The organism is Clostridium beijerinckii (assembly GCF_008705175.1).
Lineage (GTDB): Bacteria > Bacillota > Clostridia > Clostridiales > Clostridiaceae > Clostridium > Clostridium beijerinckii.
This window is the reverse complement of sequence record NZ_CP043998.1, coordinates 2,192,672-2,250,342: the sequence shown is the minus strand read 5'-3', so window position 1 is coordinate 2,250,342 and position 57,671 is coordinate 2,192,672. Positions and strand designations below refer to the sequence as shown.

55 protein-coding genes (2 of these 55 running past the window's edge) are annotated in these 57,671 nt (G+C 29.6%); 3 read left to right on the top strand and 52 right to left on the bottom strand.

The features are described from left to right. The 20 genes from F3K33_RS10185 to F3K33_RS10100 form a co-directional block, all read right to left on the bottom strand. On the bottom strand, nucleotides 1-988 hold the 5' portion of the coding sequence (locus tag F3K33_RS10185) for a sensor histidine kinase (RefSeq protein WP_039772516.1). Its footprint begins 14 nt before the window's first position; only the first 988 of its 1,002 coding nucleotides appear in the window; its start codon is at nucleotides 986-988; its stop codon lies off the left edge, out of view. Nucleotide 989: 1 nt separating this feature from the next. Then, nucleotides 990-1,667 carry a response regulator transcription factor gene (locus tag F3K33_RS10180; protein WP_039772517.1) on the bottom strand — a complete coding sequence of 226 codons (678 nt, stop codon included), beginning with the start codon at nucleotides 1,665-1,667 and terminating at the stop codon, nucleotides 990-992. A 175-nt stretch (nucleotides 1,668-1,842) separates the two neighbouring features. Continuing rightward, nucleotides 1,843-2,043, bottom strand: a complete 201-nt coding sequence (locus F3K33_RS10175; RefSeq protein WP_039772518.1) for a hypothetical protein — start codon at nucleotides 2,041-2,043, stop codon at nucleotides 1,843-1,845. Nucleotides 2,044-2,208: 165 nt separating this feature from the next. Beyond that, nucleotides 2,209-3,867, bottom strand: coding sequence for a hypothetical protein (locus F3K33_RS10170; RefSeq protein ID WP_039772520.1), 1,659 nt, complete (start codon nucleotides 3,865-3,867; stop codon nucleotides 2,209-2,211). Between the two features lie 42 nt (nucleotides 3,868-3,909). Beyond that, complete coding sequence (locus tag F3K33_RS10165; RefSeq protein ID WP_039772522.1) at nucleotides 3,910-4,299, bottom strand: hypothetical protein; 390 nt, start codon at nucleotides 4,297-4,299, stop codon at nucleotides 3,910-3,912. A 5-nt stretch (nucleotides 4,300-4,304) separates the two neighbouring features. Continuing rightward, nucleotides 4,305-4,583 carry a hypothetical protein gene (locus F3K33_RS10160; protein WP_039772524.1) on the bottom strand — a complete coding sequence of 93 codons (279 nt, stop codon included), beginning with the start codon at nucleotides 4,581-4,583 and terminating at the stop codon, nucleotides 4,305-4,307. Between the two features lie 15 nt (nucleotides 4,584-4,598). After that, nucleotides 4,599-4,727: a hypothetical protein gene (locus tag F3K33_RS26950; protein WP_274596497.1), complete on the bottom strand. Its 129-nt coding sequence runs from the start codon at nucleotides 4,725-4,727 to the stop codon at nucleotides 4,599-4,601. A 72-nt stretch (nucleotides 4,728-4,799) separates the two neighbouring features. Then, nucleotides 4,800-4,937 (bottom strand): hypothetical protein, encoded by a 138-nt coding sequence (locus F3K33_RS26335; RefSeq protein ID WP_167514411.1) that lies wholly within the window; start codon nucleotides 4,935-4,937, stop codon nucleotides 4,800-4,802. Between the two features lie 288 nt (nucleotides 4,938-5,225). Next, the gene (locus F3K33_RS10155; protein ID WP_012058272.1) at nucleotides 5,226-5,417 is read right to left on the bottom strand and encodes a YwbE family protein; all 192 of its coding nucleotides are present in this window, start codon (nucleotides 5,415-5,417) and stop codon (nucleotides 5,226-5,228) included. A 106-nt stretch (nucleotides 5,418-5,523) separates the two neighbouring features. Then, the gene (locus F3K33_RS10150; protein ID WP_039772527.1) at nucleotides 5,524-6,303 is read right to left on the bottom strand and encodes a class I SAM-dependent methyltransferase; all 780 of its coding nucleotides are present in this window, start codon (nucleotides 6,301-6,303) and stop codon (nucleotides 5,524-5,526) included. 1,144 nt (nucleotides 6,304-7,447) lie between these two features. Then, nucleotides 7,448-8,323: an AraC family transcriptional regulator gene (locus F3K33_RS10145; protein ID WP_017212767.1), complete on the bottom strand. Its 876-nt coding sequence runs from the start codon at nucleotides 8,321-8,323 to the stop codon at nucleotides 7,448-7,450. Between the two features lie 892 nt (nucleotides 8,324-9,215). Beyond that, nucleotides 9,216-10,610, bottom strand: coding sequence for a GntP family permease (locus F3K33_RS10140; protein WP_039772529.1), 1,395 nt, complete (start codon nucleotides 10,608-10,610; stop codon nucleotides 9,216-9,218). A gap of 188 nt (nucleotides 10,611-10,798) precedes the next feature. Then, entirely contained in the window at nucleotides 10,799-12,355 is a 1,557-nt protein-coding gene (locus F3K33_RS10135) for an acyl CoA:acetate/3-ketoacid CoA transferase (RefSeq protein ID WP_039772531.1), read from the bottom strand. A gap of 433 nt (nucleotides 12,356-12,788) precedes the next feature. After that, complete coding sequence (locus tag F3K33_RS10130) at nucleotides 12,789-14,495, bottom strand: sigma-54-dependent Fis family transcriptional regulator (protein WP_023975724.1); 1,707 nt, start codon at nucleotides 14,493-14,495, stop codon at nucleotides 12,789-12,791. 318 nt (nucleotides 14,496-14,813) lie between these two features. Next, nucleotides 14,814-15,239 carry a MaoC family dehydratase gene (locus F3K33_RS10125; RefSeq protein ID WP_017212763.1) on the bottom strand — a complete coding sequence of 142 codons (426 nt, stop codon included), beginning with the start codon at nucleotides 15,237-15,239 and terminating at the stop codon, nucleotides 14,814-14,816. Nucleotides 15,240-15,311: 72 nt separating this feature from the next. After that, the gene (locus F3K33_RS10120) at nucleotides 15,312-16,319 is read right to left on the bottom strand and encodes an electron transfer flavoprotein subunit alpha/FixB family protein (RefSeq protein ID WP_039773941.1); all 1,008 of its coding nucleotides are present in this window, start codon (nucleotides 16,317-16,319) and stop codon (nucleotides 15,312-15,314) included. Between the two features lie 22 nt (nucleotides 16,320-16,341). Next, nucleotides 16,342-17,121, bottom strand: a complete 780-nt coding sequence (locus F3K33_RS10115) for an electron transfer flavoprotein subunit beta/FixA family protein (RefSeq protein ID WP_011967673.1) — start codon at nucleotides 17,119-17,121, stop codon at nucleotides 16,342-16,344. 13 nt (nucleotides 17,122-17,134) lie between these two features. Next, complete coding sequence (locus F3K33_RS10110) at nucleotides 17,135-18,274, bottom strand: acyl-CoA dehydrogenase (protein WP_023976413.1); 1,140 nt, start codon at nucleotides 18,272-18,274, stop codon at nucleotides 17,135-17,137. A gap of 84 nt (nucleotides 18,275-18,358) precedes the next feature. Continuing rightward, nucleotides 18,359-19,144, bottom strand: coding sequence for a short-chain-enoyl-CoA hydratase (locus F3K33_RS10105; RefSeq protein ID WP_011967671.1), 786 nt, complete (start codon nucleotides 19,142-19,144; stop codon nucleotides 18,359-18,361). A gap of 420 nt (nucleotides 19,145-19,564) precedes the next feature. Beyond that, on the bottom strand, nucleotides 19,565-19,924 hold the full coding sequence (locus tag F3K33_RS10100) for a hypothetical protein (protein WP_039773833.1): 360 nt from the start codon (nucleotides 19,922-19,924) through the stop codon (nucleotides 19,565-19,567). 338 nt (nucleotides 19,925-20,262) lie between these two features. On the opposite strand from F3K33_RS10100, the gene F3K33_RS26945 reads away from it, so the two are divergent. Beyond that, nucleotides 20,263-20,394, top strand: coding sequence for a hypothetical protein (locus F3K33_RS26945; RefSeq protein WP_023976942.1), 132 nt, complete (start codon nucleotides 20,263-20,265; stop codon nucleotides 20,392-20,394). A 219-nt stretch (nucleotides 20,395-20,613) separates the two neighbouring features. Here F3K33_RS26945 and F3K33_RS10090 read toward each other — a convergent pair whose 3' ends face one another. The 7 genes from F3K33_RS10090 to F3K33_RS10060 all read right to left on the bottom strand — a co-directional run bounded on the left by F3K33_RS10090 (nucleotide 20,614) and on the right by F3K33_RS10060 (nucleotide 26,744). Next, nucleotides 20,614-22,617, bottom strand: coding sequence for a KUP/HAK/KT family potassium transporter (locus F3K33_RS10090; RefSeq protein ID WP_023976941.1), 2,004 nt, complete (start codon nucleotides 22,615-22,617; stop codon nucleotides 20,614-20,616). Between the two features lie 173 nt (nucleotides 22,618-22,790). After that, nucleotides 22,791-23,180 (bottom strand): DUF4118 domain-containing protein, encoded by a 390-nt coding sequence (locus F3K33_RS10085; protein WP_023976940.1) that lies wholly within the window; start codon nucleotides 23,178-23,180, stop codon nucleotides 22,791-22,793. 228 nt (nucleotides 23,181-23,408) lie between these two features. Beyond that, nucleotides 23,409-23,753 (bottom strand): hypothetical protein, encoded by a 345-nt coding sequence (locus F3K33_RS10080; RefSeq protein ID WP_023976939.1) that lies wholly within the window; start codon nucleotides 23,751-23,753, stop codon nucleotides 23,409-23,411. Between the two features lie 406 nt (nucleotides 23,754-24,159). Then, nucleotides 24,160-24,957, bottom strand: coding sequence for a nucleotidyltransferase domain-containing protein (locus F3K33_RS10075; protein WP_023976938.1), 798 nt, complete (start codon nucleotides 24,955-24,957; stop codon nucleotides 24,160-24,162). A gap of 280 nt (nucleotides 24,958-25,237) precedes the next feature. Further along, nucleotides 25,238-25,390, bottom strand: a complete 153-nt coding sequence (locus F3K33_RS26715; RefSeq protein ID WP_241395426.1) for a hypothetical protein — start codon at nucleotides 25,388-25,390, stop codon at nucleotides 25,238-25,240. Between the two features lie 45 nt (nucleotides 25,391-25,435). Continuing rightward, entirely contained in the window at nucleotides 25,436-25,867 is a 432-nt protein-coding gene (locus tag F3K33_RS10065; RefSeq protein WP_039773834.1) for a helix-turn-helix domain-containing protein, read from the bottom strand. A gap of 106 nt (nucleotides 25,868-25,973) precedes the next feature. Continuing rightward, nucleotides 25,974-26,744: a type II toxin-antitoxin system HicA family toxin gene (locus F3K33_RS10060; RefSeq protein WP_023976936.1), complete on the bottom strand. Its 771-nt coding sequence runs from the start codon at nucleotides 26,742-26,744 to the stop codon at nucleotides 25,974-25,976. 797 nt (nucleotides 26,745-27,541) lie between these two features. Between F3K33_RS10060 and F3K33_RS10055 the strand changes: the two genes are divergently transcribed. Then, nucleotides 27,542-27,892, top strand: coding sequence for a DUF6568 family protein (locus F3K33_RS10055; protein WP_039773835.1), 351 nt, complete (start codon nucleotides 27,542-27,544; stop codon nucleotides 27,890-27,892). 282 nt (nucleotides 27,893-28,174) lie between these two features. On the opposite strand, the gene F3K33_RS10050 is transcribed toward F3K33_RS10055, so the two are convergent. The 25 genes from F3K33_RS10050 to F3K33_RS09935 form a co-directional block, all read right to left on the bottom strand. Continuing rightward, the gene (locus F3K33_RS10050) at nucleotides 28,175-28,894 is read right to left on the bottom strand and encodes an HNH endonuclease (protein ID WP_039773836.1); all 720 of its coding nucleotides are present in this window, start codon (nucleotides 28,892-28,894) and stop codon (nucleotides 28,175-28,177) included. Nucleotides 28,895-29,231: 337 nt separating this feature from the next. Next, nucleotides 29,232-29,396, bottom strand: a complete 165-nt coding sequence (locus tag F3K33_RS26330) for a hypothetical protein (RefSeq protein WP_017212855.1) — start codon at nucleotides 29,394-29,396, stop codon at nucleotides 29,232-29,234. 390 nt (nucleotides 29,397-29,786) lie between these two features. After that, nucleotides 29,787-32,717: a helicase C-terminal domain-containing protein gene (locus F3K33_RS10045; protein WP_039773837.1), complete on the bottom strand. Its 2,931-nt coding sequence runs from the start codon at nucleotides 32,715-32,717 to the stop codon at nucleotides 29,787-29,789. 12 nt (nucleotides 32,718-32,729) lie between these two features. Next, complete coding sequence (locus F3K33_RS10040) at nucleotides 32,730-33,158, bottom strand: HepT-like ribonuclease domain-containing protein (RefSeq protein ID WP_012058245.1); 429 nt, start codon at nucleotides 33,156-33,158, stop codon at nucleotides 32,730-32,732. Further along, entirely contained in the window at nucleotides 33,155-33,574 is a 420-nt protein-coding gene (gene mntA, locus F3K33_RS10035; protein WP_023976161.1) for a type VII toxin-antitoxin system MntA family adenylyltransferase antitoxin, read from the bottom strand. The genes F3K33_RS10040 and mntA overlap by 4 nt, the downstream gene beginning before the upstream one ends. 1,025 nt (nucleotides 33,575-34,599) lie before the next feature. Then, a complete protein-coding gene (locus tag F3K33_RS10030) occupies nucleotides 34,600-35,382 on the bottom strand; it encodes a hydroxymethylglutaryl-CoA lyase-like TIM-barrel protein (protein WP_023976163.1) in 783 nt (260 codons plus the stop codon). A 21-nt stretch (nucleotides 35,383-35,403) separates the two neighbouring features. Further along, entirely contained in the window at nucleotides 35,404-36,318 is a 915-nt protein-coding gene (locus tag F3K33_RS10025) for a homocitrate synthase/isopropylmalate synthase family protein (RefSeq protein ID WP_023976164.1), read from the bottom strand. Nucleotides 36,319-36,535: 217 nt separating this feature from the next. After that, entirely contained in the window at nucleotides 36,536-37,003 is a 468-nt protein-coding gene (ahbB, locus tag F3K33_RS10020) for a siroheme decarboxylase subunit beta (RefSeq protein ID WP_023976165.1), read from the bottom strand. Next, nucleotides 36,996-37,463 (bottom strand): siroheme decarboxylase subunit alpha, encoded by a 468-nt coding sequence (gene ahbA / locus F3K33_RS10015; RefSeq protein ID WP_039773838.1) that lies wholly within the window; start codon nucleotides 37,461-37,463, stop codon nucleotides 36,996-36,998. The genes ahbB and ahbA overlap by 8 nt, the downstream gene beginning before the upstream one ends. A 51-nt stretch (nucleotides 37,464-37,514) precedes the next feature. Beyond that, entirely contained in the window at nucleotides 37,515-38,498 is a 984-nt protein-coding gene (nirJ2, locus tag F3K33_RS10010; RefSeq protein ID WP_039773839.1) for a putative heme d1 biosynthesis radical SAM protein NirJ2, read from the bottom strand. Nucleotides 38,499-38,547: 49 nt separating this feature from the next. After that, nucleotides 38,548-39,717, bottom strand: coding sequence for a putative heme d1 biosynthesis radical SAM protein NirJ1 (gene nirJ1 / locus F3K33_RS10005; RefSeq protein WP_039773840.1), 1,170 nt, complete (start codon nucleotides 39,715-39,717; stop codon nucleotides 38,548-38,550). A gap of 368 nt (nucleotides 39,718-40,085) precedes the next feature. Then, nucleotides 40,086-40,394: a 2Fe-2S ferredoxin gene (locus F3K33_RS10000; RefSeq protein ID WP_012058237.1), complete on the bottom strand. Its 309-nt coding sequence runs from the start codon at nucleotides 40,392-40,394 to the stop codon at nucleotides 40,086-40,088. 345 nt (nucleotides 40,395-40,739) lie between these two features. After that, on the bottom strand, nucleotides 40,740-43,430 hold the full coding sequence (gene nifB / locus F3K33_RS09995; RefSeq protein WP_039773841.1) for a nitrogenase cofactor biosynthesis protein NifB: 2,691 nt from the start codon (nucleotides 43,428-43,430) through the stop codon (nucleotides 40,740-40,742). After that, nucleotides 43,417-44,781, bottom strand: coding sequence for a nitrogenase iron-molybdenum cofactor biosynthesis protein NifE (gene nifE / locus F3K33_RS09990; RefSeq protein WP_039773842.1), 1,365 nt, complete (start codon nucleotides 44,779-44,781; stop codon nucleotides 43,417-43,419). Before nifE ends, nifB begins: the two co-directional genes overlap by 14 nt. 978 nt (nucleotides 44,782-45,759) lie before the next feature. Further along, entirely contained in the window at nucleotides 45,760-47,124 is a 1,365-nt protein-coding gene (nifK, locus tag F3K33_RS09985) for a nitrogenase molybdenum-iron protein subunit beta (RefSeq protein WP_012058234.1), read from the bottom strand. Further along, nucleotides 47,124-48,710 (bottom strand): nitrogenase component I subunit alpha, encoded by a 1,587-nt coding sequence (locus F3K33_RS09980; RefSeq protein ID WP_023976170.1) that lies wholly within the window; start codon nucleotides 48,708-48,710, stop codon nucleotides 47,124-47,126. The genes nifK and F3K33_RS09980 overlap by 1 nt, the downstream gene beginning before the upstream one ends. A gap of 18 nt (nucleotides 48,711-48,728) precedes the next feature. Further along, nucleotides 48,729-49,112, bottom strand: a complete 384-nt coding sequence (locus F3K33_RS09975; RefSeq protein ID WP_012058232.1) for a P-II family nitrogen regulator — start codon at nucleotides 49,110-49,112, stop codon at nucleotides 48,729-48,731. 24 nt (nucleotides 49,113-49,136) lie between these two features. Continuing rightward, nucleotides 49,137-49,463, bottom strand: coding sequence for a P-II family nitrogen regulator (locus tag F3K33_RS09970; protein WP_012058231.1), 327 nt, complete (start codon nucleotides 49,461-49,463; stop codon nucleotides 49,137-49,139). Between the two features lie 251 nt (nucleotides 49,464-49,714). Then, a complete protein-coding gene (nifH, locus tag F3K33_RS09965; RefSeq protein WP_012058230.1) occupies nucleotides 49,715-50,536 on the bottom strand; it encodes a nitrogenase iron protein in 822 nt (273 codons plus the stop codon). A gap of 455 nt (nucleotides 50,537-50,991) precedes the next feature. Then, a complete protein-coding gene (locus tag F3K33_RS09960; RefSeq protein WP_039773843.1) occupies nucleotides 50,992-51,921 on the bottom strand; it encodes a hypothetical protein in 930 nt (309 codons plus the stop codon). 37 nt (nucleotides 51,922-51,958) lie between these two features. Then, on the bottom strand, nucleotides 51,959-52,567 hold the full coding sequence (locus F3K33_RS09955) for a Fe-only nitrogenase accessory AnfO family protein (RefSeq protein ID WP_039773844.1): 609 nt from the start codon (nucleotides 52,565-52,567) through the stop codon (nucleotides 51,959-51,961). A gap of 156 nt (nucleotides 52,568-52,723) precedes the next feature. Beyond that, nucleotides 52,724-53,689, bottom strand: a complete 966-nt coding sequence (locus F3K33_RS09950; protein ID WP_023976174.1) for a substrate-binding domain-containing protein — start codon at nucleotides 53,687-53,689, stop codon at nucleotides 52,724-52,726. A gap of 61 nt (nucleotides 53,690-53,750) precedes the next feature. Then, on the bottom strand, nucleotides 53,751-54,713 hold the full coding sequence (locus tag F3K33_RS09945; RefSeq protein ID WP_039773845.1) for an ABC transporter substrate-binding protein: 963 nt from the start codon (nucleotides 54,711-54,713) through the stop codon (nucleotides 53,751-53,753). Between the two features lie 210 nt (nucleotides 54,714-54,923). Beyond that, nucleotides 54,924-56,441, bottom strand: a complete 1,518-nt coding sequence (locus F3K33_RS09940; RefSeq protein WP_039773846.1) for an ATP-binding cassette domain-containing protein — start codon at nucleotides 56,439-56,441, stop codon at nucleotides 54,924-54,926. A 324-nt stretch (nucleotides 56,442-56,765) separates the two neighbouring features. Further along, nucleotides 56,766-56,972 carry a TOBE domain-containing protein gene (locus F3K33_RS09935; RefSeq protein ID WP_039773847.1) on the bottom strand — a complete coding sequence of 69 codons (207 nt, stop codon included), beginning with the start codon at nucleotides 56,970-56,972 and terminating at the stop codon, nucleotides 56,766-56,768. Between the two features lie 631 nt (nucleotides 56,973-57,603). Between F3K33_RS09935 and modA the strand changes: the two genes are divergently transcribed. Continuing rightward, on the top strand, nucleotides 57,604-57,671 hold the 5' portion of the coding sequence (gene modA, locus F3K33_RS09930) for a molybdate ABC transporter substrate-binding protein (RefSeq protein WP_039773848.1). It continues 736 nt past the right edge of the window; 68 of the gene's 804 nt are visible here — the first part of the coding sequence; it begins with the start codon at nucleotides 57,604-57,606; the stop codon falls past the right edge of the window.

The window sequence follows — 57,671 nt, the reverse complement described above, 5'->3', positions numbered from 1 at the left end:
TATAAAATTTTATAATAAAACATGTCCCCTCATTTTTCCTGCTGCTTACATTTATATCTCCATTTTGACTTGTAACAATACTTTTAGCCATAGCAAGACCTATTCCTACGCTATCTTCACCTGCATTTTTGCCCTTGTAAAATCGCTTGAAAATATATGGTAAATCTTCTTTTTCTATTCCACTTCCGTTATCTGAGATCTTTATTTGTGTAAACAAAGGATTTTCATCAAAGAAGATAGATATTCTTCCATCTTCTCCAGTATGCTCTATGCAATTTTTTATTATGTTGATTAAAGCCTCTGTAGTCCAGTATAAGTCTCCAATAAAGCTTACATTACTACCGCCTTCTATCACTAGTGTTTGATTCTTAATTTCTATAGGAATCAGAAGAGGCTCAGTTGATTTTCTAATTAGTTCTGATGCAGCTACTCTATCCTTTTTAAAGCTCACCGTTCCAGCATCTATTTTAGATAGCTTTAGTAAAGAAGTTAAAAGCCACTGCATACGATCAAGCTGCATTTCAATATTATTAGTAAATTCAATTCTTTTTTGCGCCTCTAGGTCATTATTGCTTAATAAGTCTGACATAACTCTCATAGATGTAAGCGGTGTCTTCAGCTGATGGGATATATCCGATATGGCATCAGCAATCTGCATTTTCTCTTTTTTAAGAAGTTCCCCTTGCTTTGAAAGCATAAGAGTTACCTTATAAATCTCATTTTTAAGAATGCTTAGTTCTCCCTCTTCATTATCTCTAATATCCAGTGAATACTCTCCATTGCAAATACGCCTCAAATAACCAGAGAGTTTCTCAAGCTCTCCATATTCTCTTTTAATAAACCAAAAACTACTAACAAACAAGATAACAAAGGCTATAAAAGAAATTATTCCTGCTAGAGCATTCAAGAAAAAAATACAGGCTGCTGCTATCGTAGATACTATAAAAGCAATAATAAAGTACACTCTAACCTCTCTATTTCTTATCATTTTAATCACCAACCTTATATCCCATACCCCTGACCGTCTTTATAATTGCAGGCTTTTGTGGATCATCTTCCAGCTTTTCTCTTATCCTTTTTATGTAAACTGTTAGCGTATTATCATTTACGAAATCTCCTGCTACATCCCATATTCCCTCTAAGAGTTGATTCCTTGATAAAACCTGCCCTGGATTATTTACAAAGATTAGCAATAGACGATATTCAAGCGCTGTTAAAGTAATTTCTTCATCATTTTTATATACCTTTGCATCAAGAGTATTAATACGAATATTGTTTAATTCTAATATTGCTTTTGAACTGCTGTCCTTACCATATCTGCGTATTACAGACCTTATGCGAGAAATAAGTTCTCTGATACGAAAAGGCTTTGTTATATAATCATCTGCACCCATATCAAGTCCCATCACTACATTAACTTCATCATCGCAAGCAGTTAGAAATATGACAGGTGTATCATCTTTTTCTCTAACTATCTTACATAGTTCATATCCACTTCCATCAGGCAGCGATAAGTCAAATAAGCATAGATTAAATTTATTATCTTTTATAACACCCTTAGCTGAGGAAATATCATAACAAACCATTGTATCAAATCCCTCCTGCTTCAAGGAATATTCTAGTCCAGATGCAATAGTTTTATCGTCTTCAACTAGTAAAATCTTCAAGTTATATCACCTCTCTTATAGATTTAACATTATTATAACAGCCTATACGATTTTTAAGTGACTAAATTGTAATAAAACAAAAATTGCAGTTATTTTAGTCTCCTGCAAAGTAACTAAAACAACTGCAATCTAATAATGGAAATATCCTCATTTCTATTTTCTTTAACAAGTTCAGTCATTCTTCCCTCACAAATACCCCTGGAGGTGCTTCTGAAGTCCGAAGGGCTGAAATTGCTAAAGTACTCCACTCCAATTCCAATAGTAAAGCATTATCAGGATGTTTTAAGAAATATAAACCAAGATTTTCTTTGTATTCTGTATCCGACATCAATCCCACATATAACAAAATAGCATATGATAGTAGCATTTCACCCATAATATCTCCTCTACAAATTATAAGTTATATTTCAATTAGTCCTTACGACATATTTTCTAAATACCATACTGCGCAATTCTCAAAACAAGTTTTATTTACAGTTCACAATCTCAGATTCATATTATTAGCCTAATGGGTATAATCATGTTGAGAAATTTGTTTAACTTAGGCCCTTAAGCTTCCTACTGTAAGACTATACTTTAGCATATTTGCCACAAGTTCATCTTTTGTCTCTGTTAATATGTTTATGGCCATATCGCCTATATTTTTATTACGCCCATTTTTGTTGCATTTTGAAATTGTACTAATTAGATTCTCAATTAATTTTATTGCTTTATTAAAATCAGCATTAGAAAAACATTTCGAATACTTACAAACAAATTTTTTATATTTTTCGATTTGCTTATAAACATAATACTGCTGTGCTTCATTATTTAATAATACATCTTTCCATTCCTGATTTACTCTTTTTAATATTTGTATTGGTGCTGTCTCGTCTTCTTCCAATATAGCTTTTTCTAAAAGAAATCTTCCATATTGAACTTTTATTTGATAAAAATCATGATTCTTTTTGCTTTCATAAAGATGCGCTAACTTGAAATTATTTTCGGCTAATGAGTAGTTTTCCAAATCCATGGCTGCCATAGCATATTGAAGCCAAAAGAATTCATTTTTTGAGTAATATTCAACTTTACAAACACTATCATAATAATCTAAAATTTCTTTTTGTAACTCATTTTCAGTATTTTCAAAAGCAAAATAGGGAATTTTTTTATAAAATAATTCACTTATATTTGAAGTTGATATTAAAAGTCTTTTTACCATCTCTGCATTATTATCCATTAATAAATCCGCATTAAGTACCATTTTTTTCATCACGCCTATTACTTGAGAATGTAACATTCTACTCCTTATTATATACAATGACAATAAAGATGATTTAATTTCAATTTTACCATCTCCCAATGTCAAAATCTCTGCAATATTGTCATCTCGAAAACATGAAACATTTAACTGTGAAATCTTTATAACACATAGCAATTGACTGTAAGAGAGATTCATACCTACAATATTATTAATTATTGCTGCAATTACCACTTCTGTGTTATTGGAGTTACTTAAAATATTATCAAATACTTTTTCTATTCTTTTCCTAACAATCTCAGATTTAAATAAATACATAACAGTATTTGACCAACAGTCTTGTCCACTCTTTTTCAATAAATTTAGAGCCCTATGCTCATCCAAATCCTTAAATTCAGCTTGATTTATATTTCTTAAAGAGCATATAATTTTAGGTTTCTCCTGATCAGTAAATTTATTTATATCAAATTCATAAAATTCTTCCACTTTTTTATCTAATGCATGACTTAACTTATAAATTGAATTATTATTTATGAATGTCCTACAACTTAGTATTATATTCCATGATTTATCGTAATAATAACGAAATTTTTTAATAATATCTATATATAAATTATAGTTTTCTATAAAAATCACTTTTCTACCATCAATTTTTGAAATTTCTCTTAATTCATGTTCAATATCACTATAGCATTCATTGAATTTATATACATAACTCATTTCAGACAAATGACACATAAGAAATTCCAATAAACATGTTTTACCATTTCCTAAATTTGAGTGAATTATATTAACTGTCATATTATCTGATTTAATGTTATATTCAATGTCACTAATAACACTTCTTCTAACGATATATTCATCATCATTAGTATGTGTATAAACCATTTCCCTTTCAATACTGCCATTAGAAAACAAATTCCAAATATCACTTCTATTTCCACCATTATATGTATACATCTTTTGTTCTATTTTTTGAAAACTTCTAAAAACAAAACTTTCTTATTTGGGTACATACGTTCTTTTAGCTTCTTCTATCTCATTAGCAAGCCCTTCTACTCCAATATAAAATACTTTTCCTAAAATATTTTTTCTTCTATCCTCAAAAACATCAATTTTACTACTAGAATCTGTTTTATCGATAGAAACTATTTTCTCATGATTTTCATCAATTGCATATATTATCCTCTGTATATCAAGATCATATTTTAAAGATGTTCCAATAAAAATAATAACTCTTGCTTCTTTTAAATCTCTATTAAAAAGTCCACATATATCACTTTTTGTAAAATCTTCAATCAAATAACTTCTTGTTATCAATTTAAATTCTTTATCTAATTTATCTGCATCAAGATTTCGTATATATCCATTTAAATGAACTACTGAATTCAAATTTCTTATAGCTCTGTGCTATCACGCAAAGTTACTGGAGTACGATTATATTTATCTGTGTCTTTTCCTGCAAATTCAATTACATTATCATAGTTTGTAGTGTAAATTCTAATCCAATCATTTAAGGCGATTATCTTCTGTTCTTTCTTTACTTCATTACATGTAAATTTATTTTGTAACTTTGTAATTAAATTTTGAGCTCTCATTATATATTGGAAATCTTTTTTATCCCCTAAATAATGATCTGATACTATTCCCAAATCATTATTTTTATCTATTCCCATCTCTAAACACAATTCTTAACTTAAATTAGTAGCATCTTTCATTTGCTCATTCTCTAAATTAGTAGCATTTCTTGAAAATCCTGCTCCAACAAACAAAACAGCCTCTCCATTTAAAATATATTTTATTACTTCTTTTAATTCCATTTTCTCCTCATAATCTGGAACAGCGGATTTCTGTTCTCAATAAATTTTATTTAAAAATATAAGTAAAAGCTGTTAGTATGTTAAATATCCAAATGGATAAATTTGTTCTATAAACGGCTTATTACTTATTTGATTTTGATGTCCACTTCCTCTAATATATTTTAGATTGTTTGTTACTAATGCGATAGTAACAAATTGTTTTTCACTCAATTGACTTTTTATTTCCTATAGTTACTATGAAACATATATGACAAGATAAATTTTACTTTCAATAATCAGAGCTATAAATACCAAAAATCTAAACATCCGATTATAGACATAATTAGTATTTAAACTTAATTGTAATTTCGATTAAATAATTTATCATTATTATACTACAAAATTTTATCAATTAACCTATATTTTCCCTATAAAATTTTATATTAAATATCAAAAGGTTAGAAGTAATTTTTACTTCTAACCTTTATACATACTATTAAATAATTTCCCAAATAACTGTTACTTTATCTCTTTCACCCTGCCCACAATACCACTTTCAAGCATTACTTTTATGCCACGATGATGCTCTGATGAATTGGTAAGTATCTTCGCCACTATTCCTTCTGTCAATTTTCCTGTACGTTGATCCTGCTTTTGAACAACTAAAACAGTTGCTCCTATTTTAATATTACTTCTCTTTGTTCCGTTCATTTCAATTTCCTCTCATCTATGATTAATATTTATCCCATTGTACACTAAACTAATTATTATTTAAACCTTTCATATAAAACTTCTTACCTTAGCACATCTAAATTTTTTATATATTTTTTTCAATTACTCCATAAATAATTGAACCTCTTTTTTTGCCGCCATAATATTTTTCTATTCCTAGCTTTTCAAAATCATTAGAGCCTTGTCTTTCTTTAATAACAACTCTTTTTGCACATACTCTAAGTGCTTCCATTAAAATATCTTTTGTTAACCCTTTGTGATCTGCAAAATCCCTAAAGGAATTTATTGATGTTGATTTTCTATTTGGTTCTTTAAACATAGGATCAAAATATACTACATCAAAACTATTATCTCCCTGCTTTAAAATATAATCTTCATATGATTCATTAACAACCTTTATATTATCTATATTTTTACCATTAACACCATTATAGTTTTCTAATCCACATTTACTTAAATAAGCTATATACTTATTAATTTCCGTCCCTACTACATATCCCTTTTCTCCAACAACTGCTGAAAAGACAAGAGAATCACCTGCAAGACCTAATGTACAATCCAATATACTATTTCCTTCTTCTAATTTTGTTGCCTCTATTATAGCTTCCTTATTTCCTTGTCTTATTGATTTAACCTTAAGTTCTGACATATTTGGATGCCAAAACAGTGCACTATCTTCTCCCTTTATAACAATCTTATCTCTTTCAACTACTAATAAATAGTCAAAACCATCTTTCAAAATTGTTTCCTTGATACTAAAATTACCTCTTTTTATATATGATATGTTTAAATCTTTAGATACACCTTTTGCTTTATAATTTAAACTCTCATCTGCATCTCTTGTAGTAGTAACTGCAATCTTCATTTTTCCCTCTCTGTCTTTCTTCATATATATTGCAAAAATAATTGTGAATTTATAATTACAAAATATATAGTTATTCTTTTGTTCTAACAAACATTATACTATATTTCAGTTGAAATATGAGTTTTCTTTATAAATACTGAAATACAATAGGATATTGTGCACAAATAGCTCTTAGTATTCTATAGCGTTATCGCACTAAATGATTAAAAACATTCTCTTTCTTGATTTTGACATAGAAGTTAAAATCAAAGAAAAAGTGCTCACATATTGCTAGAAAATAGTTTTCATTGACTTCCACAAATTACAATTTGATTTTATGTATACTATAACTAAATTTGCACATATTAATATTATAAGGAACATAACAGTTGAGCAAAGATTTATATATGCTCTTGAGTTAGGGTGTATACAGGTCGAACAAAGATTATATAATGGTCATAATATTATGGCTGTTATATTAGTCGGCGATAAGATTTTATATGATGGGGAAAAGTTTTATTATAGTTGATTTATATCTATTATAATGGTACTCCAACTTATTATATAAGGTCGAGTTAACATTATTCAATGTGTTGAATTGATTTTATATAGCCGTGAGGTTATATTGAGTTGAGTAAATATGTTGTTTGGTGGAGCAAAACATGATTATTAGGTTGTGATTTGTTGTATTATTAGTCGAAAGATTTTTATATGATAATAAACTATCTTTTATTGTGCTAGTTAAGATTGTTATGCTCTTTTAAAAAACAATATTCAGTTCGATAACCATACTGAATATTGTTTTTTTTACTTTCTTAATATTGTTATTTATATCAGATATCAAGTCATTCTTAAACTCACTACTATTACCCCAGAGGTCCTAATTTAAAATTCCAATTTTTTATCCTAAATAAAAAAAGCTTAACAAGTTATAAAAAATAATATTTATAGGGGCTGATAGGTGTGTGGGGCTTACAAGTTATAACATATTACCAGACTGTATATTTAATATTTTTATATTCATTTCTCACCTTAAATTCCACAAGATACATTTCCTTGAGTAACGGTAATTTTCTTGACATCTGCTGTATAAAGAAATACCACAAAATTCATTTCTGAATAATGTGATATTTCTACTTCTTCTTTATTTTTTTACTTGTCTATACTAGCACTTTTTTATAACCGGTATCCATATTTCGCTTTTAAAAGTTAGTGAAGTTACATCTTTATTCTCATTCCATAAGATCTCTGGCCCTTGTTTTTGTTCGTAGTTTGAAGATGGAAACCATTCAGAATAGATGCGTCCCCAAATATTTTGCAATGTATCTGGAAATGGTCCTACAGCTTCAAATACTGCCCATGTTGAAGCAGGAACTTCAAGTTTTGATAAGTTATCTGGACACTCTTTGGTAGTCGCTGCACCTACATAATGGTCAAGCTCTCCTTTTTCTTCCATTCGTCCTTCTGAAAAATTTAAAGATGCACTTATTAGTCCCCTTGGTTCTGTATTAGATAATTCTTTCAATTCATTGATATTTTCAACAGTTAAGCTTTGCCACATCTTAGCAATTTCAGGATTTACTCCATTAAAAATTATAGGTACTCTTTTCTTAATACCAATTATATTAAATGCTTCTTTCTCTTCAATTTTATAGTTCATTTCATTTCCTCCTTCAATTGATAAACGAAAAGTCATTCTTGGATATGATTTTAATGATTTTCCATTATATCGAGCTTCCGATGGCGTTATCCCGTGCAAATTTTGAAACGCTCTTGTAAATGAATCTGCTGACTGGTATCCATACTTAACGGCCAAGTCAATTATTCTTATATTGCTATTATTAAGTTCAAAAGCTGCTAAGGTAAAACGTCTTCTACGAATGTACTCAGACAGTGAAACTCCTGCAAGAAAAGAAAACATTCTTTGAAAATGATATTCTGAACAAAATGCTAACCTTGCTACTTTTTTAAAATCAATTTCACCATCAAGATTTTCTTCAATATAATTTAATGCTTCATTCATTTTTTTTATCGAATCCATTTAGTAACCTTCCTTTCATCAATAGAATATCAGAAATCATATTTATCCATCCGACTATTCCTGCACAATTATGTAGGGTTAATTTATCACAAAATTTTCTGGACCTCTGAGGTGTTGGTCATGAATTTATAACTGCCCACCTGCAGGTTCTCCATGAGGATTTATGTCTGAAATTGATTAAAAATGAACATTATATCTTTGTATAGATTCTAGATCTTTATAATTTTGACTTAATTCAGTGTTAATATATGTCTCTAGATTATATTTTTCTAGAATCTCATTCTTATTCATATTTTTTCAAACTCTGCTTTTGACATATAGTTCTACATTTAAAGTTTTTGCTATTTCATTATCCTAATTTGCTCTTGTAAATAAAATTTTTCATTTTTATACACCTACGTTGGAGATATATGATTTTTTACCCCATGTACTTAATGTAGATATGACTTTTTCTCACACTATATACTAATAGAATAATAAAACACTCCTATATAAATTTGACAAGAACAAAATCGCAGGCAACTTTGGTTAAGTTCCGTATTGTGCTCCGCACTCTTTTCATAGGTGTAGATTTTTTTACGCATCTGCCTTTTCGAATAAATGTGAGAAAAATTTGGCAGGCGAATATATTTTCCTTTTTATTCTCTTTACAAATCATAACTTTCTTAATCTGTCTTTTCCATAACTTATCCACATATTTAATTTGAATATAAATTCCTATACAATAAAAAAGAGTAGATTTCACACTACTCTATAGAACTATTTATTATTAAGCCTCTACTCTTATGCTTGTTATTGTAACACCATCACTTATAATTGTCTCTTTATATTGATCTTATGAAAACTTAAAAATACGGTTTAAAATATTCGTAATCCTCTCTGCTTTCAATTTTTATACAAAGTGTAAGAAACTTTGAAGGAATATCATTATGAAACATGTTCCTGTTTTTAATACAGTTATAAAGAAAATGTCTCTGTATGCTTGCTTATGAGTTAACCCTGTAATTGCTAAAAGTGTAATAACAGCTCCATTGTGAGGTAATGTATCCATACCGCCTGAAGCCATTGAAGCTACACGGTGAAGTAATTCAGGACTTGTACCTGTAGCTGCTGCCCATGCCATATATCTTTCACCGAACATGTCAAGAACTATACTCATACCGCCTGATGCTGAACCAGTTGTCCCTGAAAGAACATTTACAGCAACTGCTTCAGAAAGAAGCGGGCTACCATTAGAATTAATTCCTATTAAAGCATTAGCTATAGATTTAAATGCTGGAAGTGATTTGATAACATTACCAAAACCAACTTCTGAAGATGTGTTAAGTATAGCTAAGAATGAACCAATCGCACCTAAGTTAATAGCTTTAGGTATAGTAACTTTCATAGTTTTTGGATTTGATAAACATGCAAGTATACTACCAACAAGAAGCCCGATAATAAGTGCCCAGTTATTCATTGTTCCTGTAATTCCGCCTTCAGCCATGTTATATGGTGCTTGAGTTGCCCAAGATGCGATATTCCAATTTGGGAAAACTACTTTTTGAAGAACCAAAGTAACTATAAGCACAGATACCAACGGTAATAGTGACATACCAAAGCTTGGCAAAGCTTCATTTTCATCAAATTCAGGCTCGTTTTTATGCCCTGTACCATATCCTTCTCCCTTTGCCTGAGCTGTACGTTTACGCCACTCTATATAAGCCAAACCTCCACATAAAATTATAATTGTTGCTATGATACCTACAACTGGAGCCGCATAAAGGTCTGTGTTATAGAACTTCATTGGTATTGAGTTTTGGATTTGTGGTGTTCCTGGAAAAGCATCCATAGTAAATGTGAACGCTCCTAATGCAATAGTTACTGGGAGAAGTCTCTTTGGTATATCTGCTTCTTTGAAAACAGAAGCTGCAAATGGATATACAGCAAAAGCAACAACGAAAAGACTTATACCACCGTAAGTAAGAATTGCACAAGATAAAACAACTGCTAAAACTGCTCTCTCCTTACCTAATTTGTTTACTATTGCTTTAGCAATAGCTTTTGCTGCGCCAGATTCCTCCATTGCTTTACCGAATATAGCTCCCAATAAGAAGAATGGGAAATAAACTTTTAGATAGTTTGCTAAATTAGGTAAGAATATTTCTGTGTAACTTGGTAAAATAGACATTCCAGATAATAAAACAGCTACTAGTGCGCACACTGGAGCCATAACTACAACTGAGAAGCCCTTATACGCTAAAAAAATTAGTAGTCCTAATGCTAAGAAAATTCCTAAAACCGCCATATTATAATACCTCCATATATATATTTTCTTTATTTCTATATGTTCATATAGGGTTCCTCATGGATGATTAAATTTATATTGTGAATATATTCACTAACAAGAACTCAATGATATTCTTTTGTTTAATTCTCATTGCAGAACCCTATAACTAATTTTATCTATCAGTCCATAACATACTAACTTAATATTTAAATTTTTAATCCCATCGGTTCTGCTTTGAATATACTTTCATCCATAAGTTTTAAATCTGGTGATATTATTGGTTTAAATTCCATGTGAGCCAATACATCATTCTCCAAATCTACTCCTGGTGCTATCTCTATTAAAACTAAGCCATGTTTAGATAATCTAAATACTGCTCTTTCTGTAACATAAAGTACAGGCTGTCCAATATTTGATGCGTATTCACCACTGAAAGTAATTTGTTCAACTTTATTTACGAACTTATCAACCTTACCTTCACTTAGTATTGTTAACTTACCTTCATCTATTTTTAGTTTTAGTCCCCCTGTTGTAAATGTGCCGCAGTATATAACTTTTTTAGAATTTTGAGTTATGTTTATAAATCCACCACAACCTGCAATCTTAGGACCAAATTTACTAACATTTATGTTACCCACCTTATCACATTGTGCTAATCCCAAGAAAGCTACATCAAGGCCACCGCCATCATAAAAATCAAACTGAGTAGCCTGGTCCATTATACATAATGGATTAGTTGTAGCTCCAAAGTTTAAGCCACCTGCAGGTACTCCGCCTATTCCTCCTGGCTCTACAGTTAGAGTCATTTTATCTCCAATACCTTCTTCACTAGCAACTATAGCTATTCCTTCCGGCATACCAATTCCTAGATTTGTTGCGGCATCAGGTACAAGCTCCATAGCACATCTTCTTGCTATTACTTTTCTTTCATTAATCTCTAATGGTTCTATTGAATCTACTGGTACTCTAGCATCTCCGGAATATGCTGGGTTAAATGCTTCACCAAAAGTTTGCATGTTATTTTCAGGAGACCCAACAACTACTGCATCAACATATATTCCTGGAATTTTTACTTTTCTTGGATCAAGTGAGCCTTTAGCAACTATCTTTTCAACCTGAAGAATTACTATTCCACCGGAATTTTTAGCTGCTTGAGCCATTGCAGTTGCATCAAGTGTTAGTGCTTCCTTTTCCATTGTTGCATATCCATCCTCATCTGCGTATGTAGCTTTTAAAATGGTAACATTTATAGGAAAAGTTTTATAAAGCAAATATTCCTTATCATCTATGTTGATTAAACTTACGATGTTTTCTGTTGTAAGTTTATTAAGCCTTGCACCTTCTATTCTAGGATCTACAAAGGTTTTCAATCCAACATGAGTTAATGTCCCTGGTTTTCCAGCAGCAATATCTCTGTACATCTGTGATATTGTTCCCTGCGGTAAATTGTATGCTTCTACCTTATTTTCCATAGCCAGTTTTTGGAGCTTTGGTGTTAAATTCCAGTGTCCACCTATTATTCTTTTAAGCAGCCCTTCATAACCAAGATGATTTAACCCCTTATCCTTCCCGTCACCTTGACCTGCTGCATATATTAATGTCAAATCTCTAGGTAACTGTTTACTCAAGAATGATTTTTCGATTTCTGCTGTAATTTCTTCTGGATGAGCACAGCCAACAAATCCACCTACTGCAATAGTATCTCCATTTTTTATTAAAGCGACAGCTTGCTCTTTTGACATAACTTTAGATTTAGATTTCATTCATAATCCCTCCTTGTACCTTTTTATAGAGCAATTAGGATGCCAAGTTTCTTTCCTAAAGTCGAAAACCTTTTCCAAATCTACTAAACTCTTTAAATATTATTTTTTTAAACTGTTTACTATTAATTCTATTTACCTTTTTAAATAAAATAAATCATAAAAATATGTGTTTTTTTTGTACACTTTTAAAGATTCTCCCCCATAAGATTAATATTATATAATCTTTGTTAATGTTTATTTCCTTTACATGTATTTTTTTTATACATATTTTTTTATGAATTAATAAAAGCTTATAAATAGGCTATTCTCAAAATTTATACCAATGTTTAAACTAATATTATGTACCCTATTTTATTGAATACTAATTGCATAAGTATTCAATAAAATAGGGTAAAAAACAATTAAGTAGGAACTTTTTAAAACTCCTACTTAATTATACTTTTAAATTAAATTCTTCTATTTTCTTATATAACCCCGCCCTACTTATTCCTAATATTTGAGCTGTTTTATTTTTATTCCAATTATTTCTATTTAAACATTCTAGAATAACTTCCTTTTCAACCTCTTCAACTATGGTTTTCAAGTATTCATTTTTATCACTATATCTTTTGTATTTAGCGCTTGTAAATCTTTTAGACAAATGTTCTGTTTTTATCATTATATTAGAATCCAACAAATTAATTGCTCTTTCAATAACATTTTCAAGTTCTCTAATGTTACCTGGCCAATCATAGTTGCCTAAACACTCTATAGCATCTTTAGATATCCCCTCTACATATACATCTAATCTTTTTGCTATTTTAATTCTCAATGCATTTGCCAATGCAGGAATATCTTCCTTCCGCTCTCTTAAAGGAGGTGAAACAATTTTCACAACATTTAGCCTGTAATACAGATCCTCTCTAAACTCCCCCTTTTTAACAAGCTCCTCAAGATTTTTATTTGTCGCAGTAATTATTCTAACATCAACGCTTTTTACTCCGCTGCCTCCGATACTCTCAATCTCCCTTTCCTGAATTACCCTCAAAATTTTAGCCTGCATGTTTATATTCATGTCACCTATCTCATCTAAAAATATTGACCCACCATTTGCTAGTTCAAACTTTCCTTTTTTCCCACCTTTTTTGGCTCCAGTAAAAGCTCCTTCTTCATAACCAAATAATTCTGATTCTAATAATTCTGCTGGAATAGAGGCACAGTTTATCTTTATAAATGGAGCTAAGTATCTTTTACTGCTATTATGAATAGAATGGGCAATCATTTCTTTGCCTGTACCACTTTCACCGTTTATTAAAACATTTGAATTTGTATTTGCAACTTTTCCTATTAAATCTTTTACTTTTCTTATTTTATTAGAATGTCCAATAATATTTTCTACAGAATACTTCGCCGTTTTATTTTCAGCAATTTTGCTTTTGTAAAATTCAACCTCTTTTTCTAAGTCGAGCAACTTTTTACTTAGAGCATGAAAATCGCTAATATCTTTAAATACTACTTTACCTACAGCACTTATAACCTTTCCATCTTTTTTTATAGGCACACGCATAGCAATCATCTTATTACCTTTTATTTCCTGAATACCACCTATATCTGCAATCCCTGTTTTTAAGACCTTCCCCATCTTTGTATTTTCTATTATATCCTCTACTTTTTTTCCTATAGGATTATCGCAACCTAAAAATTCTTTATAATCATCACTGATACTGGTAATTATACCTTTTTCATTTATTACCACAAACCATTCATTAAAAGCATCCATTACAGTAAGTAGCGCATCAATATAATCCTTATCTAGGTTTATCTTATTCTGCATTTTTTTTTGATCTGTAATATCAGTAAATATTTCTATTGAACCTTCTACTCTTTCATCTTTAATTATAGGAATTCTATTTGAAATAATTTCTTTTCCATTGATAAAAACCATCTGAGATAATTCAGCTTTTCCTGCTTTTGTGATTTTTGGTATTTGTATTTCAGGTAACACCTCACCTATATATTTACCAAGACTTCTCTCTGAACTAATTCCAAACATGTCTTCTGCCTTTTTATTTATAACTAATATAATTCCTTTTTTATCAATCACTATTAAAGCTTCATTTACATTTTGAATTATTAGTTCAAAACATTCTTCTAAAAACATAATTACCTCCCTATTTAATTATATTTTGTAATAATTCATTTCATTAACAGCAATTAAACAGTCATAAATCTCTCTTTATTGATTTATAATAATAATTTTTTATACGTTTTCAAAGAAATTTTCAACTAGTGTTTATTTGTGTTTTTAAAAGAAATGAAAATCCAAATATATCGTATATTTGAATATTATTATACTACACTTAAGAAAAATTATAAAGAATCGTCAAATTTTGATATATATACAATAACAAAAGTCTTTTAGCAAACTAATGCAAAAGACTTTTGTTATTATATTCTATTTATTCAGTTCTTTAATCATTTATGCTGTTTTTTTAGGTGGCATAACCATTGCTTCGCCGTCAATAACTACTTTTCCGTCCTGATTAGTACATACTGTCTTGAACTTTACTCTATTTCTATCTTCAATCACTTCTATAGCCTCTATTTCTGCTGTTATTGTATCTCCAAAGTGAACTGGTGCAGTAAATTTAAGGTTTTGTGATAAATAAATTGTACCTGGTCCTGGAAGCTGCATACCAAAACATGTCGAAATAAGACCTGATACTAATATACCATGTGCAATTCTCCCTTTAAATATTGTTTCTTTTGCTGTAACTTGATTTGTATGTGCTGGATTTAAATCTCCAGTAATTCCAGCAAATAAATATACATCTGATTCACCAATAGTCTTTACGACTGAAGTTTTGTCTCCTACTTTTATCTTATCAATACTTAATCCTTGCATTATTTTAACCTCCTATTATTTTAATCTATACATTCTAACTACGGATTAAATCATTTTAATTAATAAATTATATTATTCAGCGCTCTTTATTTCTTTAACTTGAGCTATTAATTCTGGTACTACCTTAGTAAGATCACCAACTATTGCATAGTCAGCAATTTTCATTATTGGAGCTGAATCATCTTTATTTACAGCAATGATTAAATCTGAATCTTGCATACCAGCAACGTGTTGGATAGCTCCAGAAATACCACAAGCTATATATATTTGAGGTCTAACAGTCTTACCAGTTTGACCTACTTGATATGCTCCATCAATCCATCCTTTTTCTACAGCTGCTCTTGATCCAGCGACAGTTCCGCCTAGAGCTTCTGCTAATTCTTTAAGTAATTGGAAGTTTTCTTTGTTTCCAACTCCTCTACCACCTGATACGATGAAATCTGCTTCAGCTATATCAACGATATCCTTCTTAGCTTTTATAGTTTCTAAAACTTTAGTTCTTACATCGCTATCTGCTAATTTAACATCAACTTTTTCAATTTTACATTTAGATGGATCAGTTGTAATCTTTGCAAATACTCCTGGTCTTACTGTTGCCATTTGTGGTCTATGTTCTGGACAAGCAATTGTAGCCATTAGGTTACCACCAAATGCTGGTCTTGTAGCTAAAAGATCGCCATTTGTAACATCAACATCAATTGATGTACAGTCTGCTGTTAATCCTGTTGATAATCTAGCAGCTATTCTTGGACCTAAATCTCTTCCGATGAAAGTAGCTCCTACAAATAATATTCCTGGTTTTCTTTCATTTGCTAAATCACAAATAACTTTTGTATAAGCATCAGTTGTATAGTGTTCTAAGTTTTTATCATCAGCAACTAAAACTTCATCTGCACCGTGCTCTGCTAAAGTTTTTGCTAATCCTTCTATGTTGCTACCTAATAATAAAGCTGTAAGATTTACTCCTAATTCATCAGCAATTCTTCTACCTTCACCAAGTAGTTCTAAAGATACTTTTTGTAATTCGCCTTCTCTTTGTTCAGCAAAGACCCAAACGCCTTTGTAATCTGCTATATTCATAATAAATTACCCTCCTATTATCTTAGATGTAGTGTTTTTCTTTTAATTTTCCTACAACATAGTATGCTGCATTTTTAGGTGCTTCTCTTACGATTTCTCCTGCACCTTTAACTTCCTTAGTCATTGACTTCTTAACCTTTGTAGGTGAGCCTTTAAGCCCTAATTCAGCTACATCTACATCTATATCAGCTGCGCTCATAACTTTGATTTCATCATCTGAAGTTTCGAATATATCTACAACATTCATATATCTAGTTTCATTTAATTCTTCGATTGCAGTTAATAGACATGGAGTTTTAACTTCTACTACTTGATGTCCATCTTCTAGTGCTCTATTTACTATTAATGTATTTCCTTCAACTTTAACGTCTTGAACGTAAGTTACTTGAGGAATGTTTAAATGTTCTGCTATTTCTGGTCCTACTTGTGCAGTATCTCCATCAATTGCTTGTCTTCCAGCAAATACCAAATCATAATCTAATTTAGCTATTACTCCTGCAAGTGCCTTTGAAGTTGCTAATGTATCTGCTCCCCCAAGTGCTCTATCTGTTAATAGGACAGCTTCATCAGCTCCCATACATAATGCTTCTCTTAAAACCGCTTTAGCCATTGGAAGTCCCATACTTATTACAGTAACTTTTCCTCCAACTTTTTCTTTTAATTGTAATGCACCTTCTAAAGCGTGTTTATCCTCTGGATTCATTATTGATGGAACACCATCTCTTATTAATGTACCAGTTTTAGGATCAATTTTTACTGCTGTAGTATCTGGAACTTGTTTTACACAAACTACTATATTCATTCTAAAAGTCCTCCTATCTTAAAATGCTTCCTGCGATAACCATCTTTTGAACTTCTGAAGTTCCTTCGTAGATTTCGCATATTTTAGCATCTCTCATCATTCTTTCTACTGGGTATTCTTTAGTGTAACCATATCCACCAAAGATTTGAACTGCTTTAGTTGTAACTTCCATTGCAACATCTGCAGCAAATAATTTAGCTCTTGCAGCATCCACTGAGTAAGGCTCACCAGCTTGCTTCTTTGTTGCAGCTAGGTATACTAAGTATTTAGCAGCTTGGATTTTAACATCCATTTCAGCTATATACCATTGTAATCCTTGGAATGCTGATAATGGTTTATTAAACTGTTTTCTTTCTTTCATATAGTTAACAGCTTCTTCAAAAGCTCCTTCTGCAATACCTAAAGCTTGAGCAGCTATACCAATTCTTCCTCCATCAAGAGTTTTCATTGCTATACCAAATCCCTTACCTTCTTTGCTAAGTAGGTTTTCTTTTGGTACTATGCAGTTTTCCATAACTAACTCAGTAGTTGAAGATGCTCTGATCCCCATCTTGTTTTCTAATTTTCCTATTGAGAATCCTGGGAATGACTTTTCTACTATGAATGCAGAAATTCCTTTTGTTCCTTGACTCTTATCTGTCATAGCAAATATTATGAAAGTTTCAGCAACTCCACCATTTGTTATGAAGATTTTTGAACCATTTAATACATAATGGTCTCCTTCTAATACAGCAGTTGTTTGTTGTCCTGCAGCATCTGTACCAGCGCCTGGTTCTGTTAATCCGAAAGCACCGATTTTCTTACCACTACAAAGATCTGGCAAATATTTTGCTCTTTGTTCGTTAGTTCCATTTTCATTAATTACTGATGCACATAATGATGTATGCGCTGAAAGAATAACTCCTGTAGTACCACAAACTTTTGATAATTCTTCCACAGATATTATATATGAAAGAACATCTCCGCCTGCTCCACCAAATTCTTTAGAAAATGGGATACCCATCATTTTAAGCTTAGCCATTTTTTCAACGTTTTCCATAGGGAATCTTTCTGATTCGTCGATTTCAGCAGCTATTGGCTTAACTTCATTTACTGCGAATTCTCTAACCATTTGTTGTACTAATTGTTGTTCTCTAGTTAATTGGAAATTCATTAAATTACCCTCCTTGTTAATTAAACCTATTTGATACAAACTATATATAAATCTCTAATAGATTTTTAACTAATTATTAAAAAATTATTTATTTTGAAAATTCTTTTCTGCTCTTCTTTCTAAGAACGCAGTCATTCCTTCTGTTTGATCTTCTGTTGCAAAGCACTTTCCAAAGTCTTCTGCTTCTATTAATATAGCTGCATCTATATCAACTTGCATTCCTCTGTCTATAGCATCTTTACAATATGCAACTGCTTTTGGAGCATTAGCTGCAATCTTGTTAGCCATTGCTTTTGCTTCTTCCATCAATTTTTCTAATTCAACTACTTTATTAACTAAACCTATTCTATAAGCTTCTTCTGCATTTATAAGGTCACAAGTATAAATTAATTCTTTAGCTTTTCCTGGCCCTACAATTCTAGCTAATCTTTGAGTTCCACCAAATCCTGGAGTTATTCCAAGTCCTGCTTCTGGTTGACCAAATTTAGCTTTAACTGAAGCTATTCTTATGTCACAAGACATAGCAAGTTCGCATCCACCACCAAGAGCAAATCCTGATATAGCTGCAATAACTGGCTTATCCAATTTTTCTAATCTTCTGAACACATTGTTTCCTAAAATTCCAAATTCTTTACCTTGTTCTTCATTAAGATCTTTCATTTCTGAAATATCTGCTCCAGCAACAAAAGATTTCTCACCAGCACCTGTAACTATAACTGCATACACATTGTTGTCTGCTTCTAAATCATCTAAAACAACATTTAAATCTTTTAGTGTTTCTGAATTCAATGCATTTAGTGCTTTGGGTCTATTGATTGTAACAATAGCTAGATGTCCTTCTTTTTCAAGAATCACATTTTTTAGTTCCATTTTAATGACCTCCTTCAAATTTGGTTATTTATTTTTTAAATTTAATTTTTAAGTATCTACCACCTTATCTATTAATGAAAACATATTTCACTATGCATATGGGAATACGAAATTGTTTACAAAAGTTTTTAAAAAAGATATCCTATCCTTAAATAGCAAATAGCATTGCACTAAAGATTGTGGAAAAATTAAGTTATATATATTAGTTCACTTACTACTCCCGTTAATTTTATTATTAGCAATAAGCATGCCAATCATATTTTTTTCCATGAAACCTTATATATTGTGGTTTCCGTAATCAATTCCTAAATATATCAATTGGATTTATGTCTATATTTTGTACACCTTTAATTATATTTCCTAGAATGACTTCTTCTAGATTGAGTTTCCTAATTTTTGAAGAGTTAATTTCCTACTTTCTTAACGAGATTTAGTATACAACTCATTTTTCTTTATTTTTAATTCTTGTTCATATATCTTAATATCACGATTTGAATCCGAATATTCATTTAAAAACCTCATAATTCTACTGTTTTCATCTAACTTTAACAGCATACATATTGTATAAAAATATGCTATTGAAATAAATGCGCCAATCAACCTATTATTTCTAAATATAAAGAGAATGAGAATGATTGGTACTACATAAAGCAAGTTGCTTAATCTTAGTGCATACTTAAGTATTTTTGCTAAAAATATTTTATTCTTTAATTTTTTAATTTGCCGCTTATACTGTTTATTTTCTTCAACGTGTCTCAATAAGTGTTCCGTTTTATCCATAAATTCCCTCCTTGATAAATTTATTTATTTTCAAGTGTTACTTTTATTATTAGCAATAAGCATGCCAATCACTTCTTTTTTATGAAACCTTATATATTGCTGTTGTCGCAATTAAGTCCCTTAATATATCAATTGGATTTATGTCTATTTTTTTTACATGTCTTAACAATATACATATGTAAAAATGGAGATATCTTATCAAAAGATAAATTGGCTGAGAAGTTTAAGCCTTTAGTCATTAATATTTCTAATAGAATCTCTAATAAACAATCATATATCTTTTAAGAGTAAACATAAAAATACTTCTAAATAAACTGCCGAAGGAGGATTCATAATTTATGGCTGGAAAAAGAGTCACAAAGGTTCCTAAAAATGATTTTGAATATGATGAAGGTGAAGTGTGTGGTTTTTCTAGTGAAGCTCCTTTAACTGGTGACGATTCTCATAAAATAACTAAAAAAAGGCAATAAACACTTGATGATGTTTATTGCCTTTAATTTTAAAAATATTATTTGTTATTTACTTGAAGTAATCCTAATATTTATACATTAAACTGTAACACTTCCACTTCTTTGAGTGAGAGATAACAGCACGATCCTTGACGAGGTACCTCTTGAGGATATAAGTTCAACTAAGATTCAGCTGGAGATCAAACCACACCTGAATCTTAGTTGTTGAACTTGATAAAGTTATTTTGAAACTCTTTTTAATGTTTCCTTATTACAGCTGCCTAAAAAGAGCGGGACATTTTCAATATCAACATCACTAGTATCAAGTCCAAACCATTTTGTCGGAGAAACAGTAAATCTTTTTATAAACAACTTAGCTCTGTATATGAAGGATTCCCAAAAATTCAATTCTGTTTCATATGAAAGCTGTTCTACAATTAAAGAGAAACGAAAATCGCCAACTTTTCTATCGGGCATAATAGTATAGTTTCTAGATTGAATATTTATTTCTCCACTTTTAACTAATTCAGTAGAAATCTGACGTAAATACATATTTAATCTCTGTTCCATTCTAAAACCAAGCCTTAATTGAACTTTTACTATATAAAATGTTCCAAAGGTTTCCACTTCATATTCCGCATCATAAGGATTATCAGTAACAACAATATTAACAAACCAATACACATCTGCTTTCTTAGGTCTTTTATCTAAGATAGAGTACATTATATTTCTTTCAATTTTCTCTGCATACTCTGAATTAGTTAAATATACAAGATTTGTTGCATATTTAGGTCTATCAGTATCTTTTCGCAAGAGATTTAGCTGTGCTTTATAATCTTCAATTTTCACATACTGTAATAAGCGAATTTTAGTGTGGTGACCTTGGATCCATATATACATAACGGATAAGAACGTTAAAGCAATTAAAACTGCTACATATCCACCATGCATAAACTTAACAGCATTTGCAATAAAGAAAGAAACTTCAAATGTACCAAAGAAAACTAACATACTAATGGCAATGGCAGATGAAATCTTTTGTTTTAATAAATAGTTAAATAGTAGAATGGTTGTCATCAGCATAGTGACAGTAATTGATAATCCATAGGCACCTTCCATATTTTCAGAACTTCTAAAGTGTAGAATAAGTCCAATACAAACAATCCATAAAAGTTTATTAATTGAAGGAATATACAATTGTCCTTTATATCTAGATGGATACATTATATGTAATCTAGGAAATAAATTTAATTTAATCGCTTCAGAAACAAGAGTAAACGATCCTGAAATTAATGCTTGAGAAGCAATAATTGTAGCCAAAGTTGAAATTATTATACTGCAAATCAAAAAGCTATGTGGGACCATTTGAAAAAATGGATTTAAGCCTTCTACATTTGTATACAGTGGGTTTCTTATAGCAGATAAAACCCAAGCTCCTTGACCAAAATAATTTAATAATAAGCAGATTTTAACAAAAGGCCAAGATGCATAAATATTTTTCCTTCCAGCATGCCCAAGGTCCGAATACAATGCTTCCGCACCTGTGGTTGCTAAAAATACGCTGCCCAGAATAAAGAATCCTAATTTATTTTCATTGCTAAGAAGAATCTTTATTGCATAGTATGGAGACAATGCACGTAATAGTGTCCAATCATGAGAAATTTGCATAATTCCTAAAATTGCCAACATCGAAAACCACACAAGCATTACTGGTCCAAACATTTTTCCGATTAAATCAGTTCCAAAATGTTGAATAAAAAAAAGTATACTTAATATTACTATTACAATGGTAATAATAATATCTTGATTACTACCAAAAAGAGCGTTAAAACTTGGAATAAGCTCTAATCCTTCAACCGCCGAAGTTACAGATACAACAGGGGTCAACATCCCATCAGCAAGTAAGGCCGAACCACCAACCATAGCTGGAATAATAAGCCACTTTGCACGATTACGAACCAGAGTAAAAAGAGAGAAAATTCCTCCCTCACCTTTATTATCCGCCTTTAATGTAACAAAAACATATTTTATTGTTGTTAAAATAGTTATCGTCCAAAAAATTAATGATAAAGATCCAAGAATAAAATTTTCAGATATATTTTCCAACCCACCATTACCTTGAACAATTGATTTCATTACATAAAGAGGTGAAGTTCCAATATCTCCATAAACTACGCCTAACGCAACTAAGATTCCTCCTAGACTTAATTTACTGACATCATTATGTTTTATCGTTGATTTCATATTAATCATCCTTTGCAATAAATATAAATATATTATGTCTTGTTCTAAATATAATTTCAATGCTTTTTCTAACTTTCAGATTTCCACCATTAAATCTCGTCATACTAAGCAAGTTTTCTACTAAGTCTTATAAGCCACTCAGTGTCATATAAATACCTTGAAGGAGCTCTCCTTTAGTTTCTTCTGATATAATTTAAATGAATATAATATCCTTTTGCCCCATAAAAAGTGTTAGTACCTGCACCAGATTCTTTATCATTTACAAATGTCCAATACGCAGCAGCTTCTTCATCCTTATTTAATAAACTTCTATCTTTTCCCCCTTTAATTACTGTATAAATAAATGAAGTTGATAGCTTATTTTCTTGTGCCAAGTAGCAGATAACTGTTCTTTCTAATAACCTAGATAAGTATTTTATACCTCTCCCTATAACATGTAATGAATATCTAGGTTTTGTAAACAGATAATTAAATAAAATCACGCTAATTGTAGAACATACAAATCCTAAAATATACCCTCTGGTTTTAATATTTACAATAATAACTCCTAAAATAAAAATCATAATAACATTAGCTTAGCCATAGCATAACTTTTTCCGACGCCAGCTGCATACCCAAAAAAATATCTTGAGTTTTCCTCTTGAATACTCTTTTTCTTCTTCCTTTATTTGATTTAAAAGATAATCTGGATTTTATTTTTTATCAATATCTACTTAAATCACTCCTAACTTTCACTTAATTTTACCCTATACCTACAAAATTATATAGATATATATAAAATAAAGCTAGTATTATTCTATTTTTGAATATACGCACTCTTTTCCTTCTTGTATATAATCATAAAATACTATATTACTTCCTTTAACTTTCCCTTTTAAACTTTCAACATTTAAATAATTTCGTTTATCTTTATAAAAAATTATTTCTATTTCATTATCGCTTATTGTATATTGACCATAGGTGTAAAATACATCTTTATAAAAATTATTTATAACCTTGCATTTTCCAGTTGAATTAAGTTCTAAAATAGTATTATTTGAAGTTATGTATTTGCCACTATAAGGATTACTACTCCCACCCATCATAACAATACTAATAATTGCAAAAAATAAAAATATAGAAACTATTTTTTTCATTGTATCCTCCTTACTCCTAGAAATAATGATATAACGGAAAAAAATCAAAATTAGTAAGTGTATAAGCATGAAATCTAACATTGTTTTCATCTTGTCAGAATTCAATCTTAAATATAAATAATACTATTTAAGGTATAAAGATTGGATTAAAATTCTTATATTCGTATAAAGATTATATAAAGATTGTAATGTTTTATGAATATTAAAATTTATTAAATAATTTTAATTATTATCATTAATCCAAAGAATTGTGGCACCAATTATAACATAATTGGTAAATACCCATATACTTTATAAGGCCTAATATTTTAGAATGCACATAAAAAAAATACCACATTTTCTTTATGAATAATGTGATATTTCAGCATGCTCTTTAATTATTGCTTCATCATCAACTAATATATATCTAGCTATTTGATACATGATTTATTTTATTTAAATAATTTATAGAATATTTTTCAGCTTCCACACGTTTTATAAAATCTTCTGTTATAAAGTATTCTCTTAATTCCAAATATATTTGTATTATCATCTTTAGCGATTTTATACAACTTTCAATACTATATGATGGTATAGTCTCTTTCAGTAAGCTTATGCTCTCTGGAGCAACAAATTCTATTTTTCTAACGCCCCTTGGCAGCTCTCCATTTTTCATCAATATTAGTGGACCTATTACCATTTGCCTTAATGATGATATGAATTCTATAGTCTCAAAAATTTCACCTCTACCTATTTTTGCAGCTCCATAATGAATCCAAACCCAAAATCTATCCTCTATCCATTGTAAACTTGGAATTGGAAATCTTGCATTATTTTCTTTTAATGCTTCTGATACAAAATTACCTCTTTCCCATAAAATAACAGGGTCTTCAACTCTATGTGCTATATTATCTATTGATACGAATTTTAAATCAACATGTAGTAATTCTGGACCATATAAACATATCAAAAGTCGTGGTTCTCCAACGTGTTCTCCTGTAAACGCTGATAGCAATGTACCTAGATTTGCTGCTATTTTATACCGCTCATCCATTACTTCTTCATAATGGTTAGAATCTACTGCAATTATAAAATCAATATCTGAATATTCGTCCATTTCATTTGTAATATATGATCCTCCTGTTGCAATTCCTACAATTCTAAAATCATCCTTTAAAATTTTTATTGAGTTATCTATAAATTTTTTATGATTTATTGGTATCATATAGACCATCTCCTTTAAAAATAGCCAAACTTTAAAATTAGGCATTAGTATAGAATATCATATTTTTAAAAATATTACTATATCAAGAATACATTACTTCGTTTTATTTTTTTCTGATTTAAATCTTCTATTGAGAATATCTTTTAAAACCAAAACGGTATTCTCGTCATTAAAATTAAATTCGTTTTTGCAGTCATAGTATAACTTCAAGTATTTCTTTATTTGCATTAGGATATTCCTTTATCCTTTTTGTTATATCTATAATCCCCATAGTACTACCTTAAATCAACATCTCTGAAATATGAGATGAAGTCTTATTAACTAATGTATTTAAATTGATCATAACATAAGTTGATGCTTTAGAAAAAACATTAATATCCTTAATTTCTTCATTTAACTCTTTTATTTTTTCGTCTGTTGTATCATAAATCATTTTATACTCTTCGAATTGAGACTAAGATATCTCCTTGTGCATTTTTTATCTATAGAGATTCTTATGTTTTTTGGATATTAAAACCTGAACCAAATCTTTTAAAATTACCACATCCTTATTTGTAATTTTATCATCTTCCAATAGTTTTACTAAACGTTTAATATTGTTAGGTTTTTTAGAACAACGAAATTTTCCGTTTGTATCTAAATTATTATTATTATTATTAGTAGTAGTAGTTCCCAGATCTAATTTTTCATCTTGATTAAAGCCTAAGAGGAAATCTGTAGTAACATTATAATATGAAGCTAATCTTATTAAGTGATCATATATAGGATTTGCTTTACCAGTTTCCCATTTAGAAAGCATACTGCCAGTAATACTAATTTTAAACATTTCATTAATTTCATCTGCTAATTGATCTAATGTAATATTCTTATTTAACCTAAGATTTTTAAGAATTTTGCCAGTAATATTCATATTTCCCCTCCACAATGTAATTGATTGATTTAAAATTAAGTATACAATTATTAACATCATCAATCTACAAATTACAATTTATAATTTATTCATTAATTAATATTAATTAACTTGCTTTATTAGCATGAATTTGCTTTTGTATCTGAATCATTAACCCATATTTTAATTCATGAGCAGGAATTGGTACTATTTTATTAGTTTTATTATGTTGCATAATAATATGATCTCCGCTTTGCCTTACCTGCTTATACTCATTTTTCTCTGCTAAATCAATCATTTCTTTATAATCAAATATCTTAAAATAATCTTTTTTTTGATTTTTTTTAAGCTTTTCTAATAATTCTACTCTCTCATCATACTCTTTATTTCTTGTATCAATTATATCTTTAATTGTCATAAGATCCCAATAAACATCTTGCAATACCTCAATTTCACCCATGGATCCCATATCAAATTCAGAATACATATTAATAAGCTTTTTAGTAAATGCATCCATTCTTCTATTAAACATAAGAAGATCTTTCTTTGCACTTATAAATCTACTTACAATTTGAATCATGGTACATTTTAGCTGTGCTGCTTCACTTCCACAAACGTACATATATTCTTTCATCTTATCTCTGCTATTTTCATAATCATCTTTCATTTGAATATACTCTTTAACCAGTTTTTCTACTTCTTCTTTTAATGGATCACCTACAATAGCATTTATATTTAATTTATCTATTAATTTACCAATTGAGTATTTCAAGTTGTGAGCTTTTATATACACTTCATCCAGTAACTCATACTTGTACTTATCATATTTTCCTAAAATGTCCAATGTTTTATCTGTATTTTCTTTTTCTAATTGATTAAATTTTATTATCCAGTTCATTTTTCATACCAGCTTTCATAAATTCTTATAAAACCCAATTTATTACTTTTAAACCATGTAATTGTATATAATTATACTATATTTCCCAAATTTAATCAATATGTTAATAAAACTGATTTATTACTGAATTCCCTCTTTGTTAAACTAAGTTGAATGTTATTGTATTTACGAAAAAAGTAATTAATTACTTTTTTCAAGTAAAAAAATGCATGTACTAATAATTTTCTACATGCATTTTTTTATAATATATATGTTGTAATTCACAATGCAAAATTGCGACTAAAATTTTTGAAATATTTTTAGAATTATGATCAAGACTTATTTTTGCAATATATATTTTTTTATTATTCTTTATGCTATTAAGCAACAATTATCTTATGTTTATTACTAAATTATAAATAAGCTAAATCCCCTATCTTTTGATACCTATTGGAATTCTAAGAAATCTTGCTTCTTTAAAAAAGCTGAAACTTATTAATTTTATGTGCCTTCATCCCAAATAACTTTTGAAAAACCACATCATTTTGGGGATCTAATACTTTAATCATAGTTACTACCTCGTTTAGTAGTTCTTCTATAATATTGACTTATTTATCTCTACTTATACGAACAAATATTCTTTTTTTAATACATAAAGAGATACTAAGCCATTTTTACCCCCCATTTACATATCTTATTCTATAATTTTCTTTATAATATTTTCTATAATTTCACAAAATAACTACTAGAAAAACTAACTAGATTGATTAAATAATTTAGCTTTGATATACTATTATAAAAAAACTAGGAGGATACATATGTTTGAAAAAGATAGCTATGAAGAGAATGTAAAGTTATTTGAAAAAGTAATTTCTACACAAGCAGAAGAATTATTATCTAATGAAGACTTAGCTGCTATCTATATTGGTCGTGCAACATGCCCATTTTGCCGTAAATTTGCTAAGAAATTAAGTGGCTTAACTAATAAAATTAACACAACAATTTACTATGTAGATAGTTCTAATTTTTCAGATGATTTAATTGCCTCATTTAGAGAAAAATATAATATTGTAACTGTACCAGGATTTATTGTTAGTAAAAATAGAGAAATAGAGGTTTGCTGCGATTCTTCACTTTCAGAGGATGAAATATTAAATCTGTTAAAGTAAATAATCAACGAATATAATTATTATAAACTAAAGATACTCTAATTATAATAATACAAAAAGTGTGATAATGCTTTTCTATGGTAAGCATAAAAATTTTATCACCTTTAATATTTTTAAAGGTAGCAGTAAAATATCCTAGTAAGGCATAAATAAGCTTTACTAGGATATTTTAATATGTCTAATGTCTCAAATTCGTATTATTTAGCCTAATGGTGATATTAATAATATAAAGTAATTTCTCATTTATGATATGGTTCACAGTATCTATTGTAAGTGAGTTTTTTATATATTAAATCTGAATGCACAATTACATTTTTCAATTGTATTTCCTTTAAAAATGGAATAATGTTGAGGATATTTTTCATCAAAATATCTAATATCCTCTTTATCAAATCTAAGCAAATAACCATTCATATAAATATTGCCACTTATTTCGATTGTATCTGTATCTGGAATAATATTAATATTAATATCCTTATCATACTCTACTTTAAATGTATTTTTAGTATAAGCAAAATCAAATATTTCTTCATTCTCAACCCACCACTTATTATCTTCTACCCAGCAGATAAGATTTCTTTTTTTATCATATAGTCTCAAGGATACGTATAAATTATTATTCTCTACATTCATCTTAATTAGGTTTTCACCATTATAGTTAATAATATTGGGTGTATCTATAAATGTATTACCACCAATCATGACCTTACACTTATTAATAATAGATAAATATCCAGAACTTCTATCAATTTCACCTGATAGCTTTTTTCTTCTTTCTAATAGTTCCTCTTTTATTATTTTTCCTTGATGAACTAATGTATGACAATTGGGACATAATAATATTAAATTGTCAGAACAATTTTTTCCCCCATCCGCATATTGTACTATATGGTGTCTCTCCATTAAATTAACTCCACACCATGCACACTTAAAATTTGATGATTTATCTACTTTGTCTCGCTCTTCTTTTTTTATATATCTTGATTTTTCTTTCTCACTCATTATTTTTTCACCCCAATCCTCCTTTTTATTGTAGCATATTAACTTATGGTACGGTATTTCCACCTATAAAAATAGCCATAACAAAGTTATTTCAATGGCTAAGACTATAAACCTCACTTATTTATGATATGGTTAACCATTTATTATGGTAAAACTCTTTAAATTCCATTTAATTATACTACAATGTTTTGTTTTTTCTCCTAATACTATCCAGAATAACTATTCTACTCCAAAAATAAAACTGCCTCAAAATACAGTTTTGAGGCAGTTTTATTATATGTTAATAACTTTTTTTATACTTTAAAGTTATAATTTTCACTTTAATACTTTTAATTTATTAACTAAGTTGTTGTTCTAATTGTTCTAGATCACTTATGACCATATTTATAACTTCGATTTTAGACTTAGCATAATCATTCTTAGGAAGCCATTTCAACCCACATTCTAAGGATTCCTTTGTACTCTTATATTCTTGTAATAATTGTGTTATATTTTCTACCATACCCTTCACATCCCTCTCTTTATTCAATCTCTAAATTATAATTTTCTTATTTTGTAAAATAAATTACTTTATTTATATTATTACCACCTCCGTATAAAAATATAATAAATTTTCAACTTTATATTTATATACGTTTATTATAGCATATATTACATTTAAAGCTTATATTTTTTCTAAAAATTTTACCATTATCAAAATAATCTTTCAAAAACATCCTATAATTGTAATATATATAACCGATTTAAGAATTCTATTTATTAGATTGACATATTTACAAAGTTGCTAAAACTTTATGTGCATATCTTCACTAGAAATCATAAATATATTTACATAGCTTTTCGGAATCAAAATATTTATGATTTCGGTAAGTTTTATCACTTAAATTTAATTTTAAATCTTACCATTTAATTTAAAATTAATGTTTTCAAAATAATACATATCATTCTCAACTTTTAGTAATTCCCAAAATAATTTATGCTTTTTCGACTCATTGTTAAATTCCTCTTTAATGCTTTTATTACTTTTCTTAATGTTGTTTATGATTGTATTAATATTGTTTCTTCTCCAATTATTATAATCAAACTCCATCTCTGAAAGTACTTTAGTAGTGGATGAAAATTCTATACTTGGCCCATTTAGATCTCTTTCAAGATTTCTTATAGTATATGAATTTTGCCCTGGGTCTAAAATTATAAAGTATCCATAATCAAAAGTACTTCTAATAAGTCTACCATATATTTGCTTAGCTTTAATACATACCTGCGGATAATTCACATCCTGATACCCCTTCTTCTGGTATGTAGTAATTGCTCTTAAAATAGGATATTCTGGACTATAGTTAGGAATTTTATCTAACATAACACAGCTTAATGCGTCTCCAGGTACATCTATCCCCTCAAAAAAGCCCTTGCTTCCAAGTATTATAACCTGCCTATTTTTATCATTTAAAGCTCTTACTGATTTTTTGCTCATATGTACTTCTATTTTTGTTCCTCTAGTAAGCAGTTCAAGCTCTTCACTCACAGCAGTTCTCCTTGCATTATTATTGAATAAAACAAGAATATGACCATTTATTTTTAATGCGGTATTATAAATAAATTGGGAAACATTTTTTATATATGATGGCTCATCATACCTCCCAACATCTTTTAAAGCAAAGATTTTAGTCCTTTTCTTTAAATCAAAAGTTGGTGGAATTATAAACTCCTTTGCCTTTTCCTGTCCTAAATGCTTTTTTATTTTATTAAAAGAATTTTCTATTCTCAATGTTGCCGATAAGAACGTTGTACTTTTAACATCTTTTAACATATGTTCATTAACTAGCTCTCCAACATTTAAAGGAACATTTTTAAGTGTGAATGATTTATATTCTGAGTCTACTTCTAATATTTTTGCATAGAACACTGAGCTTTCTAAAAACTTATCTAAAACATCAAATGCACTTTTAAGCTTTGCTATGAAATCAGATAAATTCTTGTGGTCAATATCTCCATCTATTTCGTCATCTAAAGTTATATTATAAATATAATCATTTAACATCTTATATAGTGGATATATACTTTCTTTCAAAACTGATATCTCAGATCCTATGGCATTTGTTATTCCTTTTAAATCTTCTCTTGGAAGGAAAAATTCAGTAGTAAAATTATATTCCCCGCTAACAAGCCTTATACTTCTAAAATCATTTAATAATATATTTATATTTACTATAATGTCATTTGCTAAATACATAATTTTATCTTTTTCTATGGTTTCCCTATAACCATAGCTGGCATTTAAAGTTAAAAGCATAGCTATAATACTCGGGTGACCTTTTTCTATAAGATCTAGCAATTGTATAAATTCAGCTGACGAAAATTCCTCAGCAAAAAAATCATAACACTTTTCCATTAAATTATGACCCTCATCAATAATTATGTGGTTAATTTTTTTCTTTTCAGTATATGGCCAGCATGCTAAAAGAGAATGATTAATAACTGTGATGTTTTCCTCAGGCAGCTCATTATACCTTTTTCTCAAAAAGCAAGCCCTTGTACATTTATCAAGCTTACATTGTTCACTATCACAATTAACTTCCCTTATGTACTTATCCAATTCCAGATGTTTTTGAACTAGATAATTTATATTTTCTATATCTCCATAATTACCATTTTCACAAAGTCTTCTTAGGAAAAGTAATGCTAGATTCCCTTTTTCATCCATCTGAAATTCTTCACATCTATTTATTCGCTCTATGCAAAGATAATTTCCTTTACCTTTCATAGCACCGTAATTTAATTTATCATCTAATCTTAATTTTTTAAGTATAGTCGGAATATCTCTCTCAATAAGTTGATTTTGTAATTCCTTTGTATTAGTAGATATAATAAAGCTAGCATCATCTTTTCTATTTTTCTGCTTATTTAGGTACGTTTCAATAGCAGCTATTATTACATACGCAAAAGTCTTCCCACTTCCAGTTGGTGCCTCTATAAATATCCTCTCACCTTTTTCAAAATTTTCTCTTATCTTTTTTGCAAATTCCTTTTGATCTTTTCTATACTGGTATCCAAAATCCCCACCATTGTTCCATATCTCTTCATTTTCAAGTAAATCTTCATATTTCAAATAATCTATAGGAATTTTCTTTAGCTTAAGTTCCTCTTCTTTGTTCTCTAGGTAATTTACATATGTATAACCTTCATCAATGAAAAAAGGAGGCTTCAATAAATGCTTAGTCCATGGCCATTTTTGTAAATACTGATATTCTTTAATAATTAGATTATGTAGAGATTTATTCTTTTTTCTGCTATTTTCTTCTCTATTCCATTGCCTTAAAAGTAGTGAATTAACTACTTTTAAGGTGTCTATTGAATCTGATAGTCCTCTATGTAACTCATCCTTATTTAAATTAGTAATTTCTTTAATTAAAGAATTTAAATTATATTCTTTTCTCCATGGTTCTAAAATTATTGCAAGTTCCATAGAATCCATTATTGTATTTTTTATTTCAGGAATATAAAAAGATAAAAATTTTCTTTCAAAATTTGCATTATGGCATATTAAAGGTAAATCTTCTAAAAATTCCAGTACTTCTTGTTTTATTGAATTCAAACTTCTAGCACTTAGTAAATCTGCCTCCTTTAAATCACTGCAGAGACTGTAAATACTTATTGGCACGCGTCCTCTTGGTCTTATTAATGTATTATAAGTAGTTATAACTCCATTCTTAACTTTAACAGCTCCAATTTCTATAATTTCTGAGCATGTTTCATCAAGTCCAGTTGTTTCTATATCTAAATATATTACATTATCTAAAACACTGATTAAATCTTCTAGCATCTTTTCCCCTACTTACTCTTTTAAATACTGTTTTGCGATATTTAAAATTTTCTTAAAATCATCTTTATACTTTACAACATGCTCAAATAATTCTGCATGTGCTGGTTCTTTATATCTATGTGAAATTCTATTTCTAAGAAGTCTTGATTTTTCTAAGAAGTTAAACAACTCAGCATCAAGTACTTTTTCCTCTTTTAACACTTCCAAACTATCATTTAAAGTCATACCTATTTTATATTTTTTTAATGACTTAAGAGTTACTGATGTAAAGTCTTCTAGTATTGTATTAAAACTTACAAATAATTGTCTCAAACTAGATTTTGCAAGCTTAATCATTATTTTATTATCACTATTGTTTTCTAATATCTCAATGCACTCATCGATATCACTTATACACTCTTGAAAATCTTCAACTATCTTTATAAGTCTTTCTTGATTCATGACAACACATCCCTTCTTCTAAACCAAAAGAAATTCTCATTTTCTCTATATATTATATCAACTTCATCTTTATACTTTTCTAAAATAACATTATTATCATTAGAATATATAATTTTACCTTCATTTAATACATTTATCTTTAAAAATATAGTTAATTCTCTACTTCTTAAATCTATAACATCAATTTCTTTACCCAAAGTTCTTTCTAAAAATAATTCAAGTTCTAATATTTTATCTAAAGGTATATTTTCTATACCTATTACTGCTATATCTATATCTGACTCTTGAGTGAAATCATCGTTGTTAAAACTTCCAAAAGTGAGCATACTCGAAATGCTATATCTTTCTAGAAGATTATTTACTTCTTCACTTTTTAGTTTGCTCATAATTTGTTTTTTTTCATCTGCCAACTTCATCTTGTTCACCCGCCAATTTACAATAATTTATGTAATAAATTATAACACAATTTTATTTAAACATATTTATTATTTTGGACTTTATAAATAATACTATGCAACTTATATTTTTTCAATATAGATATCTAGCTTTGAACTTAGATTTATGTGATAACTTACCGAAATCATAAATATTTTGTTCCGAAAAGCTATGAAAATATCGCTGAAGGTTCTAAGCAACAGGTTGTATCCACTTTAGCATGCTCCAACTTTCAGTTTGACAAGCTAAAATGGAACAACCTACAGCTAAGAACCTTTAACAGCTCATTTTCAAATGTTTTCTTCACAAATATATTTATGATTTCTAATGAAGACATGAACTTAAAGTTTTATCAACTTTGCAAATATGCTCTTCTAATAATTCGAATGCTTAAATTGTTTATCTATACATACCGAAATTGCATATATTTTTATTCCACAGGACTTAAGAAATTTTCGCTAGAAAGTTCTAAGTAAAAGGTTGCACTCATTTCAGCATGCTCCTTAGGCAAGCTCATGACAAGCAGCAAATCAAACAACCTCCCATTAAGAAACATCAACAGCTTATTTTCAATGCCTATTCCACAAATATGTATCCAATTTCTAGGTTTGATATGCACTTAAATATGGTTAATTCTGAATATAACACCAATCATAAGTAGATTTTATAAATATATTGTAACCTCAAGGTGCAGAATAAGCGATTCTCAATAAATCTTTGATTTATTAAGAATCGCTTATTCAGTGGGATAATCAACTCAACAACTTGTTATTTAATCACTCTAAACCATAAATTGCATGCCATAATACAATACTAGAAAGCAGAAACATTTTTATGCAGCAGGCATTGAAAATGAGCTGTTAAAAGTTCTTAATTGTAGATTGTTCCACTAACGCTTGTCACAATGAAATTGGGAGCAAGCATTAGTGGTGCAACCTGCAATTTAGTACTTTCAGCAAAATTTTCATAGTCCTGCGAAATAACAATGTTTCTACTTTCGGAAATTCTAAATCAATCCCTCAATTTTTTTATTTCTTTTTAAATATGCATTTGATATTTTTAAAAACTCCTGTAGATTACAATTTCCTGTTCTTTCACCTATTCCACCCAACGTGCAATCCACATATTTAGCACCACTTTTAACTGCCTCTAGGGAAATTGGAATCGCCATTCCAAAATCGTTATGAGCATGAATTTCTATTTCTATTCCGGTATTGTTTACTAAAGTTTTAATTGAATCCTTTATAAGTGAAGGCATTGATATTCCTACGGTATCTGCATATCTTGCCCGCTTTACGCCCATACCAATAATTATTTCACACAAATTTATAAGATAGCTAATGTCTGCCCTAGAAGCATCTTCAAAACCTATAGTAACTTCATAACCTTTATCTCTCGCTAAAAATACACATTCCTTAATATTTTCTTCAACCCACTTTTTATCCTTTCCTAAATTCGAATATATTTGTATATCCGATGTAGGAACGCTAATATGAATGATATCTGGCTTACACTCCATTGAATGAAATATATCATTTTTATTCATTCTATTCCAAGCGGAAATTAGTGAATTTTTTCTTATTTCTAATATCCTCTTAATGCATTCTTTTTCTAAATCTCCCATTGCAGGTATGCCTGCCTCTATCTGATAAATCTTCATTTTATCCATATATTTCGCAATTTCAATTTTTTCATCAATTGAAAAAGCTTTTCCTGCACATTGTTCACCATCTCTTAAAGTTGTATCCACAATATATATTTCATTGTCTAATTTTTCATTATAAATCAATATATCACCACCTTATAAAATCTAAACACACAGTTTCTTATATAATCTTTTTATTTCATCATTACTTAATCCACCACGCTTTTGTGTGCTCAATTTCCTTACATCTTCCAACATAATTGTTAAATTATCATGCTCGTATTTTATGTTTAGTTCTTCTAATTTTATTTCTAATGCATTTACACTTGAATGCTTACCTATAATAATATTTCTTTTCCTTCCAATTTCACTAGGGTCATATGGTTCAAAAGTTCTTGAATCTTTAGCTATACCATTTACATGAATTCCTGATTCTACATTGAAAATATCTTTTCCTATAAAAGGTGCATTTCCTCTGATTTTACTTTCAGTAATATCTTCAAATATGCTTAATACCTTGGGAAATAGCTTATAATTACTATGATCTTTTATTTTCTCTAAAAAAGAAGACCCTCCTAATATTTCTTGAAGAGGAGCAAAGCCACCAATTCCTGCAAAAGTCGTTACAACTTTTTTCCCTCCAGCTTTAACCCATTCTAAACTCATAGCTGTAGCTGATTTATAATTATTTTTTATACTTAGCTCTATATTATTTCCAAAGAACTTTATTATCTCTAAAAAAATCTGCTGATAATCATAAAAGATAATGTCATCAAGTCCTACTATTCTTGCATTCATTTTGTTATATATATTTAGCTTATTGTCTAATATCTCATATAATACATTAACACTTCCTATTTCAATTTTATTATTGTTAGATATTATGAATTTTACATCTTGAGGCAATGGTGATAGTTCTTCATAAAGCTCTTGCGTAATTTCTATATAATCGCTTCCTATTATATATAGTAATTTTATCAATTCTCTTACCTGTGCGCTTTTCTCTTTTAACTTATCACCAAATATCTCTCTCAAAACAATTATTGTCCTATCTATAATTTCGATTTTTCTTTCATCCATAATTCCACCCCTTTTTAATTGCAAATTTTTTCTACATGTGAATATAATCTATCTAAAAGGAGCCTACTTAATATATTTATATATATTAAACAGGCTCCCTTGCCAACAAAAAATAGCCTAAAACAAAACTTCTTAGTTTGGTTTTAGACCACATTGTCTTTGTTAATATGCTATTTTATACATATATTATCACATAACCAATGCTTTGTATATATATTTATTTGAAATATTTCATGCTAGTCTTTTTTAATTCTCTTGTGCTATACAAAATTTTGTAATTTTCAATTCCTATATCATCAGCTATCTGCTTAATAATTTTGTTACAGCTTTCCTTATCTTTCTCGTGTATCATTGTGTATAGATTATAATCCCACGAACCAAAAGGTTTCCTTTCATAACAGTGTGTAACTACAGAAATGGATGCCATATATTCTCCAATTTCATCTAATCTTTCATCATCAATCTTCCAAACTACCATTGCATTAGCTTTAAATCCAGCTTTTCTATGATAAAGTATTGCTCCTATTCTTTTTAATATTCCAGTTTCACTATAATTTCTGATTTTATCTATAAGCACATCTTCATCCATACTAAGCTCTTTAGCTATATCCTTATACGGATTAGTTATTATAGGAATATCCTCTTGCAATCTACTTATTATTTTCTTATCAAAATCACTAATCATTTGTATCATCTCCTTGAAGATTTAAAGCCACTTTAATCTTAAATAACTTAACTGAAGGTAAACTCATTATTTCTTCCAAACCAGTATTTCTCTTTATTTCTTCAAGAATATTAATCAAATTCTCTTCTGAACGCGTTATCATAGTAAACCACATATTATACTCATCTTCTCTTATATAATTGTGAGTCACTTCATCATACATATTTATATATTCTGCAACCTTTTCAATTTCATTTTCAGGCACTTTAGCTGCACAAAGAGTACTTGTATATCCAATTTTTCTCGAATTAAAAATTCCACCTATTCTTCTTATTATTCCTTCATTTTTTAACTTATTTATTCTTTTTAATACTTCATTTTCTGTAAGTAATAATTTTTCCCCTAGTATTTTAAAAGGATTCTTATCTATTGGAATTTCATTTTGCATTAAATTAAGCAATTCTTTATCTGTTTTATCCATAGCAGTTCCTCCTCACTTAAAGTTTTGGAATGTCAAATAGAATCCTTGCCTTTAATTATTAAAAATGCAAATTTTATCTGATGCCATATAATCTCCGTCATTATAATATGCAGCTCTTGCTCTGCAGCCTCCACAACTTTTTTTATCTTTACAACTGTTACAAGTTCCTTTATATTCTTGAGTTCTTAGGTTATTGAGTAATTCACTATTTTTCCATATTTCATCAAATGGGATTTCTCTTATATTACCAGCCACTTCTGTTAAATAAGCACAAGCCTGAACATCTCCTTTTGGATTAATAATACAATAGCTTGTTCCTGCAATACATCCACGTTTAAATCTACTATTTACACCTAAATCTTCTGCAATTCTAACAAATTGTGGAGCACAAGTTGGCTTTATTTCTATGTTTACTTCACTTTGCTTTTTCATTATTGACGTTAATAACTCTTCATACTCTTTTGAACTTAATAATTCATCTTCTATATCTTTTCCTCTTCCTGTAGGTACAAGGAAGAATATATGATGAGCTGCTGCTCCCATAGCTACTGAAAAATCAGTCAAACTAATTATCTCATTTTTATTCCAATCCATGACAGTTGTATGAATTTGAAATCTAATTCCTAAATCTCTACAATTTTTCATTGCATAAATGGTATCTCTAAAAGCTTCATTATTTCCTCTAAATTTATTATGTTTTTTTGAATCAAGACTATCAAGACTTATGCCTATTGCAGAAATACCAGCAGCTTTTAATTTTTCTGCCATTTCCCTTGAAATAAGGATGCCATTTGTTCCAAGGACAGGTCTTAAGCCAGCTTTGGATGCATAATTTATTAATTCAAAAATATCCTCTCTCATTAATGGTTCTCCACCAGAGAATATCATTATTTTAAAATTAGCTTTTGCAATTTGATCTATAAGTAACTTTGCTTCTTCTGTATTTAATTCACCTTGACTTTCTTTGCCTGAATCTCTATAACAATGACTGCACTTTAAATTGCATTTATTTGTAGTATTCCATGATATTATCATTTGCATTCACTCACCTTTACATAAAATCTCATATACCCTTTTGTATTTCTTATTTCATAATATTAATTTCATCATCTGTAAGATAGCAAGCAGGATCCTCTGCCCAAAAATCATTATGTACAGCTTCAGCTCTAGTTCTGAAATTGCCATTACAAACATTTAACCATTTACAAGAAGAACATCTACCCTTTAATAATTTTTTTCTATTTCTAAGACCATTTAATATTTCATTTTCAGAATTTCTCCATATAGATCCGAATTTTTCTTCTTTCACATTTCCAAAAGTATGTTGCCAAGTAAATTGATCTGGATGAACATTTCCAAAAAAGTCTACATTAGCAAAAGCCATTCCTGATCTATTTCCACCATTAGTCTTTAAAAGTTTTAATATGTTATCTGATTTATCTTTAAATTTCTCTAATGACTTTAAATATGTATAAACGGCATCTGCATGATTATCAACTGTAAGTATCTCAACACTTGGACCAAATTCTATTGCCTTACTTATGATTAAGTCTAGAGCTTGTCTTGTTTCTTCCTTAGAAATATCTTCATCTACCATTTTACTTCCTCTTCCCGAATATGCTAAATGATAGAAACACACTCTAGGTATCTTTTCTTCTTTTATTAGCTTAAATATATCTTCCAATTCTTTATAATTGTTTTTATTTATAGTAAACCTAAGACCTACTTTTTGATCAACTTCAATGCAATTTCTTATTCCTCTTAAAGCACTGTCAAAAGCACCACTAACACCTCTAAACGCATCATGATTTGATCCTATACCATCAAGGCTTACACCTACATATCCAAGATTTATTTTCTTTAAAGATTTGCAAACATCTTTATCTAAAAGAGTCCCATTAGTAGATATCGTACTTCTTATTTTTCTTTGACTTGCATAATCTAATAATTCCAAAATGTTTTCCTTCATCAGAGGCTCTCCCCCAGAAAACAATAATGCTGGTACGTTAAAATCTTTTAAATCGTCTATGAATTTTTTTGATTCATCTAACGTAAGCTCGTCATCATATCTTTTATTATCTGAACTTGCATAACAGTGTTTACATTTTAAATTACAAGTTTTTGTACAGTTCCAAGCAACTACAGGTCCTCTTCCTGGACTAACTCCATACTTTTCTATGGCTGCGCCTTCTACATACCTTAAGCTATCTCCATAATTATCAGAATTACATAAAAGTTTAGTTATACTTATCATTTTCAAATCTCCTTACATCATTGATTCTCGTTATGATCTAAGCAATTTTTTAAATTCATAAACAAAAACAAATCTAAATTTTTTTACATGGACAGAGCTATCTTAAAATCAAAACCATAGAGATAATTACTCTCTATGGCTTCAATTAATTATGCTTCATTATACCACGAATTGTTAATGCAGTAAAACAATGCTATTCTAAAATACGGCACCTTATACCATCGAGAATATCCGAATCTGTAGCATAAAATACCGCCAATACTTTTGTAATTGGCGGTATCAAATATTTTTATTTTTTCACTGTTGCTTAACACAAAGCAGTTCATAGTGTGACAGCCCACTTTTATGGACTAGTATAAAATTTATTTTTAAATAACTAATTCTTGTACTACTTTTCCACCTTCAATATGTTCTTCCACAATTCTTTCTACATCTTCAACTTTTACATTTCCATACCAAGTTCCTTCAGGATATACAACTACTATAGGACCTTTGTTGCAAACACCCAAACACCCTGTATTAGTCACCATTACTTCATTTATTAAATCCCTATCTTCAACTTCTTCCATAAACTTTTGCACAACCTTTACTGAATCTTTAGAATAGCACATTCCTTTTTGCATTCCATTAACTCTACAACTTGCACAAACAAAAATGTGATGTTTAATATCAATCATTTCACTCATCTCCTATTTTCATTAAATATTTATACTTTGATGTATATTCCATACCAGAAAGAAGAGGTACTCTTTTGTAACCACAAGGGTCATAATATGTAGTGTTGCATTGATAATATGGCTGTAGGATTTCTTAAGCAGAAGTTGTTCCATTTGAGCTTGTGAAGTGAGAGTCCAAAATTTTATTTTGGATTCTCGAACTTCCTCAGCGAATGAAATGAGTCGAGCTTCCTTAGGAAAGCTGGAGCATGCTCAAATGGGTGCAACTTCTGCTTCTAGAAATCCACAGCCATGTTATCTAGCAACCGAAACAACAGAGTACCTGTTCTTTCGTTGGATATCACATTAAGCTCTTAGCATTTCTTCAACTTCAGTTCCTTTTAATATAGCTTCTGCTGCTTTTTCAACAGCTGTTTCAATGGTTTCACATGTCATAAAAACTTCTATATTCATACTTTTAAATTTTCTTTTTGGTTCATCACCAATTCTAAGACAAAGTACTCCATTGCAGTCTGAAACAACTTTTGAAAGCTTAGCAAACTTATCTTCCTCTTCCTCACAAACTTCTTTACCATTACAATATTTTTCAACATTTCTTTTTTCCAAATATCTTGGCTCTCCATTTTTATATTCATAGATATAAAATTCAGATGCATGTCCAAAATGCATGTCCACGCCTATTCCACTTTTTGATGCAATAGCAAACTTTAGTGGTTTTTCTTCTGTAACTTCCTTTACATTTGATGGCTTATTAAATTTTTGAGATTGATCATCTCCAAGTAAACCAATAGCATCTGCTCTGCATTGCTTACAATGATACATCTGTTCAATATGCTCTCCACATTTTTTTCTTAAATCCATTATTTCCTTATTACTTGTAAGAGGCATATTTTCAAAGACACTTCCTTTTACAGGAATCATTTGCATTATATTTGTTATTCCTGCTCCAAGTTCCTTTGCTTTTTTTGTTACTTCCTCTATATGATGATCATTAATTCCCTTAAGCATTACTATATTGACCTTAACCATAATTCCTCTATCAGCTAAATACTTAATACCCGATAATTGGTTATTTAAGAGAATTTGAGCTGCCTCTTCACCAGTATAAGTAACCCCTAAGTAATCTACGAATTTATATACTTTAGCAGTTATTTTAGGATCAATAGCATTCATTGTTACAGTTACATGACTTACTCCTAAATTAATCAGCTCTTGAGCATAAAATGGAAGCATTAATCCGTTTGTTGATAGACAAAATGTAACTTCTGGATCATGTTCTCTTATAAGCTTCAAAGTTTCCCTAACATTATCAAAGTTAGCAAGAGCATCGCCAGGTCCTGCTATTCCAACAACTTTTAAGTTGTCCATTTTTGATTTTACTAGTTTGTATTTAGCAAAAGCTTCTTCTGGAGATAATACTTCAGTTGTTACCCCAGGTCTGCTCTCATTAACACAATCAAATTTTCTTAAACAATAATTGCAGCTAATATTACACTTTGGCGCTATAGGAATGTGCATTCTTGCATACTTGTGAGCTGATGAACAGCTAAAACATGGATGAGTTTTTGTTTTTTCTTCTACTTCTTCTCTGCTGATAATTCTTGCTTCCATCTTTTTCTCCCCCTCAATTGCTATATCTTTATTACTTATTTCAACTTCTTCCTTATAATATTCATTGTATAAATTCTCTCTAAAGGTCATTTCAGTCTTAGCAAGCATAACATTAGTAATTTGATCCCCTAAATTTAAAGATCCTTCATAGCCTATAGATAATATTCTTTGTCCACCGATCCTATCATGAATAGGAAATGACATTCGAATTAATGGAATCTTATGTTTTTCCTCTATTCTTCTTCCATCCGAGCTTCCAATCATTACATTTACCTTTAAATCTAAGGCGAATTTTTCTATTTCCTTAAAGTCTGCCTCATCTATGATTTTGCATTCACCTGCAAATAACTGATTTGAAAGTTCGTCAACTTCTTCCCTTAAGCTTGGTTCAAGTTTTTTACATACATCTCCACTTGCAATAAGTACTGGTACAGCTCCGTTTTCCACAGCTAATCTTGCAGTAGAGTATACAAAATCAGGTTCTCCAAATATAGCAATTCTAGCTTCTGCATTATATTTATGAGAATCAATCATAGCATCTAAATATCTTCCTCTTTGTTTTTTATATTTTTCTGGAATTGGATTTCCTGATATTTTAGCTAGCACTTTTAAAAAATTATCAGTATCTCTAAGACCTCTTGGAACATTAATTCTAAAATTCTCAACTCCAAAATTCTCCTCTAAATAAACTCCTACAGAATATTCTTCTTTAATAAATGTGGTTAGTTCAATGGTAGCCTTTGCACCACCCATAAATTTAATTTCGTCTATACTCGTACCATTGCTTGGAAGCCTATTATATTTTTTACTATGAACTCCATCTAAATTCTCCGATAAGTCAGGCAGCAATATATAATCAATTTTAAAATCCTCCAAGATTTCTTTTATCTCCCTCATATCCGCACTACTCATTGGCCCGGCAATAACATTTACTTTTTCATTTTTATCTGTATACATTTCTACATTTTCTACAACTGCCCTTAAAGCTGTAAAATATCCGCCATATTGAGTTCCACCATATCCAGGCGATTGTATTGGTATTAACTTAACTTTACTATCTGGATGTTTTTCATAAAATATCTTTGAAAGTCTTACTACATCCTCTCCTATGGTTTCTGCAAGGCAAGTTGTTGCAATACCTATAACTTCTGGGTTATATAATTTAATTAAATTTTCTAATCCTTTAATTAAATTATTTTCACCACCATAAACAGTTCCTTCTTCAGTTAGTGAAGATGAAGCAATATCTACAGGCTCATTATAGTGTGTTGCCATATGTCTTCTAATATATGTACTACAACCTTGAGAACCATGTAATATAGTCATGCAATTTTTAATTCCATATAAAGCATTGCTAACTCCCATAGGCATACACATTTTGCATGGATTTACGGTTAGATTTACATAACTTTTAGATTCCTTCATTCTCTTCACTCTCCTTTACATACTTCCATACAGGACTATTAATTGAAAGATTAATTTCCTTTGCGAAATTAACAGCTCCTACAAAACCTCCAAGAGGATGCTTTCTTTCATGATTATGGTCACAAAAGGCAACTCCCAATTTATAAGCAAGTGGTCTTTCCTTAACCCCTCCAACTAAAATATCTACATCCTGCTCAATCATAAATTTTTCTAATTCCGAAGGATTTGCATCGTCCAAAACTACTGTTCCATCCCTAACTAGACTATTTATAACTTCATAATCATCTTTCTTTCCAGTTTGTGTTCCAACCATCACTGTATCTATTCCAAGTTCATTAAACTGTTTGATTAAGGAGATTGCTTTAAATCCTCCGCCTACATATATTGCAGCTTTTTTACCTCTAAGATTTTCCTTATATTTTTCTAATATAGGCAATATCTTTTCTTCTTCTTCCTTAACAAAAGCCTTAGCCTTTGCTAACATTTCTTCATCTCCAAATAAGCTTGCTATTCTGAGTAATGAATTTTTTGTATCTTCAAGTCCCACAAAACTTATTTTAACGAAAGGAATGTCCATTTCTGCTTCCATTCTCTTTGCTAAATATGTCATGGAGCCAGCACATTGAACAACATTAAAACTTGCGCTGCTAGCTTTGATTAATTTGTCATAGCTGGAATCTCCAGTAATAGTTGATATCACATCTACTCCAATTTTCTTTAGATACTCTTTAACTATCCATATTTCACCAGCTAAATTGAAATCTCCTAACATATTAATTCCTTTTCTCTTAGGGAGAATATTCCTAGAAAATAAATTCATTAGTGCATTACATGCTAATTTATATCCTTTAGATTTATTTCCAGAAAAACCTGGCGACATAACTGGAATGACAGGTACATTATATTTTTCCTCAGCCATTTTACATACTGCCTTAACATCGTCACCTATTACTCCAACAATGCAAGTTGCATAAACGAAAATCAACTTAGGATTATGATTTTCCATTATCCCTTCTATGGCAGCAATTAATTTTTTTTCACCACCAAAAATAACATCTTGTTCACTTAAATCTGTTGAAAAACTATTTCTATATAAATTATCACCACTTGAAAGACTTCCTCTTATATCCCAAGTGTAACTAGCACATCCAATAGGTCCATGAACTATGTGGTATGCATCTGTTATTGGATTTAATACAACTCTTGCTCCACAATATACGCACGCTCTTTGACTAACTGATCCTGATACACTATCACCATCGCACTTCATAGATTTTTTATTATGACCTTCTTTAAAACACACAAAATCTTCTCTTTCTTCAAGAAGTGAATTAGATATCCTTTTTTCCATAATGTCACACACCACCTTTTAAATTTGTAATTATAGATTGAGAATTGAGAATAAAGGATGAAAGTTAACTTAACTTTAAACAATGCACACAATACATTTTTTATAAATTCCTTATAACCAAATTTATTACTCATTCTACATTCTCAATTTTCAATATTAATGAGCATTAAAAGCCCTATTAATAAATAGAGCAATTGACATGTTTTACCCATGTTCAATTGCTCAATCATTGAAATTATTAACTTTTTTGAATTTAACATATCTTTTAAAATCTTAATTGCATCATAGCTGCTTTTTTTATATGTGTATCTATGTTGCAAAACTAATTCGTCATCATAATTCTAAAAATATTGCAAGAATTTTAGCCTCAATTGTGAATTGCAACATATACATATGATTTGGTTTATACTATTTCACACACTCTTTCCAAATAAATAAATTAAAAAACAAATTTAAATTTTAGATATACACCGCACCAGAAATGGTGGGTACTTTCTTAAACAAATAAATCAACATTTACACTTAACTTGCAGTGAAAACTTTATCCAAAATACACATCTTTCCACTAAATACTTATTAAACACTCACTTCACACACTATTTTTAGATAAATAATTTTAAAAATAAATTTAAGTTTTGGAATATCCGCTATACCAGAAATGATAGGTACTCTTTTGTAACCACAAGGGTCATAATATGCAGTGTTGCATTTAGAATACTAATGTAGGATTTCTTCATTAGAAATTGCCAAAACTTTAAGTTCATATTTTCACTAGAAATCATAAATATATTTGTGGAGAAAACATTTGAAAATGAGCTGTTAAAGGTTCTTAGCTGTAGGTTGTTCCAATTTAGCTTGTCAAACTGAAAGTTGGAGCATGCTAAATTGGATACAACCTGCTGCTTAGAACCTTCAGCGATATTTTCATAGTTTTTCGGAATCAAAATATTTATGATTTCGGTAATTATGCATATTTATCTACATTACTAATTCAAAATCTTCATCTTTTACGTCTCTATCTTGTCTATCCATTAATGCACCAAGCATTAATTCTAATAATCTCATAGCACCTCTATATCCAACATTAGGCATATATGAATGAACATATCTATCTAATACTGGGAATCCAATTCTAACTAGTGGGATATCTTCAGCTCTTGCTATGTATTTACCATGAGTTCCACCCATTAGTAAATCAACAGATTCATTCTTAATTAATTGATGTAATTCAAAAAGATCAGCATCTTGTTTAGCTATGCAGCCTTCAACACCAAATTCATCAAACAATGCTTGCATTTGTTTTTCAAATACATTTGATGGAGTTCCTGTAATTACATACTTAGGAATCATTCCAAGCTCTAATAAGAATTTAGATAAAGCAATTAGCACATCTGGATCTCCATATAAAGCTACTTTCTTTCCATCATAATATGGATGAGAGTCAATCATTATATCAACTAATTGTCCTCTTTCTTCTTCAAGTTCATAAGGAACTTGTTGCTTGCTGAATTTACTTAATTCCATAATTAATTCATCTGTAGAACCAATACCTATTGGCATCTTTAATGTAGAGTATGGAATCTTGAATGATTTTTCAAGAGTAGATGCTCCTGCTTCTGAAGCAAAACTTCCTAGTGCTAATGTTTTTTCGCAGTCACCTAATTCAATAATATCTTGAATCTTTGTACCACCCTTTGGATACATTTCATATTTTCCAGTCATTGGGGCATCTAAAACTCCAGTTGTATCTGGTAACATTGTAAAATCTACACCCATAAGTTTTAATAATCTCTTTACTTCACGCATATCGCCAGGGTTAACGAATCCAGGAATCACGCACATTTTTCCGTTCTTTACTCCAGTTGTTTTAGATAAACCTTTAATAAAGCCAGTAACCATATTAGAGAATCCAGTAATATGTGATCCAACATAACTTGGGGTATTTGCATGTAACACATATTTTCCTTCTGGAATATCTATAGCATCAATAAAACCTTTTAAATCATCACCAATTGTTTCTGATAAACATGTAGTATGAACTGCAATTATTTCTGGATTATACATATCAAAGATATTTTTAACAGCAGTTTTAATATTGCTACCACCACCAAATACGCAAGCACCTTCACTAAATGATGAACTAGTTGCTATAGCTGGTTCTTTGAAATGTCTAGATAAAACTGTTCTATGATATGAGCAACAACCTTGTGAACCATGACTGTGGGGCATACATCCATGAACTCCAAGAGCTGCATACATAGCACCAACAGGTTGACATGTTTTACTAGGATTAATAGTAATCGCTTTTCTTTCCTTAATTTCTTTAGGAGTTAAATCTAACATTATACCTCACCTCCAAATGTTCCTTCTAATATTGATTCAGTTTTCCATGGAGCTACAGTGTATTTCCATGCTGGAGTATATAAACTCATTGTTACATCTCTACCAAAGTTTGCAGCACCCTTAAATCCTGCATAAGGTCCACTATAATCATAAGAGTGCAATTGTCTTGATAATACTCCACCTTTTTGTATTATATATTTATCCTTAATGCCCGAGAAAAACATGTCAAGTTTTAACTTTTTAATAAATTCTTCTGTTTCAAATTCATTTAAGTCATCAACTACAATCGAACCTTTTTTCATGTCACGCATCATACCTGGATAATATTCTAAATTAATGATTTCTTTCTTTAATTCTTCTAATTCTTCATCTGTTTTAACTGGTTTATATTTACCTTCAATTTTTTCTACTTCTAATACTTCGATATTTTTTAAATCCGCATCTTCAATTATAGTTGGTATTACTTCTCTACCTTCATAGTCATCTCTATGTGCAAATTCAAATCCTGCAACTAATGTTTCTACACCTAAATCATTTAATAGCATTTGATAATGGTGAGATCTTGAACCTCCAACATATAAACCTGCCTTTTTACCAGTTAACTTGCTTTTATAATAATCCATATCATCTTTAATATCTTCAAGCTCTTCAGCTATAACAGCCTCTGTTCTTTCTGTGAACTCTGGATCATTAAAGAATTTCGCAATATCTCTTAAAGTTCTAACAGTACAATCAACCCCGATAAAATCAACTTTTATCCATGCAGTACCATATTGAATTTTCATCATTTCTGCGATATAATTAATGGAACGGTGACATTGGACTAGATTTAAATCTGCAGTATGGGCTTTTCTTATATCGTCAATGCTAGCATCACCTGTCATGACTGATATAACTTCATAGCCTATTTTCTTTAGAATTCTTTCTATTTCCCAAGCGTCACCACCTATGTTATATTCACCAAGGATATTAACTGAATGAGTTTTTGGTGTGTAATCCATAGTTCCTATTACAGATTTTATCAGCTTGTTATTTGCAATATGATGTCCTGCTGATTGAGATACACCTTTATATCCTTCACAAGGGAATGATATAACATCAATTCCATACAATTCTTTAGATTCATTTGCAACTGCTGGTAAGTCATCACCTATAAGTCCAACTGGACATGTCGCACATATAAATATTGCTTTTGGATTAAATATATCTACAATTTCTTTTATAGCAGCCTTTAATTTCTTTTCTCCACCAAATACGATATCACTTTCACCTAAATTTGTAGAAAAACAATATTGTATAAAGTTTCCGTCGCCTTTCTGTGGTATTGCTTTATTTCTTCTAGTACCCCATGAATAATATCCACATCCTATCGGTCCATGAGTTAAAAGTACTATATCTTTTAATGGTCCAAGAACAACACCTTTACATCCAGCATAACAACATCCTCTATGTGTCATAACTCCTGGTATAGTTCTTCTATTTGCATCTATTTCTTGAGTTTCCTGCTCAAGTTCAAGCATATGTTTCTTTCTGTTTTTATATACTTTGGCACTATACTTGTCCAAAACACTATCAACTTTACTCATTAACTTCACCTCCACACTTTAAATTGCCTCTTCACCTATTTGTCCATCTCTGACTCTGTATACTTCTTCAACTGGTAATACAAATATCTTTCCATCTCCTGGAGTCCCAGTTGAATTTACACTTATCACAGTATCTACTACTGTTTTTACTTCGTCATCTTTTACTACTAAAGTTATAAATCTTTTAGGTATTAATCTTCCTCTTTCTGATAAATTCTCACCATACGATGTTGGTGGTACTTCACCAGTTTCCATATAAGCTTCAACTAAAGCTATATCAATTGATTTCTTGCCTCTTCCAAGTACTTTTCTGCAAGTAATGGACGGAAAGCCAGCTTCTGCGAGTGCTTCTTTAGTTTTATTAACTTTATTCAAACGAATAATACACATAACTTCTTTCATAAAGCTATTCCTCCTATTTCAATTTTATAATCCTGATTTTCCACTACTTACAGTGTATACTTCCTCAATCGGTGCAACGAATATTTTTCCATCTCCAAATGCACCTTTTTCTCCAGTTCTAGAATTTCTTATTATTACTTTTATGACATCGTCTTTATCTTCATCTTTAACTGCAATCAGAAGCATCTCTTTTGGAAGCTCATCATAATATACCTCTCCAACTTTGATTCCTTTTTGTTTTCCTCTACCGTAAACTGCCATCTTCGTTACTTCTGGGAATCCAGCATCCAATAATTCTGAAAGCACAGTACTAACCCTTTCTGGTCTTATTATTGCTCGAATCATATACATATCTCTCTATCTCCTTTTATTTAATATTTTGTTTTATATATTTTTCAACTTAAATTTCACATTATAAATAATTGAATTCAAAAAATCCTGAATTGAAAAGTGGTGCTCCAAAAGTGATGCTCCAAATCTTGTATTTGGATAGCAGAACTTTCGCCTTGTGGGAATCTTCTATTTGGTTAGCAAAACTTTCTTTATGAGCTTCAACATTAATCAATAATTGTGAATTGTAAATTAATAATTGTGCTTTTATCTTAGATATCCATTAAACCATATTCCATTAATATTTCTTCTAATCTTTCTTGTTTCATTGGTTTTGGAATAACAAACATTTTATTTTCGTTTATATTCTTAGCCAATGTTCTGTATTCATCTGCTTGATCAGCTTTTGGATCAAATTCTATAACTGTTTGTTTGTGTATCTCAGCTCTTTGAACCATGTTATCTCTTGGTACGAAATGGATAAGTTGACTTCCAAGTTCTTTTGCAAAAGCTTCTAAAAGGTCTAATTCTTTATCAACTTTTCTACTATTACAGATGATTCCACCTAATCTAACTCCACCAGTTTTAGCATATTTTTGAATACCTTTTGAAATATTGTTAGCTGCATATAATGCCATCATTTCTCCAGATGCAACGATGTATATTTCTTGTGCTTTACCTTCTCTGATTGGCATTGCAAAGCCACCACATACAACGTCTCCTAATACATCATAAAATACATAGTCTAAATCAGGTGTATATGCTCCTAATTGTTCAAGCATTCCTATTGAAGTAATAATACCTCTACCTGCACATCCAACTCCTGGTTCTGGTCCGCCTGATTCAACGCATCTTATATTTCCATATCCTGTTTTTAAGATTGCATCTAATTCAATGTCGTCTCCTTCTTCTCTTAAAGTATCTAGAACTGTTTTTTGTGCTAAACCTCCAAGAACTAATCTTGTGGAATCTGCTTTAGGATCACATCCTACGATCATTATATTCTTTCCCATTTCAGCTAAAGCTGAAGTTAAATTTTGTGTGGTTGTAGATTTTCCTATTCCACCCTTTCCATAAATAGCTACTTGTCTCATATTAGTTTCCTCCTCATAATTAAATATATTATATAAGCCCAAATGGGTCATTATAACTTATTTGTATTAATATAACAATAAATTATTTTAAAAAAATAAGCCTAATTTATTTAACTATTAATAGTTATAATAAAATAGACTTCTTTGTCCTTTCATTGTAATAAAAAAATCTAAGTCGTTAACTTCCTCATTGAGTTAAACACTTAGACTCCATTGCCTTAATGACAGGTTAATATTTTTTTAATTTAAGTTATATTATTTCAAAAAAACTTGTATATAATTACTTTTTTATTAATTTCTTTTTTTCATTTGCTTGTTTTATTTATTGAAACTATAATATCACAAAAAACTGATATTGCAAACTATTTTTTTATTTTCTATAACTTTTCTAATGATAACGATATATTTTTATCAATTTATCAAAATCATTCGTGTTTTGTTAAATTTAATGAGAATTATTTATTTCTATCTCCATTAAGGGTAAAGTGTCTTTCTCCAAATGCTTTTATCTCAAATTTATTTTCTTTAATCTCATATTCATATTGTTTATCTATTATGACCTTATCATCAATAAATTCCACCTTTAAAGTTATCGTATCCAGAACTTCACTGTTAGAATACAATCTAATTTTTTTGGGAGAATGAAAAATCGTGTCACCTTCCGATGTTTTAATTGTAATTGTATTAGTAGATGTGATAAGAGCTTTTATGCTTCCATCCTCATAAAATTCTAAAGAATTACTATCCCCATGAATTCCCATTGCATTAACGTCATAAGCTTCGATTTTTCCAATGGGCGTTTTTATATTTGTTGCAATTAATGGCTCACAGGATTTTATTTTTCCACTTTTATATAAAGAGACTCCTATTCTGCCTGCAAAATTATATTCTCCAAGATTTATTTTAATTCTTTCTTTTGGCCACAATGTGATACTTTTAAGTTCTTGTGTTTCATAAAAATGAAGAGACATAATCTTAGCTTCAAATGATGAAAAATCAAAACTAAATTTATAAGCTTTTGCCAATTTATATTCATCATCTTCAGTCCAATACCCTGATAATCTTCCATTCAAAGGAAACAATCTATTTATTTCACCATCTTCATAGAATGTTATTTTTTCAACTTCAAATACACCTATACTAGTATTTATTACTGTCAAATCATTTAATGAAATACTCTTAATATTGCCATTCTTAAATACCTTTACTGGTGGAAATTCTTTTCTTCTTTCATCTACAAATCCATGCAACGGTACTAAATTATAGTCTAAAACTTTTAATTCACTGTATTCTTCCACCTTATACGCTTCTGGTTCCCCAGTGGAATAATACTCAGCAATAATAGCATCATTTAAAATACCATACTTAGTTATTATTTTCTCCATAAATTCGCCTCCTAGTCTATTATTTCTTTCATGTGCCTCAAACATTTTTCTGTACAGTTACCATATAATCATTTCTTTTTATCTCATTAATGGATAATAAGATTTCACCATTGTCCATTTTTGCAACCAGCCAAGGTGGTACATGACAGCAGTGTACTTCTATTTTTTTTACATCCTCTTTTTCTAAATAAGGAATTATTGCCTTTTTAGAAGTTATTTCAGGGTTTATCAGCTCTAATTCCTGTAGATCTATCATGAAATATCCATCGCCAAGTTTCTTAGCAATTTCAACTTCTTTATTTTCATTCTCCTCTTGGACTATTTCATTTTTAATAATTTCATCAAAATAATCAAATGGGTTTCCTTCCAATTCCCAAACACTAAAATCCCCCATATAAAATACACTATACGGAATTCCAAAAGCCTTTGTTACTATTATAATTTTACAATCATCCATTTCATTAATTACATTTTTGTATTCCTGTCTGATTTCATTTATTGATTTTTCACCACCTGCCCTATTAATTAAAATAGTTTTTTTTGTTTTCCACAAATGTTTTTCTTTTGCAAATATTTTTACATATCGTGCTTCTTCAAAAGAACTTATAAGATCTTTTTCGTTTAAAAATACTCCTATTTCATCCATATACCATCGCTCCTTTATTTAGATATATTCAAAAAATAATCAATCATCATTTATTATTTTCTTTCATATACCTTATTTTTTAATAACAAAAAGGCACAGTAAAATTACTGCGCCTTTGCATAAAATTATAATATTAATCTTATACTATATCATTATTTATGTTTTATCAAGTATTTTGCCTATATCTTTTAAATCATATCCGCCTAAACTTTCAATTTCCCTCTTAAACTCTTCACTTTGAATGGTTCTAATTATAAGTTGATATATAGGATATTTTAAATCAGATTCCTTGATAACTAAGTCATATCTTTCTTCCTGAATTTTAATAAAATCAATCCCATCAACCTGATTAGCTGCTTTTTCATTTCCTATCCCAACATTACCTTCCCCTCTTGCAATACTTCTTGCTACTGCAGAGTGGGATTGTTTTTCAATATTATATCCTTTAATTTGTTCTCTATTTATATTATTAACTCTTAATTTCTCATCAAGCAAAATTCTTATTCCAGAACCCTTTTCCCTATTTATCATGGATATATCTTCTTTAATCAAATCTTTCCAATTAGTTATTTTATTGGGATTTCCTTTTGGAACATAAAAACCAACATTTCTGTAAGCCAGGTTTATAATTAAACAAGATATACCTGGAACTAGTTTTCTTACAAAAGCAGTATTATATTCATTAGTATCTCCATCCCATAAATGTACTGACGATATAGAAATTTTATCATTATATAAGTCATATAGACCTGAATAGCTTCCTGTATTAGACCTAAGTACCCTTATATCATTTGCCTTTTCCATAATTTTTTCTGCTAAAACATCTAAAATCACATCTTGCCCTGATATTATAATATCATTTGAATTTTCCACTTTTTTTATATTACTCAGGTTTTCTTCTATTACTGGCTCATCTATTAATATCTTAATCTGATTATTGCTACCTTTCGTTACCTTTTGACTATTGATGTAATTCTCAACATCCTTTTTATCAATTCTAAGCTTTTTCCCTACTTTGTATCCAGGTAATTCACCTCTTTTGACCATTTCATACACTGTATTTTTAGTTATCTTTAATAGTTCAGCGACATCTACTGCCGTTAGGGATTCTTCATTATTCATAGAACTTCCCTCCTCCGTATAATAATTTATTCTAACATTTAGAGGTGAGAATTTCTAGCATTTAGAAACATTTATTTAACTTTGGAAGTAATTTGTTTATATCATTATTGCTTATAAAATCCCATCCCAACCAATTTAACTTATAATTGTTTTCTTTTAAATACTCTAAATAATACATTGGATGAGGCAGTGCTGCATCTTTGCATACATTTTGTACTTGTTCACTAGTAAAATAATTCACCACATTTTCCAACATGTTTGAAATATCATTTTGGACTAATAATGTCACTGGACTAACTATTGCACCTTCTTCAGGCCAAACAATCTTAACATTCTTATTATTTTTAAGGAGCCTTGCATAAAAATAAGGAATAACACTAATTGTAGGTGAATTCTCAATTCCTTTCCCTGCATTCTTTACCATTTCAGCTGGATGTCCGCCAAATCCAACAAGTTCTTTTAATTTCATAATTCCATCCATACCATAATCTTTATATATCGCTAGCAATGTTGTTTCACAATACTTTCCTCTCTTTCCTCTTATGGCAACTTCTTTTTTAAATGAACTATTCAAAAGTTCTCCCCACGAGGTTGGTATATTTCTATTATTCAATTTAGTTAAATCTACTGCCATAACTAAATGATTTAATGCTATTATATAATAATTACCTTTTGGATCACTAAAATCATTTTCAATTAATTTTCCATCTTCTATGCTTTTGACTTCCTTAAAGTATTTTTCTTCTATTGCCTTAGCTCTAAAATCTTTTCTATAAAAACTATTAACTCCGGCACTTATAATAATCTTTGGCAATTCCTCTTTTTTAGGAATATATGAAGACTCATCCATCCACATGACCTCATAATTAGCATTACCTTCAACAAGATATTTAAAATCACATTCACTTTCTAAATTATTTATCATTTCATCAAAACCAATTTCTATTGGCACTTTTATAGGGCACGGTAACAATCCAAGAACATCGTATTGTGATTTATCAATTATATTTTTCATCTTCCCCATATTTTTAAACCTCCATCTTATATTTTTTTCACTTATTTTTAATAAGAAGATGTTCCATTTTTGCTTGTCACGAGCTTGCCTCGGGAGCATGCAGAAATGGTGCAACTTCTGATGTTAGAAATTCACAGCTGTATTCTATAGAAACCGAAACAACAGAGTTCACCTAATTTCGGTTGGCTATTGCGTAAGTCTAAAGTCGCATTTGAATATCTATAGAAAATATTCTTTCATGTCCCAATCTATTACTTTTCCACTTCTTAAGGCATTTCTGAGTTCTAACATTTTATTATCAATTTGTTTCATAATCTTAAGATTATCTCTTTCCTTTGGAACTGTTGTGATTACTTTATTTATCGCACCATTTTTTATCACAATTCTCTTATCCCCAAGCAATGCTAATATAGGGTCATGAGTAGATACAAAAACTATTTTTCCTTCTTTAACTAAAAGTTCTAATGCTCTACTTCTATCTACCCCTGCATTTTCAATTTCATCAATGAGTACTATTGGGGAAACGCTTAATAATGCTGTATCTGCAATCATTAATGCTCTTGATTGCCCCCCGCTCAATGAAGTTATATGTGTATCCCCAGTGAATTCTTCTCCTGCTAGTTCATTTGCATATTTTACTATTTTGTCTGTAATACTTTTTATCTCTATAACATTCCTGCTTTTTGCATGCATTCTTATAAATTCTTCTACAGATACATCCATTACAAAATTCATATTCTGCGAAAGCTCTGCAACCAGCCTGCTACAATTTAAATTTTCTCCATTTATTTTTATAATTCTTCCAGTTGGAGTATCACCACTCGCAATACACTCTATATCTTCGAGTAATCTACTTTTACCAGATCCTGTAGGTCCAACTATGCAAATTACTTCTCCTACTTTAATTGTAAGTTCAATATCTTCTTTATTTCCACCTTTATCATGTCCTCCTACAATTGTTAATGAGTTAACTATTGTGCAGTCTATTTCAGATATTTCACTATTTTTGTCTAAAGAATAACTCGTTTTAAGTTCTCTGTTACTTTTAATTTCTTGGAAATTTATTTTTTTTGTGTTTCCAGTTTGGTAATCCTTACCTATTATTGTTTCTCCAAGGCAATAAGAGCATAATGCTGAAGGCATTGTAAATCTAAGTTTTTCTCCTTCAAGATTCTCAATAGATTTTGCTTTTTTTATGCTTAAACTTAATTCATAAGCCCCCTGACCAGTAAGACCATTAACATACACTATGTGTGCCTTTGGATTAGCCTCTTTTACCATAAAACTAAAGACTTCTCTTTCAGCTTGAGAAACTATGTCACCTTTTGTAATTACTACAATATCCGCATATTTTAACATTGGTCCAATCTTTTTAGGAGTGTTTACTCCAGAAAGACTATCTATTACGCATACTGCTAAAATACCTTTAATATGAGGTGAGCACCTATTGCATAACCCCGCACTCTCGCTTATCAACAAATCAAAACCATTCTCTGTTCCATATTTAATACAATCATCTATACTACTGATATAAAAGTGATCCGGGCAAAGATTTCCTGATAATCCTACCATAACCTCAATTCCTGCCTTTTTATAAAGTAAATCATCATAAGTTGTAAGACAATCAAATTTTACAACTCCACATTTTCTTTGTTCCGATTTTAAGCACTCAATTACCTTTAATATTACTGAAGTCTTGCCCGATGATGGTGGTCCGGAAAATGTAACAAATTTCAAATCAATCACTCCATTCTTGTTCAACCTTTTAAGATACTATTGTTGGGATATCATAATTTAATTTTTTATAAACAAAAAATCTCAAAGAGTTTTCTACATTTCTGCATTCTCCTCTTTGAGATCATTATTAATCATTCCGAACATTTCATATAGATATCATAAATATACGCACTACCCATATTCCGGTATCATGTAAAGAATTATTTTTGATATATATTTTTTATCTAAATATATATAGTAGGCTGCTAGTAAAAAAGAGAATATCTTAGCTTAAGATATCCTCTTTTGATTATGATTTCATATGTAGTATAAGATGAGAGCGAACTAAGCCATAACCATTACTGATGTTGCCTTAATTACTGCTGTAGCTTCTGATCCTACTGTTAATCCTAGTTCCTTTACTGCATCCATTGAGATAGTTGCTGATATTATAGTATTTTCAGCAATTTCGATTTTTACCGATGCATTTACTGCCCCTTCTTTAATTTCAACAACTTTTCCTGCCAATTGGTTTCTTGCACTTAATTTCATTTTTATTTCCTCCCCAAGTTGAATTCAATCAATGTTGTTATGTTACTATTGATTATGTACATTATAGTTATTTTGAGCTAATTTACAATATTTTCTCTATTATGTTAAAATTTATCATTTGACAATACAATTTGAAAATAGTTTTACATCAGCATCACATTTATAAAATCATTTATTATTTCAATAAATACAATGAGCCAAAAATATCTTGAAATAATTATAAAAGATTATGAGTAGAATCAATAATCTTATGTAATCACTGTTTCTACATGACAAATGCAATATAGAGATGTGATATTACAAGCTATATAATTTTACATAATTATATATTTTCTTAAACATAAGCAAAAAAAGATCTCAAAGAAGCTCATACATTTCTGTAATCTCTTCTTTGAGATCTTTATCTAATAAAACATAACGTAACATCACATTACTATTAGCCTAATTATAATCATATCCTAATAATTTTGTCAATATTACTATTCAAGTACTTATTTTTACAATTACATATTGTTTTTCTTATAAATAAATGCTAGTATAATAAACAACAAGTAAAACGCAATGAAACATATCCAAACACAACAAAACATAACTATAATAGAAATATCTTTATGAATGTGAGGTTTTATTTATGAAAAGGAAAATAGGATTATTTAGTTTAGTAACTGTTTTATTAACAACGTCACTTATTGGTTGCGG

What these genes read in the sequence shown, in the direction of transcription:
- mntA (WP_023976161.1), bottom strand. Translation starts at nt 33,574, where the DNA reads ATGAAGTTGGCAGATGAAAAAAAACAAATTATGAGCAAACTAAAAAGT.
- F3K33_RS10100 (WP_039773833.1), bottom strand. Translation starts at nt 19,924, where the DNA reads ATGGATAAAACGGAACACTTATTGAGACACGTTGAAGAAAATAAACAG.
- F3K33_RS10000 (WP_012058237.1), bottom strand. Translation starts at nt 40,394, where the DNA reads ATGATTGATATTAAACATCACATTTTTGTTTGTGCAAGTTGTAGAGTT.
- F3K33_RS10050 (WP_039773836.1), bottom strand. Translation starts at nt 28,894, where the DNA reads ATGAGTGAGAAAGAAAAATCAAGATATATAAAAAAAGAAGAGCGAGAC.
- nifE (WP_039773842.1), bottom strand. Translation starts at nt 44,781, where the DNA reads ATGGAAAAAAGGATATCTAATTCACTTCTTGAAGAAAGAGAAGATTTT.
- F3K33_RS10075 (WP_023976938.1), bottom strand. Translation starts at nt 24,957, where the DNA reads ATGATACCAATAAATCATAAAAAATTTATAGATAACTCAATAAAAATT.
- F3K33_RS10115 (WP_011967673.1), bottom strand. Translation starts at nt 17,121, where the DNA reads ATGAATATAGTAGTTTGTGTAAAACAAGTTCCAGATACTACAGCAGTA.
- F3K33_RS10155 (WP_012058272.1), bottom strand. Translation starts at nt 5,417, where the DNA reads ATGAACGGAACAAAGAGAAGTAATATTAAAATAGGAGCAACTGTTTTA.
- ahbB (WP_023976165.1), bottom strand. Translation starts at nt 37,003, where the DNA reads ATGATTAGTGATTTTGATAAGAAAATAATAAGTAGATTGCAAGAGGAT.
- F3K33_RS09955 (WP_039773844.1), bottom strand. Translation starts at nt 52,567, where the DNA reads ATGGATGAAATAGGAGTATTTTTAAACGAAAAAGATCTTATAAGTTCT.
- F3K33_RS10045 (WP_039773837.1), bottom strand. Translation starts at nt 32,717, where the DNA reads ATGCTAGAAGATTTAATCAGTGTTTTAGATAATGTAATATATTTAGAT.
- F3K33_RS10090 (WP_023976941.1), bottom strand. Translation starts at nt 22,617, where the DNA reads ATGAAATCAACGATAAAACATAATGATGTCAGTAAATTAAGTCTAGGA.
- F3K33_RS10105 (WP_011967671.1), bottom strand. Translation starts at nt 19,144, where the DNA reads ATGGAACTAAAAAATGTGATTCTTGAAAAAGAAGGACATCTAGCTATT.
- F3K33_RS10140 (WP_039772529.1), bottom strand. Translation starts at nt 10,610, where the DNA reads ATGGCGGTTTTAGGAATTTTCTTAGCATTAGGACTACTAATTTTTTTA.
- ahbA (WP_039773838.1), bottom strand. Translation starts at nt 37,463, where the DNA reads ATGGATAAAACAGATAAAGAATTGCTTAATTTAATGCAAAATGAAATT.
- F3K33_RS10065 (WP_039773834.1), bottom strand. Translation starts at nt 25,867, where the DNA reads ATGAATATTACTGGCAAAATTCTTAAAAATCTTAGGTTAAATAAGAAT.
- F3K33_RS26715 (WP_241395426.1), bottom strand. Translation starts at nt 25,390, where the DNA reads ATGATTTATGATACAACAGACGAAAAAATAAAAGAGTTAAATGAAGAA.
- nirJ2 (WP_039773839.1), bottom strand. Translation starts at nt 38,498, where the DNA reads ATGATAATATCATGGAATACTACAAATAAATGCAATTTAAAGTGCAGT.
- F3K33_RS10040 (WP_012058245.1), bottom strand. Translation starts at nt 33,158, where the DNA reads ATGAATCAAGAAAGACTTATAAAGATAGTTGAAGATTTTCAAGAGTGT.
- nirJ1 (WP_039773840.1), bottom strand. Translation starts at nt 39,717, where the DNA reads ATGATAAGTATAACTAAACTTTTATGTAATTCTGATAATTATGGAGAT.
- F3K33_RS10085 (WP_023976940.1), bottom strand. Translation starts at nt 23,180, where the DNA reads ATGATTTTTATTTTAGGAGTTATTATTGTAAATATTAAAACCAGAGGG.
- nifK (WP_012058234.1), bottom strand. Translation starts at nt 47,124, where the DNA reads ATGTTAGATTTAACTCCTAAAGAAATTAAGGAAAGAAAAGCGATTACT.
- F3K33_RS10175 (WP_039772518.1), bottom strand. Translation starts at nt 2,043, where the DNA reads ATGGGTGAAATGCTACTATCATATGCTATTTTGTTATATGTGGGATTG.
- F3K33_RS09970 (WP_012058231.1), bottom strand. Translation starts at nt 49,463, where the DNA reads ATGTATATGATTCGAGCAATAATAAGACCAGAAAGGGTTAGTACTGTG.
- F3K33_RS10060 (WP_023976936.1), bottom strand. Translation starts at nt 26,744, where the DNA reads ATGAACTGGATAATAAAATTTAATCAATTAGAAAAAGAAAATACAGAT.
- F3K33_RS10160 (WP_039772524.1), bottom strand. Translation starts at nt 4,583, where the DNA reads ATGGGAATAGATAAAAATAATGATTTGGGAATAGTATCAGATCATTAT.
- F3K33_RS10150 (WP_039772527.1), bottom strand. Translation starts at nt 6,303, where the DNA reads ATGAAGATTGCAGTTACTACTACAAGAGATGCAGATGAGAGTTTAAAT.
- F3K33_RS10080 (WP_023976939.1), bottom strand. Translation starts at nt 23,753, where the DNA reads ATGAAAAAAATAGTTTCTATATTTTTATTTTTTGCAATTATTAGTATT.
- F3K33_RS26945 (WP_023976942.1), top strand. Translation starts at nt 20,263, where the DNA reads ATGGCTGGAAAAAGAGTCACAAAGGTTCCTAAAAATGATTTTGAATAT.
- F3K33_RS09975 (WP_012058232.1), bottom strand. Translation starts at nt 49,112, where the DNA reads ATGAAAGAAGTTATGTGTATTATTCGTTTGAATAAAGTTAATAAAACT.
- nifB (WP_039773841.1), bottom strand. Translation starts at nt 43,430, where the DNA reads ATGAAGGAATCTAAAAGTTATGTAAATCTAACCGTAAATCCATGCAAA.
- F3K33_RS10145 (WP_017212767.1), bottom strand. Translation starts at nt 8,323, where the DNA reads ATGGATTCGATAAAAAAAATGAATGAAGCATTAAATTATATTGAAGAA.
- F3K33_RS10120 (WP_039773941.1), bottom strand. Translation starts at nt 16,319, where the DNA reads ATGAATATAGCAGATTACAAAGGCGTTTGGGTCTTTGCTGAACAAAGA.
- F3K33_RS10025 (WP_023976164.1), bottom strand. Translation starts at nt 36,318, where the DNA reads ATGGATGAAAGAAAAATCGAAATTATAGATAGGACAATAATTGTTTTG.
- F3K33_RS10130 (WP_023975724.1), bottom strand. Translation starts at nt 14,495, where the DNA reads ATGTTTTTAGAAGAATGTTTTGAACTAATAATTCAAAATGTAAATGAA.
- nifH (WP_012058230.1), bottom strand. Translation starts at nt 50,536, where the DNA reads ATGAGACAAGTAGCTATTTATGGAAAGGGTGGAATAGGAAAATCTACA.
- F3K33_RS26950 (WP_274596497.1), bottom strand. Translation starts at nt 4,727, where the DNA reads ATGGAATTAAAAGAAGTAATAAAATATATTTTAAATGGAGAGGCTGTT.
- F3K33_RS10135 (WP_039772531.1), bottom strand. Translation starts at nt 12,355, where the DNA reads ATGAAATCTAAATCTAAAGTTATGTCAAAAGAGCAAGCTGTCGCTTTA.
- F3K33_RS26330 (WP_017212855.1), bottom strand. Translation starts at nt 29,396, where the DNA reads ATGGTAGAAAATATAACACAATTATTACAAGAATATAAGAGTACAAAG.
- F3K33_RS10055 (WP_039773835.1), top strand. Translation starts at nt 27,542, where the DNA reads ATGTTTGAAAAAGATAGCTATGAAGAGAATGTAAAGTTATTTGAAAAA.
- F3K33_RS10125 (WP_017212763.1), bottom strand. Translation starts at nt 15,239, where the DNA reads ATGCAAGGATTAAGTATTGATAAGATAAAAGTAGGAGACAAAACTTCA.
- F3K33_RS10170 (WP_039772520.1), bottom strand. Translation starts at nt 3,867, where the DNA reads ATGTATACATATAATGGTGGAAATAGAAGTGATATTTGGAATTTGTTT.
- F3K33_RS09935 (WP_039773847.1), bottom strand. Translation starts at nt 56,972, where the DNA reads ATGAAATTAAGTGCAAGAAACCAATTGGCAGGAAAAGTTGTTGAAATT.
- F3K33_RS10110 (WP_023976413.1), bottom strand. Translation starts at nt 18,274, where the DNA reads ATGAATTTCCAATTAACTAGAGAACAACAATTAGTACAACAAATGGTT.
- F3K33_RS09980 (WP_023976170.1), bottom strand. Translation starts at nt 48,710, where the DNA reads ATGAGTAAAGTTGATAGTGTTTTGGACAAGTATAGTGCCAAAGTATAT.
- F3K33_RS09945 (WP_039773845.1), bottom strand. Translation starts at nt 54,713, where the DNA reads ATGGGGAAGATGAAAAATATAATTGATAAATCACAATACGATGTTCTT.
- F3K33_RS09960 (WP_039773843.1), bottom strand. Translation starts at nt 51,921, where the DNA reads ATGGAGAAAATAATAACTAAGTATGGTATTTTAAATGATGCTATTATT.
- F3K33_RS09950 (WP_023976174.1), bottom strand. Translation starts at nt 53,689, where the DNA reads ATGAATAATGAAGAATCCCTAACGGCAGTAGATGTCGCTGAACTATTA.